This window comes from Ralstonia sp. UBA689 (genome assembly GCF_002298975.1).
Lineage (GTDB): Bacteria > Pseudomonadota > Gammaproteobacteria > Burkholderiales > Burkholderiaceae > Ralstonia.
Genome location: NZ_DBMV01000048.1, coordinates 1 through 46,591, shown reverse-complemented (window position 1 = coordinate 46,591; position 46,591 = coordinate 1). Strand labels below are relative to the sequence as shown.

The following is a 46,591-nucleotide window of genomic DNA, read 5'->3' as shown; positions in this document are numbered from 1 at the left end:
TTAACTGAACGGCATTACCCCCGAAGGGGCATTTTCTTTTCGAGCGGATATCGAGTGATCGATCAGTCTTCGCGGCGCAGGTGCGGGAAGAGGATCACGTCGCGGATGTTCGGGCTGTCGGTCAGCAGCATCACCAGGCGGTCGATGCCGATACCACAGCCGCCGGTCGGGGGCATGCCGTATTCCAGTGCGCGGATGTAGTCGGCGTCGTAGAACATCGCTTCTTCGTCGCCCGCGTCCTTCTGCTCGACCTGCTTGCGGAAGCGCTCGGCCTGGTCTTCCGGGTCATTCAACTCGGAGAAGCCGTTGGCGATCTCGCGGCCGGTGATGAATAGCTCGAAGCGCTCGGTGATGCCCGGCAGCGTGTCGGAGCCGCGTGCCAGTGGCGACACTTCAACCGGGTAGTCGATGATGAAGGTCGGTTCCCACAGTTGCGACTCGGCCGTCTCTTCAAACAGCACCAGTTGCAGCGTGCCCACGCCGGCGTTCAGGAATTGCGGCGCGTTGGTGTCGATCTTGAACTTCTTGAGTTCGGCGCGCAGGAAGTCGGCGTCGGCCAGTTGCGCGTCGGTGTACTGCGGCGCGTACTTCTGGATCGCCTGGCAAATCGTCAGGCGGTGGAACGGCTTGGACAGGTCCAGCTCGCGGCCCTGGTAGGTCAGGGTGGCGGTGCCCGAGGCATCGATGGCAGCCTGACGGATCAGTCGCTCGGTGAAGTCCATCAGCCAGCGGTAGTCCGTGTAGGCCGCGTAGAACTCCATCATCGTGAACTCGGGGTTGTGGCGCGGGCTCACCCCTTCGTTACGGAAGTTGCGGTTGATCTCGTACACGCGATCGAAGCCGCCAACGATCAGGCGCTTGAGGTACAACTCCGGCGCGATTCGCAGGAACATCTGCATGTCCAGCGCATTGTGGTGCGTGATGAACGGCTTGGCCGCCGCGCCGCCCGGAATCGGGTGCAGCATCGGCGTTTCCACTTCCATGAAGCCGTTGCCGGCCATGAAGTTGCGCAGCGAAGCCATGGCCTTGGTGCGGGCGCGGAAGTTGTCGCGTGTCTCTTTCGAGACGATCAGGTCGACATAGCGCTGGCGGTACTTCTGTTCCTGGTCGGCCAGGCCGTAGTAGTCGCCCGGCAGCGGGCGCAGGCTCTTGGAGAGCAGGCGCAGCTCGGTCACGGCCACCGACAGTTCGCCGGTCTTGGTCTTCATCAGCGTGCCGCGCGCGGCCACGATGTCGCCCAGGTCCCATTTCTTGAAGCTGGCGTAGACGTCTTCGCCCACTGCGTCGCGGCTGATGTAGAACTGGATGCGGTCGGTGCTGTCCTGCACGGTGGCAAAGCTGGCCTTGCCCATCACGCGCTTGAGCATCATGCGGCCGGCCACGGCCACCTGCACCGGCTCGGCTTCGAGTGCAGCCTGCTCGGTCTCGCGGTACTTGGCTTGCAGATCGGCAGCGTGGTGCGTCGGACGGAAGTCGTTCGGGAAGGCAACGCCTTGCTCGCGGATCGCAGCCAACTTCTCGCGGCGCTCGGCGATGATCTGGTTGTCGTCTTGCGCCGGCACGGCTGGGTTGTTCGGTTCGGTCATGGTGGTGATGTGAGGAAAGTCGTGTCGGGTCACGCGTAATTGCGCAGGTCGTCGATCTCCGTCGCGCCGAAGTCGGGGCGGGCGAGGTAGGCGGCGATGCGCGCGGCGGCGTCTTGCGGCGAGACCAGCTCGCCATGCGCGTGCAGATCGCGGAAGCGCTGCACGCCGGCAAAGTCGGCGCCACGGATGGTGCGTTGCATGTCGGTGTCGATCACGCCCGGGGCCAGCGCCACGGCGCGCACGCTGGCATCGCCATCGGCATTGAGGGCGCGCACGAACATGTCCAGCCCGGCCTTGCCCGTGCAGTAGGCGGCCCAACCGGCGATCGGCCGACGCGCGGCGCCCGACGAGATCGCCAGCACGCGGCGTTGTGCGCCCCACGCGGCGGTGCCGCGCAGCAGGGCGGCGGTCAACGCCATGGGGCCCGCCAGATTCAGTTGCAGGTGCGGCAGCAGCGTGTCGGCACGCAGCGTATCGATGGTGCCGATCGGCTCGACTGCGCCGGCGTTGAGCACTAGCGTCACGGCCGCAAAGGCAGGTAGGGCAGCCAGCGTCTTGGTCATCCAGGCCTCGGCGGCATGTGCTTCGGACAGATCGACCTGATGCCAGTCGAGCGTCACGCCAGCGGCGGCCGCCTGCGCGCGCAGTTCGGCGTTGTCACCGCGCGCGACGCAGACAAGGTGGTGGGCGGGTTTCATCAATGCCTGGGCCAGCGCGGCGCCCAGGCCGCGCGAGGCGCCGGTCAGGATGAACAGGGACGTGTCAGCCATGGAAGTGGGCTCCGTCGCGTGGTTAGACGCCTTGCTTCAGGCTGGCCTCGATGAAGGCGTCGAGATCGCCGTCCAGCACCTTCTGGGTGTTGGAGATTTCCACGTTGGTGCGCAGATCCTTGATGCGGCTCTGGTCCAGCACGTAGGAGCGGATCTGGTGGCCCCAGCCCACGTCGGTCTTGGCGGCTTCTTGCGCGTCGGCCGCGGCTTGGCGCTTGCGCAGCTCGTGCTCATACAGGCGCGATTTCAGCATCGACATCGCCTCGGCGCGGTTGCGGTGCTGTGAGCGGTCGTTCTGGCACTGCACGACGATGCCGGTCGGGATGTGCGTGATCCGCACGGCTGAATCGGTCTTGTTGATGTGCTGGCCGCCCGCACCGGAAGCACGGTACGTATCGACGCGCAGGTCCGCCGGGTTGACTTCGATCTCGATCGAGTCGTCCACTTCCGGATACACGAAGATCGACGAGAACGACGTGTGGCGCCCGCCTGCCGAGTCGAACGGCGACTTGCGCACCAGGCGGTGCACGCCGGTTTCGGTGCGCAGGAAGCCGAATGCGTATTCGCCTTCGACCTTGATCGATGCGCTCTTGATGCCGGCGACGTCGCCTTCGGACTCCTCCAGCACTTCGGTCTTGAAGCCCTTGCGCTCGCAGTACTTCAGGTACTGGCGCAGCAGCATCGATGCCCAGTCGCACGCCTCGGTGCCGCCTGCGCCGGCCTGGATGTCGATGAAGCAGTTGGCGGCGTCCATCGGGCCGGAGAACATGCGGCGGAATTCCATGTCTTCGACAATGGCGCGCATGCCGGCGGTGTCGGCCTCGATGGCCTCGATGGTGTCGTCGTCGCCTTCTTCGCGGGCCAGCTCGAACAGCTCGGCGCCGCCGGTCAGGTCTTCGTCGAGCTTGGTCAGCGCAAAGACCACGCCCTCGAGCGATTTCTTTTCGCGGCCCAGCTCCTGGGCGCGTTTGGGGTCGTTCCAGACCTCGGGGTTTTCGAGCTCTTGATCGACTTCGGTCAGACGTTCAGATTTGACGTCGTAGTCAAAGATACCTCCGAAGCTCGTCGGCGCGCGACTTCAGGTCGGCCAACGTGTTCTGGATGGCATTGAGGCGTTCTGCTTCCATGGTGCAAAAATCCGATCGGAAACCGGAAATTATAGCGGAATCAAGGGGTTTTCCGCCCGCGCGGGCTGGCAAAAGCCGTGTTTTGGAAGAGATTTGTGGGTCGTCCCCCTCGATCTGCAGGGCCTTCGGTTAGCATGACGGCCATCCCGCGCGCAGGTGCCGCGTTTTACCGGCTGTCCAGATGATCATCCATTCGCTGCTCGATACCGATCTGTACAAGTTCACCATGATGCAGGTCGTCTTGCATCACTTTCCTGGCGCGCACGTTGAATACCGCTTCAAGTGCCGCAATGCTGGCGTTGATCTGGTGCCGTTCATCGAGGAAATCCGTGCCGAGATCCGCCATCTCTGCACATTGCGCTTTACCGAGACAGAACTCGATTACCTGCGCGGCCTGCGCTTCATCAAGAGCGATTTCGTCGATTTTCTCGGCCTGTTCCACTTGAACGAGAAGTACATCGAGGTGCGCGCGGCGTCCAGCAATGACGGGCAGATCGAGATCGTGATCGCGGGGCCGTGGCTGCACACGATCATGTTCGAGGTGCCTGTGCTGGCCATCGTCAACGAAGTGTTCTTCAGCCGCACGCAAAGCCATCCACAGTGGGACGAGGGCAAGCGTCGCCTGACTGCCAAGCTTGGCTCGCTGATGCGCCCGGGGCTGGAGGATTGCCGCATTGCCGATTACGGCACGCGCCGCCGCTTCTCGCACACTTGGCACGAGCATGTGCTGCTGGAGACGCGCACGCAGCTCGGCGCCCAGTACGCCGGCACCAGCAACGTCTACTTCGCCATGAAGCACGGCATGACGCCGCTGGGCACCATGGCGCACGAATACCTGCAGGCCTGCCAGGCGCTGGGCCCGCGCCTGCGCGATTCGCAGACTTTCGCGCTGGAAACCTGGGCCAAGGAATACCGCGGCGATCTAGGTATCGCGCTGTCGGACACCTATGGCTTCGACGCTTTCCTGCGCGACTTTGACATGTTCTTCTGCAAGCTCTTTGACGGCGTACGCCACGATTCTGGCGATCCGTTCGAGTGGGGTGAACGCATGCTCCAGCATTATGAAGACCTGCGCGTCGACCCGAAATCCAAAGCGCTGATCTTCTCCGACAGCCTGGATATGCCCAAGGTCATCGCGTTGTACGAGCGCTTCCATGGGCGCTGCAAGCTGGCGTTCGGGGTGGGCACCAACCTGACCAACGACCTGGGCTATACGCCGCTACAGATCGTCATCAAGATGGTCCGTTGCAATGGGCAGCCGGTCGCCAAGCTGTCGGACGCGCCGGAGAAGACCATGTGCGACGACCCGGCGTACCTCACATACCTCAAGCAGGTGTTTGGCGTGCAATAAGGCTCACGCTGGCGCCGAATAAGTTTCAAGGGCGCCGCCAGGCGCCCGCGCGGCCGGCTCGTATAATCAGCCGATCTTTCGGAGCCGCCATGGACACACGACCGGACACCCCCGCCGACCCGCTCGACACGACCAGCGCCCGCGACGCCATCTTTGCACGCATCCGCAATGCGCAGAACCGTCCCGAGCAACCGACGCAGGGCGAACACGACGCCGTGGCGGACTACCTCACGCGACATCCTGCTGGCCCGCGCCCGCTGGCGCCCGAAAATCTTGCCGCCCATTTTGCCGAGCGGGCGCTGAAGATGGCCTCCACGCTGGACACCGTCGCCACGCTGGCTGACGTGCCGGCGGCCGCTGCCCGTTACCTGTCTGGCCTGAGCCTTGCGCCGCGCGCCGTGGCGTGGACCACGCTGCAATCGCTCGATTGGGCTGCCTCCGGTATCGCCGTCGACTTCCGTCCCCCTGTGCGCGAACCGCAAGCGGATCACGATCATGGCGACCTCATCGGCATCACCGGCTGTTTTTGTGCGATTGCCGAGACCGGCTCGCTGATGCTGCTGTCCGGGCCGGAGAACGTGGCGTCCACGGCGCTGCTGCCCGAGACGCATATCGCCGTGGTGCCGCAGTCGCGCATCGTCGCCAACCTCGAAGAGGCCTATGCGCTGATGCGCGCGGAGCGAGGCGAGTTGCCGCGCGCTACCAACGTCATCAGCGGCCCGTCGCGCACGGGCGATATTGAGCAGACCATCGTGCTCGGCGCGCATGGCCCGTACCGCGTACACGTGATCGTCGTGACGGACGCCTGATCGGCGAAATTTGCCTGGGCGTTTACACTGGCGTCTTTGTCCGTCTGGCGCGGCGGTGTTCGCAGTGCGCCGATGTCTAGGAGAACGCCCGCGTGAAACGCCTCTGGCCCGTCGTCTTCCTGTTTCTTTGTGGCCTGGCGCGTGCCGCCGATATCGATGGTGCAGAGTTGCCGCTGTGGTGGGGTGTGCCGTTCGCGGGCATTCTGTTGTCGATCGCCATTGCGCCGCTCGTGGCGCCCAAACTGTGGCATGCGCATTACGGCAAGATCGCGGCGGCGTGGGCGTTAGCGTTTCTGGTGCCGTTCGGTATCGGCTTCAGCGCAGAGGCGGCGATCGCCTCTGTTGTTCATGCCGCGCTTGCTGAGTACATCCCCTTCATTGCATTGATTGCCGCGCTGTATGTCGTAGCGGGCGGCATCTGCATTCGCGGCAATATCCACGGTACGCCCAAGCTCAATACCGGCTTGATCGCGCTGGGCACCGGCTTGGCCAGCATCATGGGGACGACCGGGGCAGCCATGCTGCTGATCCGGCCGCTGCTGCGCGCCAACGAGGCGCGCCGGCACCGTGCGCACGTCGTGGTGTTCTTCATCTTCCTGGTGGCCAATGCGGGTGGGGCGCTCACGCCGCTGGGCGATCCGCCGCTGTTCCTCGGCTTTCTGCAAGGTGTCGATTTCTTCTGGACCACCCAGTCTCTGTGGCGCCAGACGCTGACGATGTGGGTGCTGCTACTGGTGATCTTCTTCATCGTCGACAGCTACTACTACCACACGGGCAAGGAAGAACTGCCTAACATCACCGACGCCACACCGGATGACGCCGGCCCGCTGCGCTTTGAAGGCAACGTCAACTTCGTGCTGCTCGCAGGCATCCTGGGCCTCGTGCTGATGAGCGGCCTGTGGAAGCCCGGCATCGTCTTCCATGTGATGGGCACCGAGGTACTGCTGCAGAACGTGGTGCGCGACATCGGTCTGGTGGCGATCGCCTTGCTGTCGTTGGGGGTCACATCCGGCAGCGCGCGCACCGGCAATGAGTTCAACTGGGAGCCGATTCTGGAAGTTGCCAAGCTGTTCGCCAGCATCTTCATTACGATCGGCCCGGTGATTGCCATGCTCAAGGCCGGCGTCGACGGCCCGTTCGCGGTCATCGTGCGGCTGGTCAACGACAGCTCCGGTCAACCTCACAACGCGATGTATTTCTGGGCGACGGGGTTGCTGTCGTCGTTTCTCGACAACGCGCCGACGTATCTCGTGTTCTTCAATACCGCCGGCGGCGACGCCAAGATGCTGATGACCGAGGGCGCTGCCACATTGGCCGCCATTTCGGCCGGTGCCGTGTTCATGGGCGCCAACACTTACATCGGCAACGCGCCCAACCTGATGGTCAAGGCCATTGCTGAAAGCCGGGGCCTGCAGATGCCGAGCTTCTTCGGCTACATGCTGTGGTCGGTGGGCATTCTGGTGCCGATCTTTGTCCTGATGACGTTCGTTTTTTTCCGCTAGACGTGATACGCGCATGAAACCCGGAATCCTTGTCACCCGTGCGATGTTTCCTGAAGTGCTGGAGCGTCTGCGCGAGACGTTCGATGTGGTCGATAACCAGGCCGACGTCGTCTATCCGCCTGAAGCGCTGGCCGAGCGCTTACAGGGCCGCGTGGGCCTGCTGGCCAATGCCGCAGACGCAATCAACGCGGATCTGATCGCCCGCGTGCCGACGCTGCGCGCAGTCGCCAACATGGCCGTCGGTTACAACAACCTCGACCTGCCGGCGATGACGCGCGCGGGCATCCTGGCTACCAACACGCCCGACATCCTGACCGAGACCACGGCCGACTTTGGTTGGGCGCTGCTGATGGCGGCCGCGCGGCGCGTCTCGGAATCCGAGCGCTGGCTGCGAGCGGGGCAGTGGCAGCGCTGGACGTATGACATGTTCCTCGGCGCTGAAGTGTATGGCAGCACGCTGGGCATCCTGGGTATGGGTCGCATCGGCCAGGCGTTGGCGCGGCGAGCCAGTGGCTTCTCGATGCGCGTGATCTATCACAACCGCAGCCGGCTCGCGCCCGAGGTCGAGCAGGATACGCGCGCCACGTATGTCAGCAAGGAAGACTTGCTGAAGCAGGCCGACCACCTTGTGCTGGTGCTGCCGTATTCCAAGGACAGCCACCACGCCATCGGCACGGCCGAGTTGGCGCAGATGAAGCCGACTGCCACGCTGGTCAACCTTGCGCGTGGCGGCATCGTCGATGACGCGGCGCTGGCGCGGGCGCTGGCCGAGAAGCGCATCTTTGCCGCAGGTCTGGATGTATACGAAGGCGAGCCCAAGGTGCATCCCGCGCTGCTGGAGGCCGAGCACGTTGCGCTCACGCCGCATATCGCCAGCGCCACGTACGGCACGCGGCTGGGGATGGCCAATCTGGCGGCCGACAACCTGATTTCAGCGCTCGGCTTCGGGCCGCGCGCCGGGCAACCGCCCAACCTGTTGAACCCGGATGCGCTGGCTGTGCAGCGCCCCTCTGCCTGATCGAACTGACATATGGATTGGATGGCTTTACTGACGTTGCTGGGCGTGGCTGTGGTGGCCGCGCTGTGTGCGCTGATCTGGCGTGGCGTGTCGCGCCCGGCAGCGAACGACGTGTCGCCGATGCTCGCAACGCTGCGCGAAGAGCTCATGCGCGGCAACGAGCGCATTGAGCGCGAGCTGCGCGGAGAGATCGCCGAGACGGCGCGTATTGGCCGCAGCGATGTCACCCAGCAACTCGGCCAGTTCCAGCAGGTGCTGGCCACACAGCTGACCAGCGTCGCCACGCTGCAGAACAACCAGATCGACACGTTCGCCCAGCAGCTCACCAAGCTGACCGAGACCAACACGCAGCAACTTGAGGCTGTGCGCCAGAACCTACAGCAACAAGCCCAGCAGGCCCGCGAAGAGCAGGGCAACGCGCTGCGCCGATTTGGCGAGACGATGCAGCAGCAGCTCGCCCAACTGGCCGAGGGCAACGAACGCCGTCTGGCGGAGGTGCGCGCCACGCTGGAGCAGAAGCTCAAGGATATCGAGGCCAACAACGCCACCAAGCTCGACGAGATGCGCCGCACCGTCGATGAAAAACTGCATGCCACGCTGGAGCAGCGCCTGGGTGAATCGTTCAAGCTGGTGTCCGATCGGCTCGAACAAGTGCACCGCGGCCTGGGCGAGATGCAAGCGCTGGCCCAGGGCGTGGGCGACCTGAAGAAGGTGCTGACCAACGTGAAGACGCGCGGCACCTGGGGCGAAGTCCAGTTGGAGATGCTGCTCGAACAGATGCTCACGCCCGAGCAGTACGACAAGAACGTCGAGACCGTGCGCGGCACCGGTGCGCGCGTGGAGTTCGCCATCCGCCTGCCCGGGAAGACCGATGCGGATCATGACGCCACCGTCTGGCTGCCCATCGACGCCAAGTTCCCGAAAGAGCAATACGAACGCTTGCTCGACGCGCAGGAACGCGCCGATGTGGAGGCCGCCACCGTCGCCAGCCGCGAACTGGAAGTGGCCGTGCGCAGGGAAGCGCAGACCATCCACGAGAAGTACATCGCGCCACCGGCCACCACCGACTTCGCCATCCTCTTCCTGCCGACCGAAGGCCTCTATGCCGAAGTGCTGCGCCGTCCGGGCCTGACGGACGAGCTGCAACGCAAGTTCCGAGTGACGGTGGCGGGGCCGACCACGCTCACGGCCATCCTGAACAGCCTGCAGATGGGTTTCCGCACACTGGCGCTGGAGAAGCGCTCCAGTGAGGTCTGGCAGGTGCTGGGCGCGGTAAAGAGCGAGTTCGGCAAGTTCGGCGACGTGCTGGCCGCGACCAAGAAGACGCTGGAGCGCGCGGTCAGCAACATTGAACAGGCGGAGGTACGCACGCGCCAGATGAACCGCAAGCTTAAGGCGGTGGAAGCGCTGCCGAGCGAGTCAGCGCAGAACGTGCTGGGGCTGGAGGCGGCCCTGCCGGCGGACGACGAAGCTGAAGCGGAGTGATCCGGCGTCGGGATCGGCAAACAAAAAGGGGCGGAAATTTCCGCCCCTTTTTCGTGGATCGTGCGCTGGCCGATCAGGCTTCTTCAGGCACGTCGCGCAGCACGATCTCGATGCCGCCGAAGCGTGCTGCCACCCAGTTGTAGGCGCGGCAGGCCAGCCAGAGCGCTCCAAAGCCGACCAGCGCATTGAGAATCAGGCCACTGAGCACGACCACCGTCGGCAATTCGCCATAGCGGACGAAACCGACAAAGAAGAACAGCCCCACGACCGGAAGCGAGAAACACAGGTACACCAGCACCAGCGCACGCGCGGTGTGGGCGGGGTGGAGGTAGGCAATCTCCTTGGTCATCATGGCAGTACGCAAGCTCAGGCAAACTCAAAACATTCAAACTGGCGCAAAGTGTAGCGAATCGACCGACCTGCCGATACCCGTGGCCCGTGGGTGACGCAAAAAACCGACAGCATGCGGTCTTGCGAGCGATGCAAGGGCTGCAGCCGCCACGCCTGCACTGTTGTGGCGCGCTCGGAGTCGAGTTTCAGACCAGACCGTCGAACAGCAGGATCTGCACGGTATCCCCCGCGTTGACCTGCCCCTGCTCGTGTGCGAGGACGATGAAGCAATTCGCCTCGCTCATGGAACGCAGCACTCCCGAGCCTTGCTGGCCGGTCAGGCGCACTTCGAGCTGGCCGCGGTCGCTCAACGAAGCGATGGCGCGCTGGTACTCCGTGCGGCCCGGGCGCTTGCGGATCGGCGCAACGCTTACGGCCGGCACGAGCGGCGCGCCGACATCGGTGGCACCCATCATGCGGAGCAGGGCACCGCGTACGAAGTGATAGAACGTCACCATCACCGCCACTGGATTGCCCGGCAGGCCGAACAGGAAAGCGCTGTGGTTGTTTGATGTGATGCGGCCGAAGGCCATCGGCCGGCCCGGGCGCATGGCGATCTTCCAGAACGTCACGTCGCCAAGCTTGGCCATCATCTGCTTGGTGAAATCAGCCTCGCCGACCGAGACACCACCCGAGGTGATGATCGCATCGGCATTTTCGGCGGCGGTGCGGAAGGCGGCTTCCAGCGCGGCCGGGTCGTCGCGCACGACGCCCATGTCCAGCAGTTCCACGCCCAGGCGCGAGAGCATCCCGTGCAGCGTATAGCGGTTCGAGTCGTAAACGCAGCCGGTGTCCAGCGGTTCGCCGATGGAGCGCAGTTCATCACCGGTGGAGAAGAACGCCACGCGCAGCTTGCGGCGCACCGGCACCTCAGCGATGCCGAGCGAAGCGAGCAGGCCGATATCGGCAGGGCGGAGGATGCGGCCGGCAGACAGGGCTGGGCTGCCGCAGGCGAGGTCTTCGCCGCGCAGGCGGCGGTTGTCGCCTGCGCGGACGGCGTCACGGGCAAAACGCACGTTGGCGTCATCGCCCTGCGTGAATTCCTGCGGGATCACCGTGTCGCAGTTTGCGGGCATGACGGCCCCCGTCATCACGCGCACGGCCTCGCCCGCACCCGGTGTGCCATCAAAGGCGACGCCCGCATACGCCGTGCCGATCACACGCAGCGATACATCGCCAGTGCCGTTCGAAAGCTCGGCGCTGGCAAAGGCGAAGCCGTCCATCGCCGAGTTGTCGTGCGAGGGCACGTCGATGGACGACAGCACGTCTTCGGCCAGCACGCGGTCAAGCGCGCTGCGAATCGGCACGCGTGCAAAGCCGCTGACCGGCTGCACGAAGCCGCGCATGATGGCTTGCGCCTGCGCCACGGGCAGTGCGTTCGGATCGTAGTCGGACAGGCAGGAGACGACGGAGGCGAGGGTGGTCATGGCGTTGGTGAGGGATCAGGCAGCGCTCTAGCGGCGCTCGGCCAGGGAATGCAGTTCGTCCAGCGTATTGATGTTGGCGAAGGCGGCGGTGTCGTCGAACGGCACGTCCACTGTCGGATGGCGCGCCGTCCAGGTTTCGATCTTGCGGCCGCCGCCTTGCAGGTAGGCGGTCAGATCGTCGGCGAGCAGCGCGTCGATCAAGCAGAATACCGGCTGCGCTTGCCGGCGCGGTTGACCGTGCTCATCCGGCTCCATCGTTACGGGCATGGCGATGCGCGCGCCAGCTTCTTCCAGGGCTTTCGACAGCCGGGCGGCGAGGTCGGCCGGCACGAACGGCGAGTCGCACGGGGCTATCAGCAGATAGCGTGTCTGGCATTGCTCGAGCCCGGCCAGGATGCCTGCCAGCGGCCCGGCAAAATCCGGGACGGAATCCACCACCACCGGCACCCCGAACGATTCGTACGCTGCCAGGTTGCGGTTGGCATTGATGAGTACGTGATCGACCTGCGGAGACAGACGCATCAATGTGTGCATCGCCATCGGTGCACCACGGAAGACCTGCAGGCCTTTGTCTACGCCGCCCATGCGGCTGCCCCGGCCGCCGGCCAGGATCAGGCCGGTGATATCGGAAGTGGAAATCATGTGGATGCGTGGGCGACCGACTGGGCGTCAGCCGCCGATGTAGGACATTTCGATGCGCCGGCCTGCCGGATGGGCCTGGCCGCTGGCGCGCAGTTCGGAGTAGCGGTCCGCGCGGCTTTGCCAGATGGCGCGGATCGCATTGGAGAGTTCGAGGTCGGTTGCGCCGCCGCGCAGCAGGGCGCGCAGGTCAAAGCCTTCGGTCGCGAACAGGCACAGGTACAGCTTGCCTTCGGTCGAGAGCCGCGCGCGCGTGCAGTCTTGGCAGAACGCCTGCGTCACACTCGAAATCACGCCGATCTCGCCCGCGCCATCCACGTAGCGCCAGCGCTCGGCGGTCTCGCCGCTGTAGTTGGCCGACAACGGCTCCAGCGCAAATTCCGCCGACAGACGCTTGACCACCTCGGCGGACGGCACTACCGAGCGCATGTCCCAGTGGTTGGTCGTACCCACGTCCATGTATTCGATAAACCGCACGATGATGCCGCTGCCACGGAAGTGACGCGCCATCGGCACGATCTGGTCGTCGTTGTCGCCTTTCTTGACGACCATGTTGACCTTCAACGGTGCGAGGCCCATTTGCTGCGCAACCTCGATGCCGTGCAGCACCTCGCTCACGGCAAAGTCGACGTCATTCATGCGGCGGAAGGTCGCATCGTCGATGCCATCGAGGCTGACCGTCACGCGGCTCAAGCCCGCATCCTTGAGCGACTGCGCTTTGCGGGCGAGCAGGGCGCCGTTGGTGGTGAGCGTCAGGTCCAGCGGCTTGCCCTGCGTTGTCGTCAGGCGCGCGAGCATTTCGACCAAGCGTTCGATGTCCTTGCGCAGCAACGGCTCGCCGCCCGTCAGGCGAATCTTCTCGACACCGTGCTCGATGAACAATCGCACCATGCGCTCAATCTCTTCGAACGACAGCAGCTCGGAGTGGCGCAGGAAGCGATAGTCCTTGTCGAACACATCCTTCGGCATGCAGTAGACGCAGCGGAAGTTGCAGCGGTCCGTCACCGAGATGCGCAGATCGTGCAGCCGGCGGCCGCGCGTGTCCGCCAGCCAGCCCTGCGCAGGGACAAGCGCATCCGGCACGGCAGGCACCGTAGCGCGATGGTGCTGGCCATCACGTAGATCACGCAGATCGTAGAGGGGGATGACGGTTTCGGTCATGACGTGGTGCGGCGCGTCAATCCATAGAGCAGGACTGTTGCACCCGATACAACTTGGAGTGTAGCGCAGCCCCAGTTTGATGCGGGATCACAGATTCGGCGCCGCGCACCGCGCGCAGGAAAAAGGGCGGCCGAAGCCGCCCTCAGGCAATGCGCCGGCGAGTGATCTGCCGATGCTGTCCCTTATTGCTGGTCTGCACCACCCGCCGGGCGGCCGGTTTCGACCAGGATCATCGGACCTTGCTGGATCGGCGGCAGCGGCTTGCGCTCGCGCGGCACGCGCGGCGGCGTGACGGCGCGGGCAGCTTCGTCCTGCGCGGCCTGCAGCTTTTGCGCATCCGTGTGGACCCATGTCATGCCCGCGTCGGTCAGGACGCTTTGCAGCGTCTCGATCGGCAGCGGCGAAGCCTTGGCCACCATGCTGACTGGCGCTGGCGTCTCGGCGAGCGCGGTCACGATGGCAGCCTCCGCGCCTTCCGCTGCGGGAGCAGCGGCCGTCACGGCCGTTTCGGTCGGCTGCGCAGCGGGCAGGGCGGAAACCTGTGCAACAGCTTCGGTCGTGTGCACGGGTTCGTGCACCACCGGGGCCGGTGCCTCGACCGGAGCGAACGATGAGGCGGGGGCGGGTACCGACTCGGTCACGGGCGCACGCAGTGCGGGCTCAACGGGCTGGCCACCTTCGGGGGCTGCATGCACTTCGGCTTCTGCGATGGTGTCGGCGGCGTTCTCGCTGCCTTCCACTTCGCCTTCACCCTCAGCGCGCACGCCTTCCGCGCCTTCGCGGTCACGGCGATAGCGGTTGCGGCCACGGCGACCACGGCGGCGGCGTTCTTCACCTTCACCATTGCCTTCCGCGCCCGGAGCAACGCCTTCCACGGCGGTGGCTTCCGTCAGGGCAGTGGTGTCGAGCAGGTTCTGCGGCACTTGCGGTGCAGCGGTCTGGTCGATCAAGCCCTCAGCAGCCACGGCTGCGGCTTCCTTGGCTTGCTGGTCACGCTCGCGACCTTCGCGCGGCTCGCGGTTTTCACGTGGCTCGCGGCCTTCACGACCTTCGCGCGGCTGGCGCTCGCGGCGTTCCTGGTTGCGCTCACGGCGACCTTGACCTTCACCGCGGGCTTCCTGACTTTGCTGCGGCTGGCGGGCTTCAGCGGTTTCGCGCGCGCCGCCTTCGACCTGGGCAGGTTGGCGGTTGCGATCACGGTTGCCACGTTGGCCGTCACGTTGACCTTCGCGCTGGGCCTGCTGTTGGCCTTCGCGGGCTTCATTGCGTTCGCGGCCCTGGCGGTTGCCGTCGCGGCCGCTCTGGCCCTGGCCCTGGCCTTGAGCTTGGCGCTCGCCACGTTCGCCGCGCTGGCCACGGCCACCACGATCCTGGCGGCCGCCACGGTCGCGGCGGTTGGCATCTTCAGCGCGTTGCTTTGGGGCTTCGGCCGGCGCAGCAACCACCGGCTCGGCCGGCTTGCCGCCGAACAGCGACTTCAGCCACGACACGAAACCACCTTGGGCAGGCACCGGAGCGGGCGCTTGCGGAGCAGGGGCAGCCTCGGTACGGGCAGGGCGCTCGGCGCGCGGTACCGACACGGGCGCCGGCTGTTCCGGCGTGATGCCCTTGACGGCCGCTTCCTGGCGCGGCTTGGCGGCTTCCTTGCGGGTGCTGTAGGCCGTGTCGGCTTCCAGCTCCTTGGCGGCTTCCTCGGCCATCTTGTAGCTGGCCTTGTTGTCGTCCAGGCGTGGATCGTCGTGGCGCAGGCGCTCCAGCTTGTAGTGCGGCGTCTCCAGATGCTTGTTCGGGATCAGCAGCACATTGACCTTGAAGCGCGTCTCGATCAGGTTGATGTCCGGGCGTTTCTCGTTGAGCAGGAACGCAGCCACTTCCACCGGCACCTGGCAGTGGATTGCGGCGGTGTTTTCCTTCATCGCCTCTTCCTGGATGATGCGCAGCACCTGCAGGGCAGACGATTCGGTATCGCGGATGTGGCCTGTGCCGTTACAGCGGGGGCAAGTGACGTGCGAGCCTTCCGACAGCGACGGGCGCAAGCGCTGGCGCGACAGCTCCATCAGGCCGAAGCGGCTGATCTTGCCCATTTGCACGCGGGCGCGGTCGTGGCGCAGCGCATCCTTCAGGCGGGTTTCGACGTCCTTCTGGGCCTTGCTCGACTCCATGTCGATGAAGTCGATCACGATCAGACCGCCGAGGTCACGCAGGCGGAGCTGGCGAGCGATTTCGTCGGCAGCTTCAAGGTTGGTGCGCGCGGCGGTTTCCTCGATATCGGCGCCCTTGGTGGCGCGTGCCGAGTTCACGTCAATGGCGACCAGCGCCTCGGTATGGTCGATCACAATGGCGCCGCCCGACGGCAGCATCACCATGCGCGAGTACGCCGATTCGATCTGGTGTTCGATCTGGAAGCGCGAGAACAGGGGAACGTCGTCGCGGTACTTTTTCACCCGATTCATGTTGTCGGGCATCACCACGCTCATGAAAGCGCGGGCCTGATCGTAGATATCGTCCGTATCGATCAGGATTTCACCGATATCCGGCTGGAAGTAATCGCGAATGGCGCGGATCACCAGGCTGGATTCGAGATAGATCAGCAGCGGAGCCTTGTTATCGACGGCAGCGCCATCGACGGCTTTCCATAGCTGCATCAGGTAGTTCAAATCCCACTGCAACTCTTCGGCCGAGCGGCCGATGCCGGCGGTGCGGGCGATGATGCTCATGCCGTCCGGCACTTCCAGTTGCGCCATCGTCTCGCGCAGTTCCTGGCGATCTTCGCCCTCGATGCGGCGCGACACGCCGCCGCCGCGCGGGTTGTTCGGCATCAGCACCAGGTAGCGGCCGGCCAGCGAGATGAACGTGGTCAGGGCTGCGCCCTTGTTGCCCCGCTCTTCCTTTTCAACCTGGACGATCAGTTCCTGGCCTTCGGACAGGGCGTCCTGGATGCGGGCGGTGCGCACGTCCACGCCGCTCTTGAAATAGGCGCGGGCGACTTCCTTGAAGGGGAGAAAACCGTGCCGCTCTTCGCCGTAGTTGACGAAGCAGGCCTCCAGCGATGGTTCGATTCGGGTGATGACACCCTTGTAGATATTGCCTTTGCGCTGTTCGCGCCCGGCGGTTTCGATGTCGATATCGATCAGCTTCTGACCATCGACAATGGCGACGCGCAATTCTTCTTGCTGCGTCGCATTGAACAACATGCGTTTCATTGCAACCTCACTCCAATGCCGTGCATGCACGGCGCTTCATGGAGCACGCGAAGGCGGAGCGGGTGGTCAACGAATTGCCGGAGTGTCGGCCGACAAAAAACGGCGCGACGGGGCACGGGCGAAAGAAATGAGGGCGTCACGGACGGCAGGGCGAAGTTCACTGAACGCGGTTGGCGTCCTGTCGCGCGTCCTGTCACTCGTGCCACGGGCCCAGCGCGTTGTGCGGGCGGGCCGGTGGCGGCGAGTCGCGTGAAGCGACCACAAAGAGCGAATAGACGGCGCGGCCTGTCCGGGCGAAACCCGCGGCGGGCAGATCGGGCGGCGTGCTGCTTGTTAGAGTTTTGCCGCCGGACCGCCATGGCAATGCGGTAACCGGATACTCAGCCGGCCGGCACCAACTGTGGTGCGGCAAGGGCTTCTTTCACCAAGCGGGCGCCGTATGGAGACCATGTGGCGCCCGCCTTTGAATTCTGTTCTACCAGCTGCTCGTTCTACGCTGGCCGACCTTGCCGACGTGATCTTTGGTTCACGTCCTGCGCGATGGGACAGCGGTGCGTGCTGCTTTCGTGCCGATTGGACCGGCCACGTGATTAGCTTTGTAACACAAGTGGGCGGGAGATCGGTACGTTCCGGACGGAAACGGTGGCTGTGTACAATACCTGTTGTTTCGTCCCGACCGGCTCTTGCTGGCGCTTGTACGACTGTCCAGCGAGAAAATTATATTGAAAATGAATGAGTTACGCCATCCATTTGATGGCCGCATTCAACAGGCCGCACGTGGCACACTCGGTGACGCGCTCGACGGCAAGTCGGTCGCCTACGTAGAAATCGGCGACGACGCCGAGGGGCAGCGCATCGACAACTTCCTGATGCGCCTGGCCAAGGGCGTGCCCAAGAGCCATGTCTATCGCATCCTGCGCTCCGGCGAGGTGCGCGTGAACAAGGGCCGCGTCGACGCCGAATACCGCTTGAAACTCGGCGATCTGGTGCGTATTCCGCCGCTTCGGATTGCTCAGCAGACCGAAACGCCGCGTGCCGTGCCGGCCGCAGAATTCACGATCCTCCATGAAGACACGCACCTGCTGGTGATCGATAAGCCGGCCGGGGTGGCCGTGCACGGCGGTTCTGGCGTGGCGTTCGGCATGATCGAGCAGTTGCGTCAGTCGCGCCCTGAGGCCAAGTTTCTCGAATTGGTGCATCGGCTGGACCGCGAGACCTCGGGTGTGCTGCTGTTGGCCAAGAAGCGCTCGGCGCTGGTGGCGCTGCATGAGCAGATTCGCGAAGGGCGGCTCGACAAGCGCTATTTCGCCGCCGTGAAGGGGGTCTGGCCGCACAAGCGCCAGCATATCAAGGCGCCGCTGCACAAGTTCACCACGCCCGAGGGTGAGCGCCGCGTGCGCGTGCAGGCCGACGGGCAGCCGTCGCATACGATCTTCAACAAGGTGGGCGTGTTCGGGCCCTACACGTTGCTCGAAGCTGAGCTGAAGACCGGCCGCACGCACCAGATTCGCGTCCATCTTGCGCATGCGGGCTTCCCGATTCTCGGCGACGACAAATACGGCGATTTCGCGCTGAACAAGGCGCTATCCCGCGCCAACGCATCGCCGCGGTTGGCGCGGATGTTCCTGCACGCGCATCGCCTGCAGTTGACGCATCCACAAAGCGGCGAGGTCGTCACGTTCAGCGCGCCGCTTCCGGCCGAGTGCGCCGAATTCCTCAAAGCCTTCCAATCTCAGGATCTAGATTCCGATGCCGCAGCAGCGCTTTGACCTGATCGTCTTCGACTGGGACGGTACCTTGATGGATTCGACGCCGGCGATCACCCGGTCGATCCAGCTTGCCTGCCGCGACCTCGGCTTGCCGGTGCCGGATGATGCACATGCCAGCCACGTGATCGGCCTGGGCCTGCGCGATGCGCTTGAATATGCCGTGCCGACGCTTGACCCCGCCGATTACGGCAAGCTGGCCGAACGCTACCGCTTCCACTACCTCAGCCGGGATTCGCAGCTGGTGCTGTTTCCGGGCGTGCGCGAGATGCTTGACGCGCTGCGCGGCGAGAACTACCTGCTGGCAGTGGCAACGGGCAAGTCGCGCGTCGGCCTGCAGCGCGCCCTGGAGGTCACCGGCCTGACGGGCGTGTTCGACAACACGCGTTGCGCCGACGAGACGTTTTCCAAGCCGCACCCGGCAATGCTGCTTGAACTCACGCGTGATCTCGGCATGGATGTCGAGCGTACGCTGATGATCGGTGACACCACGCACGACCTGCAGATGGCGGCCAACGCGGGCGCCGCTGGCGTGGCCGTCGCTTACGGCGCGCATCCTGCCGATGTGCTGCACGCGCTGACGCCGCTGTATTGCGCGCAGTCGGTTGCCGATCTGCATCGCTGGCTGGCGCAACATGCCTGAGATGACTGAGCCGGTCCACATCTGTGAGAGCGCTGCGCTCGAAGACGGCGGCCAGGGTGTGCGTTTTTCCGTGGAAGTGCGCGGGCGCATGGTCAGCGCTTTTGTCGTCCGCTACGCCGGCGGTGTATACGGCTATCTGAACCAATGCGCGCATGTGCCGATGGAACTGGACTGGCAGGAAGGTCAGTTTTTTGAAAGCTCGGGGCTGTATCTGATGTGTGCGACGCATGGCGCGATCTACGAGCCGGATACCGGCCGCTGCGTCGGCGGGCCGTGCCGGGGCGCGCATCTTTCCAAACTCGACATTGCCGAGCGCGATGGCGGGGTGTGGTGGCAGCCCGATGCATTATTTCGTGCGCCGGTTCCCGCGCCGACGCCTGCGGCATGATGGCGCCATCCTTCTCTTCGACCGCTTCTCATCTCATCCATGACCGACTCGAACCCGCCGAACGAGCCCAAAGGCGCGCCTGAAGAGGGCGCTGGCAAACCGGAAACCCTGGACGTCACGCAACAGGCCGATCACCCGCTTGAAGCCGAGCTGCGTGGTCCTGCGGCAGGCAAGGCTGCCGCTGCGGCGGCAGCCGCGCAGGCGGGTGGCTGGGAGCGCGAGGTGCTCGAAAACGTGTTGATGGCCTCCATCCGCGAACAGCGCGCCGCGCGCCGCTGGCGCATTTTCTTCCGCTTCGTGTCGCTGGGTATCGTCGGCTTGATCATTTATGCGTTCGCCAGCCTTGAGGGCGAAACGGTCAGCGCCGGCCGGCACACCGCGCTCGTCACGCTCGACGGTGAGATCGCTGCCAACACGAACGCCAGCGCCGAGAACATCAACGCCTCGCTCGATGCCGCGTTTGCCGATGACAACACGGTCGGCGTGATCCTCAAGATCAACTCGCCGGGTGGCTCGCCGGTGCAGGCCGGCATGATCAACGACGACATCCGCCGACTGCGCGCCAAGCACAAGAACATCCCGCTGTACGTGGTGGTCGAGGAGATGTGCGCCTCGGGCGGTTATTACGTGGCTGCCGCTGCGGACAAGATCTACGTCGACAAGGCGAGCATCGTCGGTTCGATCGGCGTGCTGATGGATGGCTTCGGCTTTACCGGACTGATGGACAAGGTGGGCGTGGAGCGCCGCCTGCTGACGGCCGGCTCGAACAAGGGGATGCTGGATCCGTTCTCGCCGGTGTCGCCGCAGCAGAAGCAGTATGCGCAGGACATGCTCAACGAGGTGCACCAGCAGTTCATCGACGTCGTCAAGCAGGGCCGCGGCAATCGGCTCAAGGATGATCCGACGCTGTTCACGGGCTTGTTCTGGACGGGCGCCAAGGCGGTCGATCTGGGCTTGGCGGACGCCATCGGCAGCGCAGATTTCGTCGCGCGCAACGTCATCAAGGCGCCGGATGTGGTCGACTACACCGTCAAGGAAAACATCGCCTCGCGCGTGGCGCGCAAGCTTGGTACGGCGATGGGTGCGGGGGCTGTGAAAGCGCTGGCCGCCACGGGTCAGCTCAAGCTGCTGATGAAGGAGTAAGCGCTGCGGCGCATTCAGCGCGCCAGCAGCGAGAAGATGGCCGGCCGCTTGTGCAAGTCCATGCGGTCGGCGCGCCAGTCGCTCACGGGCAGGGTCACGACCTGCTCACTGGGCAGCGTCAGGTCCACGGCGATGGACAGCAGCGTGCCCGGTGCGCAGGCGGCCTGGATGGCTTCCAGCAGCGCGCCATTGCGATACGGCGTCTCGATGAATACCTGGGTTTGCCCCGCCGCGCGTGAGGCCTGTTCCAGCGCGCGCAGTTTGATTTTGCGCTCGCCCGCGTCGACTGGCAGGTAGCCGTTGAACGCAAAGCTCTGGCCATTCAGGCCGGACGCCATTACCGCCAGCAGGATCGAGCTCGGCCCCACCAGGGGTTTCACGCGCACGCCATGCCGATGCGCCAGGCGAACGAGGTTCGCGCCGGGATCGGCCACTGCCGGCACGCCGGCTTCCGACATCAGTCCCGCATCCTGCCCGCCGATCACCGGTGCGAGCAGCGCTTCCAACTCGGATTCCGGCGTCTTGACGTTGAGTTCTCGGATGGTGATTTCCTGCAGCGGACGCGCCAGCGGTGTCGTCTCGGCCAGTTTCTTGAGCAGCGCGCGCGCCGTCTTGGCGTGCTCGGCGACGAAGTAGTCGAGCCGGGCAGTGATGTGCTGCACGCCAGTGGGAATCACGTCGGGCAACGGGTCGGCCGCGTCGCGCAGGCCGAGCGTATTGGGGATCAGGTAAAGCGTGCCCGCCATGATTTACGCGAAGAGAGGGTAGTGCACGTTGCGCAGCATGCTGGCCAGCGCGATTAGCGGCAGGCCGACCAGCGCGGTCGGGTCCGAGGATTCCACACGCTCCAGCAAAGCGATGCCGAGGCCCTCGGACTTGGCGCTGCCGGCCACGTCATATGGGTGTTCCAGGTGCAGGTAGGCGTCCAGTTCTTCGTCGGAGAGGTTGCGGAAGGTCGCCAGCGTGCGGACATCTTCGCTCTGATGTTGGCCAGTGCGGCCGTCGTACAGGCACAACGCCGAGTGAAACGTGACGGTGCGGCCACGCATCCAGTGCAATTGCGCCAGCGCGCGGGCATGGTCGCCGGGTTTGCCGACCTGCTTGCCGTCCAGCGTGGCCACCTGGTCGGAGCCGATTACCAGCGCCCCCGGATGGCCGGATGCCACCTTCTCCGCCTTCTGTAGGGCTAGGCGCAGGGCGGTCTGGTCGGGCGATTCACCTAGAGCGGGCGTCTCGTCAATATTGGGTACCACGATCTCGAACGGCAGGCGCAGACGTTCGAGCAATTCCCGCCGATAAGGCGAGCTGGAAGCAAGAATCAGCGGCGGACGCGAGGCAGAAGTCATAAGTGCTTGAAGATGCAGTGGATTTTGCGCGGAAAACCTTTTGACGCCAGAGGTTTTTGCCCGCTATAATTTTGCGTTTCGCGGTTTGGCCGCGCAGTGTCGCAAACCGGGCGCCTAGGCGCAAGATGCCGGGGCGGCGCGCAAGGCGGTCCAAATCAGGTTTTGCGCACTAATGACGACGCATTCGGCGTGGGTGGCGCATCCAGCGGGCTCGATCTGTGGATTTTCGTGCATTCGATCTTTTTGCGTTCATCCGCAGCGGTGAGCAGGCAAGCGGTACGGTCAGCCTGACCGAAATGCCCCGTCTGCTGGCCGAGCAGGCCGCCGACGCGCCGGCCGATGCCGGCAGGCAGTTCCGTTGGCAGGTGCGGGGTGCGGTGCGTGACGAAACCGCAGCGCCGGGCCAATCGGCTCGCCAGCATCTGTTTCTCGATCTGGAAGTGCAGGGCTCGGTCTGGCTGCAATGCCAACGCTGCCTGAAAGCCTATGAGCAGACGTTGCCGGTGCACACGCGCCTGGAAGTCATGCGTTCGGAGGCGGAAGCCGATTCGGCCCCGCTGGACGACGACGAGGCGGATGTCATTGTCGGCTCGCGCAGCTTCGACCTGATTACGCAGATTGAAGACGAGTTGCTGCTGGCGCTGCCCGTGTCGCCTCGTCATGCGGTGTGTCCGGATGAGGTCTTGCCGGAAGCTGCCGAAGCCGAAAAGAAGCCGTCGCCGTTCGCGGTGCTGGCCAATCTCAAGACCAAACATTAGGCGCGTGCGCGGGTGTTGCGCGCGCTGATGGCAGTACGTTTCACACGCCTACCGGAATGGCTACGCTCCGGCTCCGTGTGATGTGATAAGATTGATCAAATTGCTTAGGAGTCAGTCATGGCTGTTCAACAAAACAAGAAGTCGCCGTCCAAGCGCGGCATGCATCGTTCGCACGATTTCCTCGCGACGGCCCCGATCGCTGTCGAGCCGACCACGGGCGAGGTCCATTTGCGCCACCACGTGAGCCCGAACGGCTACTATCGCGGCCGCAAGGTTGTGAAGACCAAGAACGACTGATGCGTTTTGCCAGCACACTGGCTAAGCGTGTTGGGTTGGTCTGAACGTATAGGTTCATGATGCAAACAAAAAAGCGGCAAGCCAATTTGCCGCTTTTTTGCTGAACGGAACCCCGGTAAAGCGCGTATCGAATGATGCACCGAGTTGTGTACCATACGCGCGCCAACGGCCGGAGCCGCACGTGAAACCGCAATTCAGACTCGCATGACCATCAAGCTTGCCATCGACTGCATGGGTGGTGATCACGGCGTTGGCGTGACAATCCCTGCAGCGATCCACTTTCTCGCCGCACACGAAGACGTCGAAATGCTGCTCGTCGGGCAGCCCGATGTCATTGCGGCGCAGCTCAAGCGATTTCACGCCAGCGCGAACCCCCGCATCCACGTCGTTGCCGCCTCCGAGGTGGTATCGATGGACGATCCGGTCGAGGTGGCGCTGCGCAAGAAGAAGGATTCTTCGATGCGCGTGGCCATTAATCAGGTCAAGGACGGCGCTGCTCAAGCTTGCGTCTCCGCTGGCAACACCGGCGCCCTGATGGCGGTGTCGCGTTACGTGCTCAAGACGCTGGACGGTATCGATCGCCCGGCGATTGCCACCGCCATCCCGAACGAGAAGGGCTCCGGCACCACGGTGCTGGATCTTGGTGCCAATGCTGACTGCGAGCCTGAGCACCTGCTGCAGTTCGCGCAGATGGCCTCGGCGATGGTGTCGGTGGTCGAGCACAAGCCGCGTCCAACGGTCGGTCTGCTCAACATTGGCGAAGAAGTCATCAAGGGTAACGAGGTCGTCAAGCAGGCAGGTGAGCTGCTGCGTGCCTCCGACCTCAACTTCTTCGGCAACGTTGAGGGTAACGACATCTTCAAGGGCACGACGGACATCGTCGTCTGCGATGGCTTTGCCGGCAACGTGGCGCTCAAAAGTAGCGAAGGCCTCGCCAAGATGATTGGTGAGATGCTGCGCGCAGAATTCAGCCGTTCCTGGGTCACCAAGCTTCTCGCCGTGGTGGCGCTGCCGGTGTTGTCGCGTTTCAAACGACGCGTAGACTATCGTCGTCACAATGGCGCTGCGCTGCTCGGGTTGCGTGGGCTGGTGATCAAGAGCCATGGCTCAGCCGACGCCTATGCGTTCGAATGGGCCATCAAGCGCGCCTACGACGCGGCGGCCAACGGCGTGATCGCCCGCATTGCGCAGGCGTTCGAATCGAACCATGACGCAGCGGGCGCTGCGCCGGTCTCCACCTCCACTCCGGCTGCTGATGCCGCTTAAAAGCGCGTCGCTTCCGAGTCAGATTTCACCTCACCGCACATGACACGTTACGCAAGGATCATCGGCACGGGCAGCTACCTGCCGCCCAAGCGGGTCACCAATCACGAGCTGGCTGCCCAGCTGGCCGAGAAGGGTATCGAGACGAGCGATGAATGGATCGTCACGCGCAGCGGGATCCACGCGCGCCGTTTCGCAGAAGCCAATGTCACGTGCAGCGACCTCGCCGTGAAGGCGGCCGAGCGCGCCATCGAGGCAGCCGGTATCGACCGCGCCGAGATCGATCTGATCATGGTGGCTACGTCGACGCCGGATTTCGTTTTCCCGAGCACGGCGTGTCTCGTGCAGCAGAAGCTGGGCATCACAAATGGTTGTCCCGCATTCGACGTGCAGGCTGTGTGCTCCGGTTTTGTCTACGCGCTGGCGACGGCCGACAAGTTCATCCGTTCGGGTGCGTACCGCAACGTGCTGGTGATCGGCTCGGAAGTGTTCTCGCGCATCATCGATTTCAACGACCGCACTACCTGTGTGCTGTTCGGCGACGGTGCTGGCGCCGTGGTGCTGCAGGCCTCGGATGAGCCAGGCATCCTGTCGACCGCCTTGCACGCCGACGGGAGCCACGCCGACATCCTGTGCGTGCCGGGCAACGTGGCCGCGGGCGCGATCCAGGGCAGTGCCTTCCTTTACATGGATGGACAAGCCGTCTTCAAGCTGGCGGTGAACGTGCTTGATAAGGTCGCGCGCGAAGTGCTGGCTGCCGCGGAGCTCGATGCCTCGCAGGTCGATTGGCTGATTCCGCATCAGGCCAACATCCGCATCATGCAGGGCACGACCAGGAAGCTGGGCATGTCGAATGAGCGATTGATCGTGACCGTCGACGAGCACGGCAACACGTCGGCGGCATCGATTCCGCTGGCGTTGGATGTCGCCGTGCGCGATGGCCGTATCCAACGTGGCCAGCACGTGATGCTCGAAGGCGTGGGCGGTGGCTTTACCTGGGGCGCGGCACTGCTGCGCTTCTGATCGACGAATTTCCAGAATAGACAATACGAGCCATGACATTCGCTTTCGTCTTTCCCGGCCAGGGTTCGCAATCGGTCGGCATGCTCAATGCGTTTGCCGATCATCAGGCCGTCGCCGCCACGCTGGCCGAAGCATCCGACGCGCTGGGTCAGGATATCGGCAAGCTGATTGCCGAAGGCCCGGCCGAAGAACTGAACCTGACCGCCAACACGCAACCGGTCATGCTGACGGCCGCCGTCGCTGTGTATCGCGCATGGCAGGCGGCAGGTGGCCCGGTGCCGGCCGTGGTGGCCGGTCATAGCCTGGGTGAATACTCTGCGCTGGTGGCCGCGGGCGCCATTGCATTCAAGGATGCTGTGCCGCTGGTGCGCTTCCGTGCCAAGGCCATGCAGGAAGCCGTGCCGGTGGGCGAGGGGGGCATGGCTGCAATCCTTGGCCTGTCCGACGACGACGTGCGTACCGCTTGTGTCGAAGCCTCGGCTGCGGGCGTGGTCGAAGCAGTGAACTTCAACGCGCCGGCGCAGGTAGTGATCGCCGGAGCGAAGGCCGCTGTCGAAAAGGCCTGTGAGATCGCCAAGGCGAAGGGCGCCAAGCGCGCGCTGCCGCTGCCGGTGTCGGCGCCGTTCCATTCGTCGCTGCTCAAGCCGGCGTCGGATCGCCTGCGCGAGTATCTTGCCGGCGTCACCGTCAACACGCCGGTCATTCCTGTCATCAACAACGTGGACGTGGCGGTCGTGAGCGATCCGACAGCCATCAAGGATGCGCTGGTGCGCCAAGCGGCCTCGCCGGTGCGCTGGGTCGAGACGGTTCAGAAGATGAAGGCCGATGGCATCACCCGCGTGGTCGAGTGCGGCCCGGGCAAGGTGTTGGCTGGCCTGACCAAACGCATCGATGGCGAGATCATCGGCGATGCGATCTTCGATCCGGCAACGCTTGAAGCCGTGCTGGGCCAACTCAAGTAATCAACGGGATTCGTATGACCCAAGCATTGAATAACCAGGTCGCGCTCGTTACCGGCGCTTCGCGCGGCATCGGCCGCGCCATCGCGCTGGAACTGGCGCGCCAGGGTGCGACGGTGGTCGGCACGGCCACGTCGGAAGCCGGTGCGCAGGCCATCACGGCCTACTTTGCCGAGGCCGGCGTGAAGGGTGCGGGTGTGGTGCTCAACGTCAATGACGCCGCGCGCTGTGAAGCCGTCATCGACGAGGCCATCAAGGCCCACGGCGGCCTGAACATCCTCGTCAATAATGCCGGCATCACGCAAGACAACCTGGCGATGCGCATGAAGGACGAGGAGTGGGTGTCGGTTATCGATACGAATCTCTCGGCCGTATTCCGTTTGTCACGCGCTGTGCTGCGCCCGATGATGAAGGCGCGCGGTGGCCGCATTATCAACATCACCTCGGTGGTGGGCTCGGCCGGTAACCCGGGTCAGGCCAACTACGCGGCGGCCAAGGCCGGTGTGGAAGGTATGTCGCGTGCACTGGCCCGCGAGATTGGCAGCCGCAACATCACGGTCAACTGCATCGCACCGGGCTTTATCGATACCGACATGACGAAGGTTCTGTCGGAAGAGCAACATACCGCGCTGAAGGCACAGATTCCGCTGGGCCGCCTGGGCGCACCGGAAGATATCGCCAGCGCGGTTGCCTTCCTGGCGTCACCGGCGGCGGGCTACATTACGGGCTCGACGCTGCACGTCAACGGCGGCATGTACATGGGATAAGGAAGCCGTCCCGGCGGCGATTGTGCGGGGTCTTGCGCTTGGCGCGGAATTTTGTGAAATCGCCGAATTAACAGGCTTTTAGCATCACGTTGGGCGCACTTTCTGCATGAATTTCAGCGCGGTTTTTCATCGCGCAAACCTGCTAGAATGCGCGCACTTTTTGTCGAAGACTTCCCTGGAGGGTTAAATGGACAACATCGAAGCACGCGTCAAGAAGATCGTCGCTGAACAACTCGGCGTAGCCGAGGCGGACATCAAGAACGAATCGTCGTTCGTGAACGATCTGGGCGCGGATTCGCTCGATACGGTTGAGCTAGTGATGGCATTGGAAGATGAGTTCGGTATGGAAATCCCGGACGAGGAAGCCGAGAAGATCACCACGGTGCAACAAGCTATCGACTACGCAACCGCCCACGTCAAGGCGTAAGCGTCAATCGATCTCTTGACATCGCGGGCCACAGAAAGGGCGGTTGTCCGGTTTGACCGGGTGGCGCGCTTTCTGTGGCCTTTGTCGCTGATACAGAGTTGCAGGAAAGCATAGTGAGCCGTCGTCGCGTAGTCGTAACCGGCCTGGGGCTGGTCTCGCCGGTGGGCAATACGGTCGCCGAAGGGTGGGCCAATCTGGTCGCCGGCAAGTCCGGCATTGCCACCGTCACCAAATTCGATCATTCCAATCTGGCCGTGCACTTCGCCGGCGAGGTGAAGGGCTTCAACGTCGAGGAATACATCTCGGCCAAGGACGCCCGCCAGATGGATACCTTCATCCATTACGGCATCGCTGCCGGCGTGCAGGCGCTCAAGGACAGCGGGCTGGAAGTGACCGAAGCCAACGCCGAGCGCGTCGGCGTGCTGGTCGGTTCGGGCATCGGTGGTCTGCCGATGATCGAGGACACCCACGCCACGTACATGGAACGCGGCCCTCGCCGCATTTCGCCGTTCTTCGTGCCGGGTTCGATCATCAACATGATCTCGGGTCACCTGAGCATCATGCATGGTCTGAAAGGGCCGAACTTGGCCACCGTGACAGCCTGCACGACCGGTTTGCACAGCATTGGCCTTGCCGCGCGCCTGATTCAGGCGGGCGACGCCGATGTGATGGTCGCCGGCGGCGCGGAATCGACCGTCTCGCCACTGGGCATCGGCGGCTTTGCTGCGGCGCGCGCACTGTCGACCCGCAACGAAGATCCGGCAACCGCGTCCCGCCCGTGGGACAAGGACCGCGACGGCTTTGTGCTGGGCGAGGGCGCTGGCGTGATGGTGCTCGAGGAGTACGAAGCGGCCAAGGCACGCGGCGCCAAGATCTATGCGGAAGTCGTTGGCTTCGGCATGAGCGGCGATGCGTATCACATGACCGCGCCGAACATGGACGGTCCGCGCCGCTGCATGCTCAACGCACTGCGCGACGCCGGCATCAACGCAGACCAGGTTCAGTATCTGAACGCACACGGCACGTCCACGCCGCTGGGTGACAAGAACGAATCCGACGCCATCAAAGCGGCTTTCGGCGATCACGCCGGCAAGGTCGTCGTGAACTCCACCAAGTCTATGACCGGCCACCTGCTGGGCGGGGCGGGCGGCCTGGAGTCGGTGTTCACGGTGCTGGCGCTGCACAATCAGGTGTCGCCGCCGACCATCAACATCTTCAATCAGGACCCGGAGTGCGATCTCGATTACTGCGCCAATACCGCGCGTGACATGAAGATCGACGTGGCCGTGAAGAACAACTTCGGCTTCGGCGGGACCAACGGCACGCTGGTATTCAAGCGTCCGTAAGACATTGCGGCGCGTGGCCGGAGGGTCGCGCTGCCGCATGTTGCTTCTACCTTGATCGTCCAGCGCATCGTCTTTCCGGCGCCGTATCGGCGGCTGTGCATGATCGCCCGGCTTGGCATGGCGGGTCTTGTCGGCATTGTTTTGTGCTGGTTGATCGGCGCATGGGGTGCGACGCTGCCGAAGGCGGCGTGGATTGCGATCTGCGTGTTGGCGATCACGGCGTGTATTCCGCTGGCGATGAACCGTTCGCCGCTTGCGATGGAACTGATGTGGCGCGCGCGTCTCAAAGAAGATGGCGAGCCAGGCCAAGCGGTCTGGCAGGTCCGGCTGGAGATGTCTCAAGCGGTCAGAAATGCGCCTCTGCTATGGTCATGGCCGTTCGGCGAGCGCATTTTGGTCCTGGGTGTCGCGCAGCGCGGCTGGTGTCCGCAGATCTTCGTGCTGATGCCGCCCTGGTTCGCCGCCGGGCCATTGCGTCGCACGCGAAGTCTGTTGCGCCTGGGGCCGCCACCGGTTGGCTCTCGGGCAGCCGGTGTGTCGTAGGTAAAATACAACGTTTCGAAGTCACAAAAATTCAAGACGATACACTGCAGGTGAAGAATCCGTGAGCGAACGCGAAGCCGACCAGATCCTCGTCGAACGCGTCCAACAAGGCGACAAGCGGGCGTTTGAGCTGCTGGTGGTCAAGTACCACCGGAAGATCATTCGCCTCATCTCGCGTCTGATCCGTGATCCGGCGGAAGTCGAGGATGTGGCACAGGATGCCTTTATCAAGGCCTACCGTGCGCTGCCCCAATTCCGGGGCGAGTCCGCGTTCTATACGTGGCTGTATCGCATTGCCGTCAACACGGCCAAGAATTACCTGGCGACGCAGGGCCGGCGCCCCGAATCGTCCAGTGACATCGACACTGAAGAGGCTGAAACTTTTGCCGACGGTGAACAACTAAGGGATATCAATACGCCGGACTCCATGCTGCACACCAAGCAGGTGGCCGAAACGGTCAACCGCGCGATGGAGGCGCTGCCCGAAGAATTGCGTACCGCAATCACGCTCCGGGAGATCGAGGGTCTGAGCTATGAGGAAATCGCCGAAGCGATGGAATGCCCGATCGGGACGGTCCGTTCACGGATCTTCCGGGCACGCGAGGCGATTGCCGAGAAGTTGCGCCCCCTGCTGGGAACAGTCGAGGGCAAACGGTGGTAGCCAGCCGATATGACAAGCCGGCGGCCGCGGGTGTGAGTGACCTGGCCGCAAACGGTGAAACCTCGGGAAGTCTTCTCTCGGATCGTTGATTGGACGTTGGAGTTTTTTGGGGTCGGGAAATGGGTCAGGCTCAAATGCAGACGGCAGAAGCGGAGTTCGCACAGCGCATCTCCGCCTTGATGGATGGTGAATTGGCGGCGCACGAGGTGTCGTCTGTCGTGGAACTGGTCGAGGATGGTGAGGGTGCGGCTCACTGGCGCGAGTATCAACTGATCAGTGATGTGCTCCGGTCGGAAGATTTGCTGAACACGCGTTCCTCCGAGTATTTTCTCAGCCGGTTCTCGGCCAAGCTCGAGGCCGAGCCGCACCTGCTGGTGCCGGCTGTGGCGCAGCGCGCGCAAGCCCAAGAGAGGCATCGCTTTCTGGTCCGCCCCTCGTGGGTCCGCCGGATCATGCCAACGACGGCCGTGGCAGCGGCGGTGGCGGCCGTTAGCTGGGTGGTTGTGCCGCAATTGCGCGGCCCCTCCGATGGAGGCAACGCCTCGCCCGCACTGGTCGCCAAGGCGGCACAGGGTGCCGATGCGCAGGCCGTGACTGTGGCTGCTGCCGATGCCACGCCGATGATCCGCGATGCCCGCCTGGACGAATACCTGAGCGCCCATCGCCAGTCCGCGACTAACGGCATGGTGGTTCCCTATCTGCGAGCCGTCGCCAATGGGGTGGCAAACTCTCAGGACTCGAATCAGGAATAATGCGGGCATCCATGTCGAAGGTGTGGCACCCCGTTGCCGGGGCAGGCGCTCGCAAGCTGCAGGCCGTTCGTCGGTCCGTTTTTCTTCTTCTGTGTGTTTCGGCGCTGGCGGCGGCTGCACAGTCGCAGCCGGAGCCCATGCCGCGCAAGGATGCTGCTTCCTGGCTGACCAAGATTCATCGCGCGGCCCTCAAGCAGAACTATGTCGGCACGCTGACGTACCAGCGTGGCACCGGCATGCATTCCACCCGCATCCAGCATTACACCGATCTGTTCAACAACGAGTACGAGCGCGTCGAGGCGTTGGACGGCAAGCAGCACGAATTGCTACGGCAGAACGATGTTGTCCGGAACCTGATCTACGACGTCAAGCTGGTCGTGACGGAGAAGCAGGAGCACAAGGACAGCTTCCCGGCGCTGCTCGCCACCACCAATGGTGATGTGCTCGATCAATACGATATGCGCCATCTGGCTGCTGAGCGGGTGGCCGGCATGGACTGCGAGGTCTTCCAGCTTGATCCGAAAGACGGCTTCCGTTATGCCTATCGCATCTGGGCTGAACGCAACAGCGGTTTGCTGATACGCGCCCAGACCATCGGCGAGGACGGGAAGGTGCTGGAACAGGTCGCCTTCTCGCAAGTCGAGGTGGGCGTGCCGTCGGAGAAGCAGAAGATCGTTGCAGCGCTCAAGAGCCTGAGTGGCTGGAACCAGTACGAGATCGTCACGCAGCCGACCAATCTGGCTGAGCAGGGTTGGACCATCGGTGTCCCCATCAAGGGCTTCCAGAAGATTCGTGAAGTGCGTCGTCCGCTGGGCGGCATTGCGCCGGCTGGCAAGAGTGGTTCGGGCGTCGAGGTGCAGCAGGTCGTGTTCAGCGATGGGCTTGCCGGGTTATCGCTCTTCATCGAGCCGGTGTCCGAGAAGCGCATGCGCAGCGAGGGGTTCTTCTCCCAGGGTGCCACACACTTGATGGTGCGTCGCATTGCCGATTTCTGGCTGACAGTGGTGGGCGAAGTGCCGTTTGCTACCATCAAGCAGTTTGGCGCGGCTGTGGACTACAAGCCGATTGCCGCCAACGCGGCCAGCGCGACCAACAGGTCGGCCAGCGCGCCGCAGTGAGCCGGCGCCTATCTTGGCTGCGCGGGTGATCCGTGCAGCGCCATTTCTATTTTTCCAGGTCTTTGTTCCGGGGAGCTTTCATGCGTGCCGCTCGAACCGTTCATGCGTTGCGTCTGCTGTGCGTTGCCGCCGTTGTGGCGGCCGGGGGCGCAATCGCGCCGTCCTACGCACAGAACACCACCGGCGGCGTGACTACGGGTGCCTACGGCGTCCCCGATTTTGCCGATCTGGTCGAGAAGGTCAGCCCGGCCGTTGTCAACATCCGCACGACTGAGAAAGTGCGCATGCAAAGCGGCCCGAGCGACGACGACATGGCCGAGTTCTTCCGCCGCTTCTTCGGCGTGCCGATGCCAGGTGCGCCCGGTCAGGGTCAGAAGCGACGCAACGCGCCGCCGCAGCGCGAGGAAGAGCAAAGCCGCGGGGTCGGCTCGGGTTTCATCATTTCGGGCGACGGCTACATCCTCACCAATGCGCACGTGGTCGAAGGCGCCGAGACCATCTACGTGACGCTGATCGACAAGCGCGAATTCAAGGCCAGGCTGATCGGCCAGGACAAGCGCACCGACGTTGCCCTCGTCAAGGTGGAGGCCGCTGGCCTGCCGAGCCTCAAGCTGGGTGATTCGGACAAGGTGCGCGTGGGCGAGTGGGTGCTCGCGATCGGCTCACCATTCGGGCTGGACAACACGGTCACAGCGGGCATCGTGTCGGCCAAGGGACGTGACACGGGCGATTACCTGCCGTTCATCCAGTCCGACGTTGCCGTCAACCCGGGCAACTCGGGCGGGCCCTTGATCAACCTGCGCGGCGAGGTGATCGGCATCAACAACCAGATCTACAGCCAGAGCGGTGGCTACATGGGCATTTCGTTCTCGATCCCGATCGACGAGGCGATGCGCGTGGCCGAGCAGCTCAAGACGCAGGGGCGCGTGACGCGTGGCCGCATCGGCGTGGCGATTGACAACGTGCCGAAGGATGCCGCCGAGTCGCTGGGCCTTGGCCGGGCGCGTGGTGCATACGTGGGCAACGTCGAATCGGGCGGTCCGGCCGACAAGGCTGGCATCGAGGCTGGTGACATCGTGCTGAAGTTCAACGGCCGCGACGTCGAGAAGGCGGGTGATCTGCAGCGCCAGGTCGGCGAGACCAAGCCGGGCTCGCGCGCCACCGTGCAAGTCTGGCGAAAGGGGGCAACGCGCGATCTGACCGTGACCGTGGCCGAGCTGCAATCCGACACCAAGGTTGCTCAGCGCGGCAAGAGTGCTCAGCCGGATAACAGCCAACAGGGCCCGGGTAAGCCGAACGCGCTGGGGCTGGTGGTGGCAGACCTGTCCGAAGGCGCGCAGCGCGAATTCAAGACCAAGACCGGCGTCGAGGTGCAGGTGGCTGAAGGCCCGGCAGCACGCGTCGGCATTCGCGCGGGCGACCTGATCCTGCGCGTGGGCGACACTGATATCACCGGTGCCAAGCAATTCAATGACGTGGTCGCCAAGCTCGACAAGAACCGTATGGTGGCCGTATTCGTGCGCCGTGGCGATGCTACCCAGGTGGTGACGATGCGCCCGAGCACCGCGCGTTCGGGCAGTGGCCAGTGATCGAGCTCACGCTCTACGGTCGCACGTATTGCCACCTGTGTGACGACATGAAAGCTGCGCTGGAACCTCTCCGGCGCGACTTTTCCTTTGTGCTGCATGAGGTGGACGTTGACAGCGATGCGGCACTGGAAGATCGATTTGGCGAGTTGGTGCCGGTGCTGATGACCGGTGCGCCGCATGTGGTTGCCGAGAACGCACATAAGCTGTGTCACTACTTCCTTGATGTGTCGGCCGTACGGACTTGGTTGGCGGCGCAGACCGCGCACAACTGACTTGAACCTGCCGCAAAAAGAGGCGCGGGAAGCCCCCTGAAATCCGGTAAAATCGCCTGTTAGCGCCGATTTTTGCACTGCACGATTTTTGTGCCGCAACCTCGGCTTAGAACCCAATACCTCCCGCCGGCGCAGCCAACGCGCGTCGGCCATACCGGAACCGCTCGCGCTCCCGGCAGACGCGCCCAGGACGGGCGCTTTTCGACGCATTCGATGGACAATATCCGCAATTTCTCGATCATCGCCCACATCGACCACGGCAAATCGACGCTGGCCGATCGCATCATCCAGTTGTGCGGCGGACTTTCTGACCGTGAGATGGAAGCCCAGGTGCTGGACTCGATGGACATCGAGAAGGAGCGCGGCATCACCATCAAGGCGCAGACAGCAGCGCTGTCCTACAAAGCGCGCGACGGCAAGGTCTATAACCTCAACCTGATCGATACCCCGGGTCACGTTGACTTCAGCTACGAAGTCAGCCGTTCGTTGTCCGCCTGCGAAGGTGCTCTGCTGGTGGTCGATGCTTCCCAAGGTGTGGAGGCGCAAACCGTCGCCAACTGTTACACCGCCATCGAGCTGGGCGTAGAAGTGGTGCCGGTGCTCAATAAAATCGACCTGCCTGCAGCCGATCCGGACAACGCGATCCAGGAAATTGAAGACGTGATTGGCATCGACGCGACCGACGCGACGCGCTGCTCCGCCAAGACGGGCGTGGGCGTGGCTGACGTGCTGGAAGCGCTGATCGCCAAGGTGCCGGCGCCCAAGGGTGACCCGGCTGCACCCCTGCAAGCGCTGATCATCGACTCCTGGTTCGACAATTATGTCGGCGTGGTGATGCTGGTGCGTGTGGTGAACGGCACGCTGCGCGCCAAAGACAAAGTCCTGCTGATGGCAACCGGTGCGCAGCACTTGGTGGAGCAGGTGGGCGTGTTCTCGCCGAAGTCGGTGCCGCGCGAATCCCTGTCTGCCGGGCAGGTAGGCTTTGTCATCGCGGGCATCAAGGAACTGAAGGCCGCCAAGGTCGGTGACACCATCACCCACGTTGCACCGCGCAAGGCCGAGGCGCCGCTGCCGGGCTTCAAGGAAGTCAAGCCGCAGGTGTTTGCCGGCCTGTATCCGGTGGAAGCCAACCAGTACGAAGCGCTGCGTGAATCGCTGGAAAAGCTCAAGCTCAATGACGCGTCGCTGCAGTACGAGCCGGAAGTGTCGCAGGCGCTGGGCTTCGGCTTCCGCTGCGGCTTCCTTGGCCTGTTGCACATGGAGATCGTGCAGGAGCGCCTGGAGCGCGAGTTCGACATGGATCTGATCACCACCGCGCCGACGGTGGTCTATCAGGTGCAACTGCGCGACGGCACGATGGTGCAGGTGGAGAACCCCGCCAAGATGCCGGCGGACCCGAGCAAGATCGAGGCGATTCTCGAGCCGATCGTCACGGTTAATCTGTACATGCCGCAGGATTACGTGGGTGCCGTGATTACGCTGTGCGAGCAGAAGCGCGGCTCGCAGATCAACATGAGTTACCACGGCCGCCAAGTTCAGCTCACGTATGAGATCCCGATGGGCGAGATCGTGCTGGACTTCTTCGATCGGCTGAAATCCGTTTCGCGCGGTTATGCGTCGATGGATTACGAGTTCAAGGAATACCGCGTATCGGACGTGGTCAAGGTCGACATCCTGATCAACGGCGATAAGGTCGATGCGCTGTCCATCATCGTCCACCGTTCGAACGCCACATATCGTGGCCGTGAAGTGGCCGCCAAGATGCGCGAGATCATTCCGCGCCAGATGTACGACGTGGCCATCCAGGCAGCCATTGGCGCCAACGTGATCGCTCGCGAAAACGTCAAGGCACTGCGCAAGAATGTGCTGGCCAAGTGCTACGGCGGTGATATCTCGCGCAAGAAGAAGCTCCTCGAAAAGCAGAAAGAGGGCAAGAAGCGCATGAAGCAGGTGGGCACCGTTGAGATTCCGCAAGAGGCGTTCCTCGCCATCCTGCGCGTTGAAGAAAAATAACCTGGACGAATCGCGCAACAGCGCTGCTTTCATACATGAACTTCGCCCTGATTCTGTTTGTTCTCGTCGTCATCACCGGTATTGCGTGGGTGGCCGACAAGCTTGTATTCCAGCGCCAGCGCCAAGCTGCCGCCGCCACCGCGCTGGCCGAGTTTGATGCGCGTGCGCAGGTGCAGGCGCAGTACGGCGGCGGTGGCGACATCGGCGCCGCCCGTCTCCAGTTGGCCGAAGAGAAGCTGCGCCAGCCGTGGTGGCTGGAGTACACCGCGAGCTTCTTCCCGGTGATCGCGGCCGTGTTTCTGCTGCGCTCGTTCGTGATCGAGCCGTTCAAGATTCCGTCGGGTTCGATGATCCCGACGCTGCAGATCGGTGACTTCATCCTCGTCAACAAGTACACGTACGGTATCCGTCTGCCGATTGTGAACAAGAAGATTGTCGAGTTGAACCAGCCGCAGCGTGGCGACGTGATGGTCTTTCGCTACCCGAAAGACGAGTCGATGGACTACATCAAGCGCGTGATCGGCGTGCCGGGTGACGTGGTGTCGTACAACAACAAGCGCCTGACGGTGAATGGCCAACCGGCCACCTACGCGCCGCAATCCGATTACCTCGACGGCGAGCGCCTGACCTACTCCAAGCAATACCAGGAGATGCTCGGCAACGTTACGCACAACATCCTGAACGATGCCGACCGACCGGCTTACGTGTCTGGCCCGGACGATTTTCCGTTCCGCGAAAACTGCACTTACAATCAGACCGGCTTTACCTGCAAGGTACCTGAAGGTCACTATTTCATGATGGGCGATAATCGCGACAACAGCGCGGATTCCCGTTACTGGGGCTTTGTGCCCGACAAGAACATCGTCGGGAAAGCGTTCTTCATCTGGATGAATCTGGGTGACTTGAAGCGGATCGGCGGTTTCCGTTGATCCTATAAGTGACTGTTAAAGCTCTTATTGAAGCTCGGCAATTGCACAACGGGGGAAATGCAATGCGGAATCGTCAGGCCGCTCTGAAACGCCGGTCGCGCGGGATTACGATGTTTGGGATTCTGATCGTCATCATCGTGATCATCACGGCCGTGCTGCCCGCGATCCGGTCCATTCCGAGCCTGATGGAATACCAGGCCATCAGCCGCGCCGTGAAGCAGGCCCGTGAGCGTGCGGCTACGCGCGAAGATATCGTTGTAGCGTTCGACAAGCAGGCCGCGATTGACGACATTACGTCGATCAAGGGCGAAGACCTGGAAGTGCTGGACGCGGGTGGTTCCATCCAGGCGGTGCGTTTCTCGTACAAGCGAGAGATTCCGTTGTATGGCCCCATCGGTCTGGTGATCACTTATTCGGGGACCCAGCGTTGACATGAGTTTGGAAGCATTGCAGCAACGTCTTGGCTACCGCTTCAGCAAACTGGAGTTGCTGCAGCAGGCGCTCACGCATCGCAGCCACAGCGCGATGCATAACGAGCGCCTGGAATTCTTGGGCGATTCGATCCTGAACTGTGCCGTAGCCGACATGCTCTACGGCATGTTCGGCAAGCTGGATGAAGGCGACCTTTCACGCGTGCGGGCCAATCTTGTCAAGCAACAGGCGCTGTACGAGATCGCACAGATGCTGCAGTTGCCCGACGCATTGCGCCTGGGCGAGGGCGAATTGAAGAGCGGAGGCTTCCGCCGGCCGTCCATCCTGGCCGATGCGCTGGAGGCGATTTTCGGTGCGGTGTTTCTCGACGGCGGTTTCGATGCCGCCCGCACGCTGATCCGCAAGCTGTATATCCCGATCCTGGAGCAGGTCGACCCGCGCACGCTCGGCAAGGATGCCAAGACGCTGCTGCAGGAGTATCTGCAAGGTCACAAGATCGCGCTGCCGCTGTACACGGTGGTTGCCACGCATGGCGCGGCGCATAATCAACAATTCGAGGTCGAGTGCACGATCCCGAAGCTGGAGATTCGTGTCTCCGGCAGCGGGGCATCGCGGCGCGCGGCCGAACAATCGGCGGCCAAGCTGGCCCTGGAAGAGGCGCATCGCCTGGTGCCGCAACTCGTCAAGCGCAGCCGCGCCGAGCGCACCGGCAAGACGCGCAAGCAGGCCACGCCGCCCGATCCGCAGTTGTCTCTCAGGTTGAAGGAATAATCAGGTAAATGAGCGACACCCCATTGCAGCCTCCGCAGCCAGAATCTGGTGTGCCGGAGGGGTTCCGCTGCGGCATGGTCGCCATCGTCGGGCGGCCGAACGTCGGCAAGTCCACGCTGATGAATGCCCTGGTGGGCCAGAAGGTCAGCATCACGTCGCGCAAGGCGCAGACCACGCGCCACCGCATCACCGGTATCCAGACCACGGAAGACGCGCAGTTCGTCTTCGTCGATACGCCGGGCTTTCAGACGCGCCATGCTACGGCACTGAACCGTTCGCTGAACCGCGCGGTCACGTCCACGCTCACCTCGGTCGACGCCGTGCTGTTCGTGGTCGAGGCCGGCCGCTATGGCCCGGACGACGAGAAGGTGCTGTCGCTGCTGCCGCGCGAGACGCCCGTGATCCTGATCGTCAACAAGGTCGACCGGCTCGATGCCTACACGCGCGCCGAAATGGTAGCCGTGTTCCTGCAGGAGATGGCGCAGGTGTTTCCGTTCAAGGAAATCGTGCCCATGTCGGCCAAGAACCGCGACGACATTCTGCGCCTGCTTGGCATCGTGCGCCCGTATCTGCCCGAGGGCGAACCGATGTACGACCCCGAAGCGCTGACCGACCGCAGCGAGCGTTTCCTGGCCGCCGAGATCGTCCGCGAGAAGGTCTTCCGCTGGACCGGCGACGAACTGCCGTATTCCAGCACGGTCATCGTTGACAAGTTCGAGACCGAAGGTCGCCTGCGTCGCGTGTTCGTGACCATCTTGGTGGACCGCGATGCGCACAAGGCGATGATCATCGGCGCCAAGGGTGCCAAGCTCAAGCAGATCTCCACCGAAGCCCGCATGGACATGGAAAAACTGTTCGACGGCAAGGTCTATCTGGAGGTCTGGATCAAGGTCAAGAGCGGCTGGGCCGATAACGAGGCCGGCCTGCGCGCTTACGGCTACGAGTAACCGCTAGCCGGATCACTCCACACACGGTCGATGGCGGGACGATCCGATCCGATTCCGGACGAGGCAGCGGAATGGCTGGCCGAGGAAGGCGTTGCCGGTGCTGCGCAGCGCAAGGGTTTTCCGGCGGCGCGCTCGGAGACGCGCGTCGCCGCGCAGCCGGCCTTTGTGCTGCACAGCTACCCATACCGCGAGACCAGCCTCATCATCGACGTCTTCACGCCGGACTACGGCCGTATGGCGCTGGTGGCCAAGGGCGCAAAACGGCCACATTCGGCGCTGCGCGCGGTGCTGCAGACCTTCCAGCCGTTGTCTCTGTCATGGAGTGGGCGCGGTGACGTGCGTACGCTTACGCGTGCCGAGTGGGTCGGCGGCATGCTCCCGTTGGGCGGGGAGGGGTTGCTTTCGGGCTTCTACCTGAACGAACTGCTGGTCAAGTTCGTCGCCCGCGAAGACGGTCATCCGGTGCTGTTTGCACACTACGTCGAAACACTCAACAAGCTTGCCCACGGCGAATCTGCCGCCTTCACGCTGCGTGCTTTCGAGCGCGTGCTGCTGCGTGAGACCGGGTTTGCCGCCCAACTCGATCGCTGTATCGACGGCGAGCCTGTACAAGCAGACGGCGAATATGTTTATCACCCCGAGCGCGGCGTGCGACGCTCGTTGCCGAGCGATCCGTCCTCCTGGCCCGTGCTGCGCGGTCAGACGCTGATCGACATGGAGCGCGACGACTACGCTTCCCGCCCGATCACTGCCCATCAGAGCCGCAGCCTGATGCGCTTCCTGCTGCATTATCATTTGCACGGCACGCCGCTTTCGACGCGCCAGATCCTCATCGACTTGCAGAAACTATGATCTTTCATGCCTCGCCGGGGGTCATCGACCTGGGCGTCAACATCGATCACGTCGCCACGTTGCGCAACGCGCGCGGCACTGTCTACCCGGACCCAATCGCCGCGGCGTTGCTGGCCGAAGAGGCCGGCGCCGATCTCATCACGCTGCACCTGCGTGAAGACCGCCGCCACATCAAGGACGCCGACGTGCGCGCGCTGCGCCCGCAACTGCGTACGCGCATGAACCTGGAGTGCGCCGTCACGCAGGAGATGCTCGACATCGCTTGCGACATCGGCCCGCAGGATGTCTGCCTCGTGCCGGAGCGCCGTCAGGAAGTCACCACCGAAGGTGGTCTGGACGTGGTGGGAGGCTTCGCCAAGGTGCAGGCAGCCTGCAAGCAGCTTGCCGATGCCGGTATTCGCGTCTCGCTGTTCATCGATCCGGACGCGGCACAGATCGAGGCAGCGGCGGCCACTGGCGCACCCGTCATCGAACTGCATACCGGCCGCTATGCCGAAGCTACCGATGCGGCTGAGGCGCGTCCCGAGCTTGTGCGCATCGAGACCGCCGTGGAGGAGGGCATCCGCTGGGGCCTGCGCGTCAATGCTGGGCACGGCCTGCACTATACGAACGTGCAGCCGATTGCCGCCCTCGCGGGCATCCATGAACTAAACATCGGCCACGCCATCGTTGCACATGCCGTGTTTGCCGGTTGGCAGAACGCGGTGCGTGAGATGAAGGCGATCATGGTCGCGGCGCGGCTATCGTCCACGACGCCGGCCGCCGCACATCCGGGCCTGCCCGCATGAACGAGCAGGCCACCGCCTCGGTGTCCGGCGCCATCTACGGCATCGGCACCGACATCATCCAGATCGAGCGTGTCGAAGGCGTGATGCAGCGGACCAACGGCCGCTTTGCCGAAAAGGTGCTCGGCCTCGATGAGCTGCGCGTCTATCGCGCCCGCAAGGCACGGTCGGAGCGGCGCGGCCTGGCGTTCCTCGCGACGCGCTTTGCCGCCAAGGAGGCGGTGTCCAAGGCAATCGGCCTGGGCATGCGCTGGCCGATGACGTGGCGCGCGGTGCAGACGCTCAACCTGCCGTCAGGCCAACCCGTGGTGCGCTACAGCGGCGAGCTGGCCGACTGGATCGCGCAGCGCGGCCTCCATGTCCAGATCAGCGTGACGGATGAGCGCGACTACGCAGTCGCCTTTGCCGTCGCCGAGTTGCAAACGAAACCCATCGCATGACCACCACCAAGAAGCAGAAGTGTCCCGGCCCCATCGTCCTCGACGTTGCTGGTCTTGAACTCGGCCCGGACGATGTCAGCCGCATTGCCCATCCGCTAACGGGCGGCGTGATCCTGTTCGCGCGCAACTTTGAATCGCGTGCACAACTCGCAGCACTTACGTGCGCCATCCGCGCCGTGCGCGATGATGTGCTGATCTGCATTGATCACGAAGGTGGCCGCGTACAGCGCGCCAAGACCGACGGCTTCACGCACCTGCCCGCCATGGGCGCCCTGGGCAAGCTGTGGGACAGCGACGTGCTGGCCGCTACGCGTGCCGCCACGGCCTGCGGCTACGTGCTGGCCGCCGAACTGCGCGCCTGCGATATCGACCTCAGCTTCACGCCCGTGCTCGATCTCGACTACGGCACCAGCAGCGTGATCGGCGACCGGGCGTTTCATCGCGATCCGCGCGTGGTGACGATGCTCGCCAACCACCTGACGCTGGGCCTACGCCTGGCCGGCATGGCCAACTGCGGCAAGCACTTCCCCGGCCACGGCTACGTGCAGGCCGATTCGCACGTCGCCGTGCCGGTGGACGACCGCCCGCTGCAGGCCATCCTCGACGACGACGCACAGCCCTACGGCTGGATGGGCATCGGTCTGCAATCGGTGATGCCGGCGCACGTCATCTACTCGGCGGTCGATCCGAACCCGGCCGGTTTCTCGCGCTTCTGGCTGCAGGACATGCTGCGCGCGCACTACAACTTCGACGGCGTGATCTTCAGCGACGACCTGAGCATGGAAGGCGCGAGCGTGGCCGGCTCGGTGGTGGACGGCGCGCGCGCGGCGCTGGCAGCCGGTTGCGACATGGTGCTGATCTGCAATGCGCCCGACAAGGCCGATCGTCTGCTGGGCGAGTTGGATGTGACGATGGGCAAGGCTTCGCAGCGGCGTGTGCGCCGGCTGTTCGGTGGCAAGGCGGTGAAGGACTGGGCGAAGCTGCAGCAGCAGTCGGCTTACAAGCAGGCCCTACGTACGCTGCACGAGGCGAAGCTGATCGCGTAAGGCATCGGAAGGGCGGGCGGCAGGTCTGCCCGTTCTTCGCAGGCAACAAAAAAGGCAGCGCGAAGCTGCCTCTTTTGTTGGTGCGGCGCCAGCTTACTTGGCGCGGCTGCGGTACTCGTCCGTACGCGTGTCGATTTCGATCTTGTCGCCGGTGTTGCAGAACAGCGGCACTTGGATCAGGAATTCAGCGTTGTCGTTGATCTGTGCGGCCTTCAGAACCTTGCCCGACGAGGTGTCGCCCTTGACGGCCGGTTCGGTGTAGACGATTTCGCGGATGACCGTGGTCGGCAGTTCCACCGAGATGGCGTTGTCGTTGTAGAAGGTCACTTCCACCTTCATGCCGTCTTGCAGATAGTTCAGCGCGTTGCCCATAGCGGCGGGCTCGACGTTGTACTGCTCGTAGCTGACCGGGTCCATGAATACGTACATCGTGCCGTCGAAGTAGGAGTAGTCGGCTTCCTTCTTGTCGAGGATGACCTGGTCCAACTTGTCGTCGGCGTTGAATACCCATTCGCCGCCTGCGCCCGTCAGCAGGTTCTTGTACTTCATCTTGACAACGGCACCCGAACGGCCGGACCGGCTGTACTCGGTCTTGAGCACAACCATCGCCTCGTCCTTCCACATAAACACGTTGCCAGCGCGGAGTTCTTGCGCGATTTTCAAAGCCATTTCACATTTCCTGAGAGTAAGAGGGTTCGATGCGCGCCAAGCAACGAAGCACCGCGCGATACCCTCGGGTCGCGCGAACCAGGTCAAAGCCGGGGCCGCATATAGATCAGCCCGCTATTTTACCTGTTTTTCGCAAAATGCCACCAAATTCGCAGTGAGATCACCCAGATGCAACAAGGTGTGCTCCCAGGTGATCGCACGGGTGCGCAAAGCTGGTGCTGCGGCCACCAGAGCGGGCCAGTCGAGTGTCTCGGGCTTCCCATTCCACGCATGCCAGAACGTGGTGAGTGCATCTGCATCCGCTTGCGGCAAGGCGGGCGTATAGCGAGCCAGAAAGGCATCCAGCTTGGTGAGGTGCACGTCGTCGCTTTGCGGGTAGATGTGCCAGACAAAAGGCCGCAGCGCCCATTGGGCGCGTACGAAGGAATCTTCGCCGCGTACGAAATTGATGTCGCACGCCCAGAGGAGTGGATCGTAGTGCTCCTGGGGCACGAATGGCACCACCGCAACGGTTAGTTGACCGCGCGTCCAGCGGGCGCCCGTCTTGGCGGCCCCGGCGTCGCCAAGCAGCTCGGCGATCTGCGTGGCGGCCAAGCCTTCGGGTACCAGGCAGATGACCTGCTGGGGCGCGGCTTCCCATTGGGAGACCAGCGTCGGCAACGCCGCGTTGGCATATGCGAACAGGCTCACACGCAATGCGCGGGGGTTCGCGCGCATCAGGTCGTCCACGCTGAGGCGGTGCCACAACGCCTGGTGGGCTGTCGGGCTGGCGTTGAACATCGAGCGTTGTGCGCCAAGGTGCGATTCATGCAAGACGCCGCCCGTGTTGCGCGCAAAGCCCGGAAAGAAGAAGTGCTTGACCAGTGGCAGACGCGGATGTGGCGATTGCATCGCGTGATATTCAGCCACCCAGTTTTCGGCGCTCAGGTATTCGAGGTTGATCCAGACAGGCGCGGTGCCGTTGGTGGCTTGGTCGGCCATAAGTTTCAGCATCGCTTCCGGGGCGGCGCAGGCAAAAGCTTCGATCACGACGTCATGCGGCGCAGGGTGCGCATCGGCTGCGAGCAGCGCGGCCACTTGCGCATCGTCGCCCCAGCGGCGGATATCGACGCCCGAGACGCGTTGCGCGTCGGCTGCCACATCGACGGCGGGGCACAGCTTCTCGAACGAGCGCAGGTCGTCCACCCACAGGCGCACCGTGTGGCCGTGCTCCTGCACGAGCTGCCGTGCCAGGCGCCAGCACACGCCGATGTCGCCGTAGTTGTCGACGACGCGGCAGAAGAGATCCCAGGAGGTGATGGTGCGCATGCAGCAAAGCGAGGATAGCGATGGGCCGACATTGTAGTCGGCTGCTTGTTCTACACTGACGGCCTCTCTTTCTGCGAACGCCATGCCGTCCGATTCCACGCCACCCAATCCTCCGCAGGTGCCGCCCGCACCGCAGAGTGCTGCCGTAGAGCCGAGCGAGCCCGATTTCGACGCCAAGGCCCACATCGCGCGCCTGCCGAACCTGCCGGGCGTGTACCGCTATTTCGATGCGCAGGGCAACGTGCTTTACGTTGGCAAGGCGCGCGACTTGAAGAAGCGGGTGTCGAGCTATTTCAATAAGACGTTGCTCTCGCCGCGCATTGCGATGATGGTCGCGAAGATCGCGCGCATCGACACCACTGTCGTGCGCAGTGAAGCCGAAGCGCTGCTGCTGGAGAACAACCTTATCAAGGCGCTGGCGCCGCGTTACAACATCCTGTTTCGCGACGATAAGTCGTATCCGTACCTGAAGCTCACGCAGCACGCGTATCCGCGCATGGCGTATTACCGTGGCGCGACGGATCGCAAGCACCAGTACTTCGGCCCGTTTCCGAGCGCGCACGCGGTGCGCGAGAGCATGCAGATCCTGCAGAAGGTGTTCCAGCTCCGCACGTGTGAAGACACTGTCTTCAACAACCGCACGCGCCCGTGCCTGCTGCACCAGATCCATCGCTGCAGCGGCCCTTGCGTGCAGGCGATCAGCCCCGAGGACTACGCTCGCGATGTCGCCAACGCGGCCGGCTTCCTGCAAGGCCGCCAGGACGAAGTCATGCAGACGCTGCAGGGCAAGATGCAGCGCTATGCCGAGGCACTGGAGTTCGAGCAGGCCGCCGTCGTGCGTGACCAGATCGGCGCGCTGTCGACTGTGCTCACGCAGCAGTCGGTGGAAGAGGTTGGCCATGCTAGCGACATCGACATCCTGGCCGTGGCGATCCGAGGCGGTTATGCCTGCGTGAACCTCGCGATGGTGCGTGGCGGTCGCCATCTTGGCGACAAAGCCTACTTCCCCACACACGTGGAAGAGGGCGCCGCCATCGTTGGCGAAGACGTGGAAGCCGAAACCGCAGAGGCTGCGACAGAGACCCTGCGCGATCCGGAGCGCGTGGCCAGCGACATTCTGGAAGCCTTCGTCGCGCAGCACTACCTCGATCAGTTTGTGCCGCCGGTGCTCGTGGTCAGTCACCCGATCCACGCGACCGAGCTGATCGACGCGCTGGCCGAGCAGGCCGGTCGTCGCGTATCGGTCGTGCGTCAGCCGCAGGGCGGACGCCGCGCGTGGCTGGAGATGGCCGAAAAGGGCGCCGAGCTGTCGCTGATGCGGCGCCTCTCCGAGCAAGGCAGCCAGCAGGCCCGCACGCTCGCACTGGCCGAGACCATCGGCATCGACCTCGAAGATTTGGCTGCGCTGCGCGTCGAGTGCTTCGACATCAGCCACACCGCCGGCGAAGCCACGCAGGCTTCGTGCGTGGTTTTCCACAGCCACGCCATGCAGAACGGCGAATACCGCCGCTACAACATCCAGGGCATTACCCCTGGCGACGACTACGCCGCCATGCGCCAGGTGCTTACGCGCCGCTACCAGAAGATCGTCGAACAAGCCGGCGAAGACGCGCCCAATATGCCCACCATCGTACTGATCGATGGCGGCAAGGGGCAGGTGGAAGTCGCGCGCCAGGTGTTTGAAGAACTGGGGCTCGATATCGGCCTGCTGGTCGGCGTGGCCAAGGGTGAAGGTCGCAAGGTCGGCCTGGAGACGTTGGTGTTTGCCGACGGCCGGCCCTCATTGGAGCTCGGGCAGGGCAGCGCCGCGCTGATGTTGGTCGCGCAGATCCGGGACGAGGCGCACCGCTTTGCCATCACCGGCATGCGTGCCAAGCGTGCCAAGGCTCGAAACACGTCACGGCTGGAAGAGATCGAAGGCATCGGCGCCAAGCGTCGGCAGCGGCTGCTGGCGCGCTTCGGTGGCCTACGCGGCGTGATGGCCGCCAGCGTCGATGAGCTGACCACAGTCGAAGGCATCTCCCAGACCCTGGCCGAAGAAATCTACCGTCAGCTTCATTGATCGGCGACAATGCCCCATCTTGCCGCGCTGGTGCTGAGTTTGTTCTTGAGCTGGCGCGGCGGTCGTCCTCTCGATTTGCCATGCCTTTCAACTTCCCGATCCTCCTGACCTGGCTGCGCGTAGCCATGATCCCGCTGGTGGTGGGCGTGTTCTACGTGCCGGACACCTGGATGGCGCTGCCCGCCAAGAACCTGACGGCGGCGGTGTTCTTCATCGTTGCGAGCCTGACCGACTGGTTTGACGGTTTCCTCGCGCGCCGCTGGAACCAGACCTCGGCCTTCGGCGCTTTCCTCGATCCCGTGGCCGATAAACTCATGGTGGCCGCTGCGCTGCTGGTGTTGCTGGCGCTGGGTCGTGTGGCGGACGTCATTGCGCTCATCATCATCGGCCGCGAGATCACCATCTCGGCGCTGCGCGAGTGGATGGCGCAGATCGGCGCCTCGAAGAGCGTGGCGGTCAATTTTCTCGGCAAGCTGAAGACGACCTTCCAGATGATCGCGATTCCGCTGCTGCTGTTCGATGGCCGCCTGCTTGGCATGATCGACACGCGCGTATGGGGCACATGGTTGATCTACGTAGCGGCGGTGCTCACGCTGTGGTCGATGGCGTACTACATGAAGCTCGCCTGGCCGCAGATTCGCGAGCGCGCAAAATGAGCCTGCAAAAACTCTTGCGCAAAACTGTTGACGAGGGCGATTCTTTTTTGCCATAATTTCGTTCTCGCGTTGCAGTGATGTGACGCAACGGTCTGGCAGCACAAAGGTTGTACGGCAGTGCTGGTAGCCAAAATGCGGGAATAGCTCAGTTG

At 63.6% G+C, this 46,591-nt stretch carries 46 protein-coding genes; 34 read left to right on the top strand and 12 right to left on the bottom strand.

Annotated features, from left to right (window positions below; genetic code table 11):
* Positions 1 to 62 precede the first annotated feature (62 nt).
* From lysS to prfB, 3 genes are all read right to left on the bottom strand, one after another.
* Positions 63 to 1,586, bottom strand: a complete 1,524-nt coding sequence (gene lysS / locus B4F51_RS24550; RefSeq protein WP_296229467.1) for a lysine--tRNA ligase — start codon at positions 1,584 to 1,586, stop codon at positions 63 to 65.
* Between the two features lie 29 nt (positions 1,587 to 1,615).
* Positions 1,616 to 2,356, bottom strand: coding sequence for an SDR family oxidoreductase (locus tag B4F51_RS24545; RefSeq protein WP_296229464.1), 741 nt, complete (start codon positions 2,354 to 2,356; stop codon positions 1,616 to 1,618).
* A 22-nt stretch (positions 2,357 to 2,378) separates the two neighbouring features.
* A protein-coding gene (prfB, locus tag B4F51_RS24540) for a peptide chain release factor 2 (protein WP_296229463.1) occupies positions 2,379 to 3,483 on the bottom strand; the annotation gives its coding sequence in 2 pieces (ribosomal slippage) (positions 2,379 to 3,401 and positions 3,403 to 3,483; 1,104 coding nt in all).
* Between the two features lie 181 nt (positions 3,484 to 3,664).
* Between prfB and pncB the strand changes: the two genes are divergently transcribed.
* The 5 genes from pncB to B4F51_RS24515 all read left to right on the top strand — a co-directional run bounded on the left by pncB (position 3,665) and on the right by B4F51_RS24515 (position 9,648).
* Positions 3,665 to 4,834 (top strand): nicotinate phosphoribosyltransferase, encoded by a 1,170-nt coding sequence (pncB, locus tag B4F51_RS24535; protein ID WP_296229462.1) that lies wholly within the window; start codon positions 3,665 to 3,667, stop codon positions 4,832 to 4,834.
* A gap of 89 nt (positions 4,835 to 4,923) precedes the next feature.
* A complete protein-coding gene (locus B4F51_RS24530) occupies positions 4,924 to 5,643 on the top strand; it encodes a LutC/YkgG family protein (protein WP_296229461.1) in 720 nt (239 codons plus the stop codon).
* Between the two features lie 92 nt (positions 5,644 to 5,735).
* Positions 5,736 to 7,145: a sodium:proton antiporter gene (locus B4F51_RS24525; protein WP_296229460.1), complete on the top strand. Its 1,410-nt coding sequence runs from the start codon at positions 5,736 to 5,738 to the stop codon at positions 7,143 to 7,145.
* 13 nt (positions 7,146 to 7,158) lie between these two features.
* Positions 7,159 to 8,163: a 2-hydroxyacid dehydrogenase gene (locus B4F51_RS24520; RefSeq protein ID WP_296229459.1), complete on the top strand. Its 1,005-nt coding sequence runs from the start codon at positions 7,159 to 7,161 to the stop codon at positions 8,161 to 8,163.
* Positions 8,164 to 8,175: 12 nt separating this feature from the next.
* Entirely contained in the window at positions 8,176 to 9,648 is a 1,473-nt protein-coding gene (locus tag B4F51_RS24515; protein ID WP_296229458.1) for a DNA recombination protein RmuC, read from the top strand.
* A 73-nt stretch (positions 9,649 to 9,721) separates the two neighbouring features.
* Here B4F51_RS24515 and B4F51_RS24510 read toward each other — a convergent pair whose 3' ends face one another.
* The 5 genes from B4F51_RS24510 to B4F51_RS24490 all read right to left on the bottom strand — a co-directional run bounded on the left by B4F51_RS24510 (position 9,722) and on the right by B4F51_RS24490 (position 16,468).
* Entirely contained in the window at positions 9,722 to 10,000 is a 279-nt protein-coding gene (locus tag B4F51_RS24510) for a hypothetical protein (protein ID WP_045786446.1), read from the bottom strand.
* Between the two features lie 184 nt (positions 10,001 to 10,184).
* Positions 10,185 to 11,465, bottom strand: a complete 1,281-nt coding sequence (gene glp / locus B4F51_RS24505) for a gephyrin-like molybdotransferase Glp (protein WP_296229457.1) — start codon at positions 11,463 to 11,465, stop codon at positions 10,185 to 10,187.
* 27 nt (positions 11,466 to 11,492) lie between these two features.
* Positions 11,493 to 12,107, bottom strand: coding sequence for a molybdenum cofactor guanylyltransferase MobA (gene mobA / locus B4F51_RS24500; protein WP_296229456.1), 615 nt, complete (start codon positions 12,105 to 12,107; stop codon positions 11,493 to 11,495).
* Positions 12,108 to 12,134: 27 nt separating this feature from the next.
* The gene (gene moaA, locus B4F51_RS24495) at positions 12,135 to 13,265 is read right to left on the bottom strand and encodes a GTP 3',8-cyclase MoaA (protein ID WP_296229455.1); all 1,131 of its coding nucleotides are present in this window, start codon (positions 13,263 to 13,265) and stop codon (positions 12,135 to 12,137) included.
* A 182-nt stretch (positions 13,266 to 13,447) separates the two neighbouring features.
* Positions 13,448 to 16,468: an Rne/Rng family ribonuclease gene (locus B4F51_RS24490; RefSeq protein ID WP_296229454.1), complete on the bottom strand. Its 3,021-nt coding sequence runs from the start codon at positions 16,466 to 16,468 to the stop codon at positions 13,448 to 13,450.
* A gap of 728 nt (positions 16,469 to 17,196) precedes the next feature.
* Between B4F51_RS24490 and B4F51_RS24485 the strand changes: the two genes are divergently transcribed.
* Genes B4F51_RS24485 through B4F51_RS24470 form a run of 4 tightly spaced genes read left to right on the top strand, consistent with a single transcriptional unit; the run spans position 17,197 to position 20,408 of the window.
* A complete protein-coding gene (locus tag B4F51_RS24485) occupies positions 17,197 to 18,237 on the top strand; it encodes an RluA family pseudouridine synthase (protein ID WP_296229453.1) in 1,041 nt (346 codons plus the stop codon).
* Positions 18,218 to 18,877: an HAD-IA family hydrolase gene (locus B4F51_RS24480; protein ID WP_296229452.1), complete on the top strand. Its 660-nt coding sequence runs from the start codon at positions 18,218 to 18,220 to the stop codon at positions 18,875 to 18,877. The genes B4F51_RS24485 and B4F51_RS24480 overlap by 20 nt, the downstream gene beginning before the upstream one ends.
* Positions 18,870 to 19,265, top strand: a complete 396-nt coding sequence (locus B4F51_RS24475; protein ID WP_296229466.1) for a Rieske (2Fe-2S) protein — start codon at positions 18,870 to 18,872, stop codon at positions 19,263 to 19,265. The genes B4F51_RS24480 and B4F51_RS24475 overlap by 8 nt, the downstream gene beginning before the upstream one ends.
* 39 nt (positions 19,266 to 19,304) lie before the next feature.
* Positions 19,305 to 20,408: a S49 family peptidase gene (locus tag B4F51_RS24470; protein WP_296229450.1), complete on the top strand. Its 1,104-nt coding sequence runs from the start codon at positions 19,305 to 19,307 to the stop codon at positions 20,406 to 20,408.
* 14 nt (positions 20,409 to 20,422) lie between these two features.
* Here B4F51_RS24470 and B4F51_RS24465 read toward each other — a convergent pair whose 3' ends face one another.
* Positions 20,423 to 21,154 carry an SAM-dependent methyltransferase gene (locus B4F51_RS24465; protein ID WP_296229448.1) on the bottom strand — a complete coding sequence of 244 codons (732 nt, stop codon included), beginning with the start codon at positions 21,152 to 21,154 and terminating at the stop codon, positions 20,423 to 20,425.
* 3 nt (positions 21,155 to 21,157) lie between these two features.
* Positions 21,158 to 21,754: a Maf-like protein gene (locus B4F51_RS24460; RefSeq protein WP_296229446.1), complete on the bottom strand. Its 597-nt coding sequence runs from the start codon at positions 21,752 to 21,754 to the stop codon at positions 21,158 to 21,160.
* A 218-nt stretch (positions 21,755 to 21,972) separates the two neighbouring features.
* Between B4F51_RS24460 and B4F51_RS24455 the strand changes: the two genes are divergently transcribed.
* From B4F51_RS24455 to nagZ, 23 genes are all read left to right on the top strand, one after another.
* On the top strand, positions 21,973 to 22,512 hold the full coding sequence (locus B4F51_RS24455) for a YceD family protein (protein ID WP_296229444.1): 540 nt from the start codon (positions 21,973 to 21,975) through the stop codon (positions 22,510 to 22,512).
* Between the two features lie 117 nt (positions 22,513 to 22,629).
* Positions 22,630 to 22,809, top strand: a complete 180-nt coding sequence (gene rpmF, locus B4F51_RS24450; protein WP_296229443.1) for a 50S ribosomal protein L32 — start codon at positions 22,630 to 22,632, stop codon at positions 22,807 to 22,809.
* Positions 22,810 to 23,013: 204 nt separating this feature from the next.
* Positions 23,014 to 24,075, top strand: a complete 1,062-nt coding sequence (gene plsX, locus B4F51_RS24445; protein ID WP_296229442.1) for a phosphate acyltransferase PlsX — start codon at positions 23,014 to 23,016, stop codon at positions 24,073 to 24,075.
* A gap of 39 nt (positions 24,076 to 24,114) precedes the next feature.
* Positions 24,115 to 25,095 (top strand): beta-ketoacyl-ACP synthase III, encoded by a 981-nt coding sequence (locus B4F51_RS24440; RefSeq protein WP_296229441.1) that lies wholly within the window; start codon positions 24,115 to 24,117, stop codon positions 25,093 to 25,095.
* 32 nt (positions 25,096 to 25,127) lie between these two features.
* Positions 25,128 to 26,057 carry an ACP S-malonyltransferase gene (gene fabD / locus B4F51_RS24435; RefSeq protein WP_296229438.1) on the top strand — a complete coding sequence of 310 codons (930 nt, stop codon included), beginning with the start codon at positions 25,128 to 25,130 and terminating at the stop codon, positions 26,055 to 26,057.
* 14 nt (positions 26,058 to 26,071) lie between these two features.
* The gene (gene fabG / locus B4F51_RS24430) at positions 26,072 to 26,821 is read left to right on the top strand and encodes a 3-oxoacyl-ACP reductase FabG (RefSeq protein ID WP_296229437.1); all 750 of its coding nucleotides are present in this window, start codon (positions 26,072 to 26,074) and stop codon (positions 26,819 to 26,821) included.
* Between the two features lie 187 nt (positions 26,822 to 27,008).
* Positions 27,009 to 27,248, top strand: coding sequence for an acyl carrier protein (acpP, locus tag B4F51_RS24425; RefSeq protein WP_199030069.1), 240 nt, complete (start codon positions 27,009 to 27,011; stop codon positions 27,246 to 27,248).
* Positions 27,249 to 27,361: 113 nt separating this feature from the next.
* Positions 27,362 to 28,594, top strand: a complete 1,233-nt coding sequence (fabF, locus tag B4F51_RS24420) for a beta-ketoacyl-ACP synthase II (protein WP_296229436.1) — start codon at positions 27,362 to 27,364, stop codon at positions 28,592 to 28,594.
* A gap of 51 nt (positions 28,595 to 28,645) precedes the next feature.
* A complete protein-coding gene (locus tag B4F51_RS24415) occupies positions 28,646 to 29,137 on the top strand; it encodes a hypothetical protein (RefSeq protein ID WP_296229434.1) in 492 nt (163 codons plus the stop codon).
* 61 nt (positions 29,138 to 29,198) lie between these two features.
* Positions 29,199 to 29,798 carry an RNA polymerase sigma factor RpoE gene (rpoE, locus tag B4F51_RS24410; RefSeq protein ID WP_296229432.1) on the top strand — a complete coding sequence of 200 codons (600 nt, stop codon included), beginning with the start codon at positions 29,199 to 29,201 and terminating at the stop codon, positions 29,796 to 29,798.
* 119 nt (positions 29,799 to 29,917) lie between these two features.
* The gene (locus B4F51_RS24405) at positions 29,918 to 30,550 is read left to right on the top strand and encodes a sigma-E factor negative regulatory protein (RefSeq protein ID WP_296229431.1); all 633 of its coding nucleotides are present in this window, start codon (positions 29,918 to 29,920) and stop codon (positions 30,548 to 30,550) included.
* Positions 30,551 to 30,561: 11 nt separating this feature from the next.
* Positions 30,562 to 31,668, top strand: coding sequence for a MucB/RseB C-terminal domain-containing protein (locus tag B4F51_RS24400; RefSeq protein ID WP_296229430.1), 1,107 nt, complete (start codon positions 30,562 to 30,564; stop codon positions 31,666 to 31,668).
* 80 nt (positions 31,669 to 31,748) lie between these two features.
* On the top strand, positions 31,749 to 33,257 hold the full coding sequence (locus B4F51_RS24395; protein ID WP_296229428.1) for a DegQ family serine endoprotease: 1,509 nt from the start codon (positions 31,749 to 31,751) through the stop codon (positions 33,255 to 33,257).
* Complete coding sequence (locus tag B4F51_RS24390) at positions 33,254 to 33,529, top strand: glutaredoxin family protein (RefSeq protein ID WP_296229426.1); 276 nt, start codon at positions 33,254 to 33,256, stop codon at positions 33,527 to 33,529. The genes B4F51_RS24395 and B4F51_RS24390 overlap by 4 nt, the downstream gene beginning before the upstream one ends.
* A 213-nt stretch (positions 33,530 to 33,742) precedes the next feature.
* Positions 33,743 to 35,542, top strand: coding sequence for a translation elongation factor 4 (gene lepA / locus B4F51_RS24385; RefSeq protein WP_232042407.1), 1,800 nt, complete (start codon positions 33,743 to 33,745; stop codon positions 35,540 to 35,542).
* 35 nt (positions 35,543 to 35,577) lie between these two features.
* Positions 35,578 to 36,471, top strand: a complete 894-nt coding sequence (gene lepB, locus B4F51_RS24380; protein ID WP_296229423.1) for a signal peptidase I — start codon at positions 35,578 to 35,580, stop codon at positions 36,469 to 36,471.
* 62 nt (positions 36,472 to 36,533) lie between these two features.
* On the top strand, positions 36,534 to 36,902 hold the full coding sequence (locus B4F51_RS24375; protein WP_349676329.1) for a DUF4845 domain-containing protein: 369 nt from the start codon (positions 36,534 to 36,536) through the stop codon (positions 36,900 to 36,902).
* A 1-nt stretch (position 36,903) separates the two neighbouring features.
* Complete coding sequence (gene rnc / locus B4F51_RS24370; RefSeq protein ID WP_296229421.1) at positions 36,904 to 37,674, top strand: ribonuclease III; 771 nt, start codon at positions 36,904 to 36,906, stop codon at positions 37,672 to 37,674.
* 8 nt (positions 37,675 to 37,682) lie between these two features.
* On the top strand, positions 37,683 to 38,621 hold the full coding sequence (gene era / locus B4F51_RS24365; RefSeq protein ID WP_296229420.1) for a GTPase Era: 939 nt from the start codon (positions 37,683 to 37,685) through the stop codon (positions 38,619 to 38,621).
* 30 nt (positions 38,622 to 38,651) lie between these two features.
* Positions 38,652 to 39,473, top strand: a complete 822-nt coding sequence (gene recO, locus B4F51_RS24360; protein WP_296229419.1) for a DNA repair protein RecO — start codon at positions 38,652 to 38,654, stop codon at positions 39,471 to 39,473.
* Positions 39,470 to 40,261, top strand: coding sequence for a pyridoxine 5'-phosphate synthase (gene pdxJ, locus B4F51_RS24355; RefSeq protein ID WP_296229418.1), 792 nt, complete (start codon positions 39,470 to 39,472; stop codon positions 40,259 to 40,261). The genes recO and pdxJ overlap by 4 nt, the downstream gene beginning before the upstream one ends.
* A complete protein-coding gene (gene acpS / locus B4F51_RS24350; protein WP_296229416.1) occupies positions 40,258 to 40,698 on the top strand; it encodes a holo-ACP synthase in 441 nt (146 codons plus the stop codon). Before pdxJ ends, acpS begins: the two co-directional genes overlap by 4 nt.
* Positions 40,695 to 41,744, top strand: coding sequence for a beta-N-acetylhexosaminidase (gene nagZ / locus B4F51_RS24345; RefSeq protein WP_296229414.1), 1,050 nt, complete (start codon positions 40,695 to 40,697; stop codon positions 41,742 to 41,744). The genes acpS and nagZ overlap by 4 nt, the downstream gene beginning before the upstream one ends.
* Before the next feature lie 93 nt (positions 41,745 to 41,837).
* On the opposite strand, the gene efp is transcribed toward nagZ, so the two are convergent.
* Both efp and earP read right to left on the bottom strand, forming a co-directional pair.
* A complete protein-coding gene (gene efp / locus B4F51_RS24340) occupies positions 41,838 to 42,407 on the bottom strand; it encodes an elongation factor P (protein WP_296229465.1) in 570 nt (189 codons plus the stop codon).
* A gap of 120 nt (positions 42,408 to 42,527) precedes the next feature.
* Positions 42,528 to 43,721 carry an elongation factor P maturation arginine rhamnosyltransferase EarP gene (gene earP, locus B4F51_RS24335; protein WP_296229412.1) on the bottom strand — a complete coding sequence of 398 codons (1,194 nt, stop codon included), beginning with the start codon at positions 43,719 to 43,721 and terminating at the stop codon, positions 42,528 to 42,530.
* 82 nt (positions 43,722 to 43,803) lie between these two features.
* Here earP and uvrC point away from each other — a divergent pair, with 82 nt between their 5' ends.
* Together uvrC and pgsA are read left to right on the top strand one after the other, a co-directional pair.
* Positions 43,804 to 45,783, top strand: coding sequence for an excinuclease ABC subunit UvrC (uvrC, locus tag B4F51_RS24330; protein ID WP_296229411.1), 1,980 nt, complete (start codon positions 43,804 to 43,806; stop codon positions 45,781 to 45,783).
* Positions 45,784 to 45,863: 80 nt separating this feature from the next.
* Positions 45,864 to 46,439 carry a CDP-diacylglycerol--glycerol-3-phosphate 3-phosphatidyltransferase gene (pgsA, locus tag B4F51_RS24325; RefSeq protein WP_296229409.1) on the top strand — a complete coding sequence of 192 codons (576 nt, stop codon included), beginning with the start codon at positions 45,864 to 45,866 and terminating at the stop codon, positions 46,437 to 46,439.
* Positions 46,440 to 46,591: the final 152 nt, after the last annotated feature.

What these genes read in the sequence shown, in the direction of transcription:
- lysS (WP_296229467.1), bottom strand. Translation starts at nt 1,586, where the DNA reads ATGACCGAACCGAACAACCCAGCCGTGCCGGCGCAAGACGACAACCAG.
- B4F51_RS24545 (WP_296229464.1), bottom strand. Translation starts at nt 2,356, where the DNA reads ATGGCTGACACGTCCCTGTTCATCCTGACCGGCGCCTCGCGCGGCCTG.
- pncB (WP_296229462.1), top strand. Translation starts at nt 3,665, where the DNA reads ATGATCATCCATTCGCTGCTCGATACCGATCTGTACAAGTTCACCATG.
- B4F51_RS24530 (WP_296229461.1), top strand. Translation starts at nt 4,924, where the DNA reads ATGGACACACGACCGGACACCCCCGCCGACCCGCTCGACACGACCAGC.
- B4F51_RS24520 (WP_296229459.1), top strand. Translation starts at nt 7,159, where the DNA reads ATGAAACCCGGAATCCTTGTCACCCGTGCGATGTTTCCTGAAGTGCTG.
- B4F51_RS24515 (WP_296229458.1), top strand. Translation starts at nt 8,176, where the DNA reads ATGGATTGGATGGCTTTACTGACGTTGCTGGGCGTGGCTGTGGTGGCC.
- B4F51_RS24510 (WP_045786446.1), bottom strand. Translation starts at nt 10,000, where the DNA reads ATGATGACCAAGGAGATTGCCTACCTCCACCCCGCCCACACCGCGCGT.
- glp (WP_296229457.1), bottom strand. Translation starts at nt 11,465, where the DNA reads ATGACCACCCTCGCCTCCGTCGTCTCCTGCCTGTCCGACTACGATCCG.
- mobA (WP_296229456.1), bottom strand. Translation starts at nt 12,107, where the DNA reads ATGATTTCCACTTCCGATATCACCGGCCTGATCCTGGCCGGCGGCCGG.
- moaA (WP_296229455.1), bottom strand. Translation starts at nt 13,265, where the DNA reads ATGACCGAAACCGTCATCCCCCTCTACGATCTGCGTGATCTACGTGAT.
- B4F51_RS24490 (WP_296229454.1), bottom strand. Translation starts at nt 16,468, where the DNA reads ATGAAACGCATGTTGTTCAATGCGACGCAGCAAGAAGAATTGCGCGTC.
- B4F51_RS24485 (WP_296229453.1), top strand. Translation starts at nt 17,197, where the DNA reads ATGAATGAGTTACGCCATCCATTTGATGGCCGCATTCAACAGGCCGCA.
- B4F51_RS24480 (WP_296229452.1), top strand. Translation starts at nt 18,218, where the DNA reads ATGCCGCAGCAGCGCTTTGACCTGATCGTCTTCGACTGGGACGGTACC.
- B4F51_RS24475 (WP_296229466.1), top strand. Translation starts at nt 18,870, where the DNA reads ATGCCTGAGATGACTGAGCCGGTCCACATCTGTGAGAGCGCTGCGCTC.
- B4F51_RS24470 (WP_296229450.1), top strand. Translation starts at nt 19,305, where the DNA reads ATGACCGACTCGAACCCGCCGAACGAGCCCAAAGGCGCGCCTGAAGAG.
- B4F51_RS24465 (WP_296229448.1), bottom strand. Translation starts at nt 21,154, where the DNA reads ATGGCGGGCACGCTTTACCTGATCCCCAATACGCTCGGCCTGCGCGAC.
- B4F51_RS24460 (WP_296229446.1), bottom strand. Translation starts at nt 21,754, where the DNA reads ATGACTTCTGCCTCGCGTCCGCCGCTGATTCTTGCTTCCAGCTCGCCT.
- rpmF (WP_296229443.1), top strand. Translation starts at nt 22,630, where the DNA reads ATGGCTGTTCAACAAAACAAGAAGTCGCCGTCCAAGCGCGGCATGCAT.
- plsX (WP_296229442.1), top strand. Translation starts at nt 23,014, where the DNA reads ATGACCATCAAGCTTGCCATCGACTGCATGGGTGGTGATCACGGCGTT.
- B4F51_RS24440 (WP_296229441.1), top strand. Translation starts at nt 24,115, where the DNA reads ATGACACGTTACGCAAGGATCATCGGCACGGGCAGCTACCTGCCGCCC.
- fabD (WP_296229438.1), top strand. Translation starts at nt 25,128, where the DNA reads ATGACATTCGCTTTCGTCTTTCCCGGCCAGGGTTCGCAATCGGTCGGC.
- fabG (WP_296229437.1), top strand. Translation starts at nt 26,072, where the DNA reads ATGACCCAAGCATTGAATAACCAGGTCGCGCTCGTTACCGGCGCTTCG.
- acpP (WP_199030069.1), top strand. Translation starts at nt 27,009, where the DNA reads ATGGACAACATCGAAGCACGCGTCAAGAAGATCGTCGCTGAACAACTC.
- B4F51_RS24405 (WP_296229431.1), top strand. Translation starts at nt 29,918, where the DNA reads ATGGGTCAGGCTCAAATGCAGACGGCAGAAGCGGAGTTCGCACAGCGC.
- B4F51_RS24400 (WP_296229430.1), top strand. Translation starts at nt 30,562, where the DNA reads ATGTCGAAGGTGTGGCACCCCGTTGCCGGGGCAGGCGCTCGCAAGCTG.
- B4F51_RS24395 (WP_296229428.1), top strand. Translation starts at nt 31,749, where the DNA reads ATGCGTGCCGCTCGAACCGTTCATGCGTTGCGTCTGCTGTGCGTTGCC.
- lepA (WP_232042407.1), top strand. Translation starts at nt 33,743, where the DNA reads ATGGACAATATCCGCAATTTCTCGATCATCGCCCACATCGACCACGGC.
- lepB (WP_296229423.1), top strand. Translation starts at nt 35,578, where the DNA reads ATGAACTTCGCCCTGATTCTGTTTGTTCTCGTCGTCATCACCGGTATT.
- B4F51_RS24375 (WP_349676329.1), top strand. Translation starts at nt 36,534, where the DNA reads ATGCGGAATCGTCAGGCCGCTCTGAAACGCCGGTCGCGCGGGATTACG.
- rnc (WP_296229421.1), top strand. Translation starts at nt 36,904, where the DNA reads ATGAGTTTGGAAGCATTGCAGCAACGTCTTGGCTACCGCTTCAGCAAA.
- era (WP_296229420.1), top strand. Translation starts at nt 37,683, where the DNA reads ATGAGCGACACCCCATTGCAGCCTCCGCAGCCAGAATCTGGTGTGCCG.
- recO (WP_296229419.1), top strand. Translation starts at nt 38,652, where the DNA reads ATGGCGGGACGATCCGATCCGATTCCGGACGAGGCAGCGGAATGGCTG.
- pdxJ (WP_296229418.1), top strand. Translation starts at nt 39,470, where the DNA reads ATGATCTTTCATGCCTCGCCGGGGGTCATCGACCTGGGCGTCAACATC.
- acpS (WP_296229416.1), top strand. Translation starts at nt 40,258, where the DNA reads ATGAACGAGCAGGCCACCGCCTCGGTGTCCGGCGCCATCTACGGCATC.
- nagZ (WP_296229414.1), top strand. Translation starts at nt 40,695, where the DNA reads ATGACCACCACCAAGAAGCAGAAGTGTCCCGGCCCCATCGTCCTCGAC.
- earP (WP_296229412.1), bottom strand. Translation starts at nt 43,721, where the DNA reads ATGCGCACCATCACCTCCTGGGATCTCTTCTGCCGCGTCGTCGACAAC.
- uvrC (WP_296229411.1), top strand. Translation starts at nt 43,804, where the DNA reads ATGCCGTCCGATTCCACGCCACCCAATCCTCCGCAGGTGCCGCCCGCA.
- pgsA (WP_296229409.1), top strand. Translation starts at nt 45,864, where the DNA reads ATGCCTTTCAACTTCCCGATCCTCCTGACCTGGCTGCGCGTAGCCATG.